This window comes from Nonomuraea sp. NPDC050478 (assembly GCF_044458265.1).
GTDB lineage: Bacteria > Actinomycetota > Actinomycetes > Streptosporangiales > Streptosporangiaceae > Nonomuraea > Nonomuraea ferruginea.
Genome location: NZ_JBITHT010000002.1, coordinates 212,712 through 270,382 on the forward strand (window position 1 = coordinate 212,712; position 57,671 = coordinate 270,382).

At 70.0% G+C, this 57,671-nt stretch carries 40 protein-coding genes and 1 riboswitch (1 of these 41 only partly in view); of the genes, 11 read left to right on the forward strand and 29 right to left on the reverse strand.

What is annotated here, in order from left to right:
• Positions 1-627: 627 nt before the first annotated feature.
• The 13 genes from ACIBF7_RS09070 to ACIBF7_RS09130 all read right to left on the reverse strand — a co-directional run bounded on the left by ACIBF7_RS09070 (position 628) and on the right by ACIBF7_RS09130 (position 14,908).
• Complete coding sequence (locus ACIBF7_RS09070; RefSeq protein ID WP_397196823.1) at positions 628-1,497, reverse strand: tetratricopeptide repeat protein; 870 nt, start codon at positions 1,495-1,497, stop codon at positions 628-630.
• 160 nt (positions 1,498-1,657) lie between these two features.
• On the reverse strand, positions 1,658-4,489 hold the full coding sequence (gene gcvP, locus ACIBF7_RS09075) for an aminomethyl-transferring glycine dehydrogenase (RefSeq protein ID WP_364236304.1): 2,832 nt from the start codon (positions 4,487-4,489) through the stop codon (positions 1,658-1,660).
• A gap of 154 nt (positions 4,490-4,643) precedes the next feature.
• A riboswitch (glycine riboswitch) is annotated at positions 4,644-4,735 on the reverse strand.
• A 51-nt stretch (positions 4,736-4,786) separates the two neighbouring features.
• Positions 4,787-5,407, reverse strand: a complete 621-nt coding sequence (locus tag ACIBF7_RS09080; RefSeq protein WP_148031962.1) for a MerR family transcriptional regulator — start codon at positions 5,405-5,407, stop codon at positions 4,787-4,789.
• A gap of 148 nt (positions 5,408-5,555) precedes the next feature.
• Positions 5,556-6,026 carry a bifunctional nuclease family protein gene (locus tag ACIBF7_RS09085; RefSeq protein WP_148031963.1) on the reverse strand — a complete coding sequence of 157 codons (471 nt, stop codon included), beginning with the start codon at positions 6,024-6,026 and terminating at the stop codon, positions 5,556-5,558.
• A 106-nt stretch (positions 6,027-6,132) separates the two neighbouring features.
• Complete coding sequence (locus ACIBF7_RS09090) at positions 6,133-6,759, reverse strand: MerR family transcriptional regulator (protein ID WP_148031964.1); 627 nt, start codon at positions 6,757-6,759, stop codon at positions 6,133-6,135.
• Positions 6,760-6,782: 23 nt separating this feature from the next.
• Entirely contained in the window at positions 6,783-7,295 is a 513-nt protein-coding gene (locus ACIBF7_RS09095; protein ID WP_364236307.1) for an FHA domain-containing protein, read from the reverse strand.
• Between the two features lie 257 nt (positions 7,296-7,552).
• Positions 7,553-10,054, reverse strand: a complete 2,502-nt coding sequence (locus tag ACIBF7_RS09100) for a mannose-1-phosphate guanyltransferase (protein WP_219544407.1) — start codon at positions 10,052-10,054, stop codon at positions 7,553-7,555.
• A gap of 3 nt (positions 10,055-10,057) precedes the next feature.
• Positions 10,058-10,639, reverse strand: a complete 582-nt coding sequence (locus ACIBF7_RS09105) for a CDP-alcohol phosphatidyltransferase family protein (RefSeq protein WP_261808589.1) — start codon at positions 10,637-10,639, stop codon at positions 10,058-10,060.
• Between the two features lie 63 nt (positions 10,640-10,702).
• A complete protein-coding gene (locus ACIBF7_RS09110; protein ID WP_271276567.1) occupies positions 10,703-11,464 on the reverse strand; it encodes a GNAT family N-acetyltransferase in 762 nt (253 codons plus the stop codon).
• Positions 11,465-11,525: 61 nt separating this feature from the next.
• Positions 11,526-12,119, reverse strand: coding sequence for a phosphoribosylanthranilate isomerase (locus ACIBF7_RS09115; RefSeq protein WP_271276566.1), 594 nt, complete (start codon positions 12,117-12,119; stop codon positions 11,526-11,528).
• Between the two features lie 10 nt (positions 12,120-12,129).
• A complete protein-coding gene (locus tag ACIBF7_RS09120) occupies positions 12,130-12,555 on the reverse strand; it encodes a hypothetical protein (RefSeq protein WP_148031970.1) in 426 nt (141 codons plus the stop codon).
• A 56-nt stretch (positions 12,556-12,611) separates the two neighbouring features.
• On the reverse strand, positions 12,612-13,310 hold the full coding sequence (locus ACIBF7_RS09125) for a response regulator (RefSeq protein ID WP_397196824.1): 699 nt from the start codon (positions 13,308-13,310) through the stop codon (positions 12,612-12,614).
• Positions 13,307-14,908 (reverse strand): histidine kinase, encoded by a 1,602-nt coding sequence (locus tag ACIBF7_RS09130; protein ID WP_246639644.1) that lies wholly within the window; start codon positions 14,906-14,908, stop codon positions 13,307-13,309. Before ACIBF7_RS09130 ends, ACIBF7_RS09125 begins: the two co-directional genes overlap by 4 nt.
• A gap of 129 nt (positions 14,909-15,037) precedes the next feature.
• Between ACIBF7_RS09130 and ACIBF7_RS09135 the strand changes: the two genes are divergently transcribed.
• A complete protein-coding gene (locus ACIBF7_RS09135; protein ID WP_148031972.1) occupies positions 15,038-15,655 on the forward strand; it encodes a class I SAM-dependent methyltransferase in 618 nt (205 codons plus the stop codon).
• Complete coding sequence (locus ACIBF7_RS09140) at positions 15,655-16,836, forward strand: acyl-CoA dehydrogenase family protein (protein ID WP_397196825.1); 1,182 nt, start codon at positions 15,655-15,657, stop codon at positions 16,834-16,836. The genes ACIBF7_RS09135 and ACIBF7_RS09140 overlap by 1 nt, the downstream gene beginning before the upstream one ends.
• A 142-nt stretch (positions 16,837-16,978) precedes the next feature.
• On the opposite strand, the gene ACIBF7_RS09145 is transcribed toward ACIBF7_RS09140, so the two are convergent.
• The 3 genes from ACIBF7_RS09145 to ACIBF7_RS09155 are packed head-to-tail and all read right to left on the reverse strand — an operon-like array spanning position 16,979 to position 19,380.
• Entirely contained in the window at positions 16,979-17,758 is a 780-nt protein-coding gene (locus tag ACIBF7_RS09145; protein ID WP_219544402.1) for an enoyl-CoA hydratase/isomerase family protein, read from the reverse strand.
• On the reverse strand, positions 17,755-18,669 hold the full coding sequence (locus ACIBF7_RS09150; RefSeq protein WP_271276562.1) for an alpha/beta hydrolase: 915 nt from the start codon (positions 18,667-18,669) through the stop codon (positions 17,755-17,757). The genes ACIBF7_RS09145 and ACIBF7_RS09150 overlap by 4 nt, the downstream gene beginning before the upstream one ends.
• 9 nt (positions 18,670-18,678) lie before the next feature.
• Positions 18,679-19,380: a gamma-glutamyl-gamma-aminobutyrate hydrolase family protein gene (locus tag ACIBF7_RS09155; RefSeq protein WP_271276561.1), complete on the reverse strand. Its 702-nt coding sequence runs from the start codon at positions 19,378-19,380 to the stop codon at positions 18,679-18,681.
• Between the two features lie 488 nt (positions 19,381-19,868).
• Here ACIBF7_RS09155 and ACIBF7_RS09160 point away from each other — a divergent pair, with 488 nt between their 5' ends.
• Positions 19,869-20,987 (forward strand): FAD-binding oxidoreductase, encoded by a 1,119-nt coding sequence (locus tag ACIBF7_RS09160; protein ID WP_219544399.1) that lies wholly within the window; start codon positions 19,869-19,871, stop codon positions 20,985-20,987.
• Here ACIBF7_RS09160 and ACIBF7_RS09165 read toward each other — a convergent pair whose 3' ends face one another.
• Positions 20,988-21,779 (reverse strand): helix-turn-helix domain-containing protein, encoded by a 792-nt coding sequence (locus ACIBF7_RS09165; RefSeq protein ID WP_187281192.1) that lies wholly within the window; start codon positions 21,777-21,779, stop codon positions 20,988-20,990. It lies immediately after the preceding gene.
• A 135-nt stretch (positions 21,780-21,914) separates the two neighbouring features.
• Between ACIBF7_RS09165 and ACIBF7_RS09170 the strand changes: the two genes are divergently transcribed.
• Together ACIBF7_RS09170 and ACIBF7_RS09175 are read left to right on the forward strand one after the other, a co-directional pair.
• Complete coding sequence (locus ACIBF7_RS09170; RefSeq protein WP_397196826.1) at positions 21,915-22,997, forward strand: WD40/YVTN/BNR-like repeat-containing protein; 1,083 nt, start codon at positions 21,915-21,917, stop codon at positions 22,995-22,997.
• A gap of 3 nt (positions 22,998-23,000) precedes the next feature.
• Entirely contained in the window at positions 23,001-23,309 is a 309-nt protein-coding gene (locus ACIBF7_RS09175; RefSeq protein WP_148031980.1) for a MoaD/ThiS family protein, read from the forward strand.
• A 9-nt stretch (positions 23,310-23,318) separates the two neighbouring features.
• Here ACIBF7_RS09175 and thyX read toward each other — a convergent pair whose 3' ends face one another.
• The 3 genes from thyX to ACIBF7_RS09190 form a co-directional block, all read right to left on the reverse strand.
• Positions 23,319-24,047 carry an FAD-dependent thymidylate synthase gene (gene thyX, locus ACIBF7_RS09180; RefSeq protein ID WP_148031981.1) on the reverse strand — a complete coding sequence of 243 codons (729 nt, stop codon included), beginning with the start codon at positions 24,045-24,047 and terminating at the stop codon, positions 23,319-23,321.
• 65 nt (positions 24,048-24,112) lie between these two features.
• Positions 24,113-25,258 (reverse strand): amidohydrolase family protein, encoded by a 1,146-nt coding sequence (locus tag ACIBF7_RS09185; protein ID WP_397196827.1) that lies wholly within the window; start codon positions 25,256-25,258, stop codon positions 24,113-24,115.
• A 50-nt stretch (positions 25,259-25,308) separates the two neighbouring features.
• Positions 25,309-27,435 (reverse strand): anthranilate synthase component I, encoded by a 2,127-nt coding sequence (locus ACIBF7_RS09190; protein ID WP_148031983.1) that lies wholly within the window; start codon positions 27,433-27,435, stop codon positions 25,309-25,311.
• Between the two features lie 232 nt (positions 27,436-27,667).
• Here ACIBF7_RS09190 and ACIBF7_RS09195 point away from each other — a divergent pair, with 232 nt between their 5' ends.
• The 4 genes from ACIBF7_RS09195 (at position 27,668) to ACIBF7_RS09210 (ending at position 35,447) form a co-directional block, all read left to right on the forward strand.
• A complete protein-coding gene (locus ACIBF7_RS09195) occupies positions 27,668-29,107 on the forward strand; it encodes a glycosyltransferase family 39 protein (RefSeq protein ID WP_148031984.1) in 1,440 nt (479 codons plus the stop codon).
• Positions 29,108-29,234: 127 nt separating this feature from the next.
• The gene (locus ACIBF7_RS09200) at positions 29,235-32,735 is read left to right on the forward strand and encodes a S8 family serine peptidase (protein ID WP_397196828.1); all 3,501 of its coding nucleotides are present in this window, start codon (positions 29,235-29,237) and stop codon (positions 32,733-32,735) included.
• A 112-nt stretch (positions 32,736-32,847) separates the two neighbouring features.
• The gene (locus tag ACIBF7_RS09205) at positions 32,848-34,437 is read left to right on the forward strand and encodes a CocE/NonD family hydrolase (protein WP_397196829.1); all 1,590 of its coding nucleotides are present in this window, start codon (positions 32,848-32,850) and stop codon (positions 34,435-34,437) included.
• On the forward strand, positions 34,419-35,447 hold the full coding sequence (locus ACIBF7_RS09210; RefSeq protein ID WP_271276556.1) for a YafY family protein: 1,029 nt from the start codon (positions 34,419-34,421) through the stop codon (positions 35,445-35,447). The genes ACIBF7_RS09205 and ACIBF7_RS09210 overlap by 19 nt, the downstream gene beginning before the upstream one ends.
• On the opposite strand, the gene ACIBF7_RS09215 is transcribed toward ACIBF7_RS09210, so the two are convergent.
• Positions 35,438-36,328, reverse strand: coding sequence for an SDR family oxidoreductase (locus ACIBF7_RS09215; protein WP_219544392.1), 891 nt, complete (start codon positions 36,326-36,328; stop codon positions 35,438-35,440). The two genes, ACIBF7_RS09210 and ACIBF7_RS09215, sit on opposite strands and share 10 nt — an antisense overlap.
• Positions 36,329-36,389: 61 nt before the next feature.
• On the opposite strand from ACIBF7_RS09215, the gene ACIBF7_RS09220 reads away from it, so the two are divergent.
• The gene (locus ACIBF7_RS09220; RefSeq protein WP_397196830.1) at positions 36,390-38,465 is read left to right on the forward strand and encodes an alpha-glucuronidase; all 2,076 of its coding nucleotides are present in this window, start codon (positions 36,390-36,392) and stop codon (positions 38,463-38,465) included.
• Here ACIBF7_RS09220 and ACIBF7_RS09225 read toward each other — a convergent pair.
• The 6 genes from ACIBF7_RS09225 to ACIBF7_RS09250 form a co-directional block, all read right to left on the reverse strand.
• Positions 38,459-39,151, reverse strand: a complete 693-nt coding sequence (locus ACIBF7_RS09225; protein WP_271276553.1) for a hypothetical protein — start codon at positions 39,149-39,151, stop codon at positions 38,459-38,461. The two genes, ACIBF7_RS09220 and ACIBF7_RS09225, sit on opposite strands and share 7 nt — an antisense overlap.
• Before the next feature lie 4 nt (positions 39,152-39,155).
• A complete protein-coding gene (locus tag ACIBF7_RS09230; RefSeq protein ID WP_271276552.1) occupies positions 39,156-40,793 on the reverse strand; it encodes an extracellular solute-binding protein in 1,638 nt (545 codons plus the stop codon).
• 36 nt (positions 40,794-40,829) lie between these two features.
• Positions 40,830-41,708 carry a carbohydrate ABC transporter permease gene (locus ACIBF7_RS09235; RefSeq protein ID WP_148031990.1) on the reverse strand — a complete coding sequence of 293 codons (879 nt, stop codon included), beginning with the start codon at positions 41,706-41,708 and terminating at the stop codon, positions 40,830-40,832.
• A complete protein-coding gene (locus tag ACIBF7_RS09240; protein ID WP_397196831.1) occupies positions 41,702-42,688 on the reverse strand; it encodes an ABC transporter permease in 987 nt (328 codons plus the stop codon). Before ACIBF7_RS09240 ends, ACIBF7_RS09235 begins: the two co-directional genes overlap by 7 nt.
• Positions 42,688-45,303 (reverse strand): glycoside hydrolase family 3 N-terminal domain-containing protein, encoded by a 2,616-nt coding sequence (locus ACIBF7_RS09245; protein ID WP_397196833.1) that lies wholly within the window; start codon positions 45,301-45,303, stop codon positions 42,688-42,690. Before ACIBF7_RS09245 ends, ACIBF7_RS09240 begins: the two co-directional genes overlap by 1 nt.
• A 247-nt stretch (positions 45,304-45,550) precedes the next feature.
• Positions 45,551-46,558: a LacI family DNA-binding transcriptional regulator gene (locus tag ACIBF7_RS09250; protein WP_397196834.1), complete on the reverse strand. Its 1,008-nt coding sequence runs from the start codon at positions 46,556-46,558 to the stop codon at positions 45,551-45,553.
• A gap of 159 nt (positions 46,559-46,717) precedes the next feature.
• Between ACIBF7_RS09250 and ACIBF7_RS09255 the strand changes: the two genes are divergently transcribed.
• Positions 46,718-48,712, forward strand: coding sequence for a beta-galactosidase (locus tag ACIBF7_RS09255; RefSeq protein WP_397196835.1), 1,995 nt, complete (start codon positions 46,718-46,720; stop codon positions 48,710-48,712).
• Between the two features lie 30 nt (positions 48,713-48,742).
• Here ACIBF7_RS09255 and ACIBF7_RS09260 read toward each other — a convergent pair whose 3' ends face one another.
• Positions 48,743-50,587: a hypothetical protein gene (locus tag ACIBF7_RS09260; protein ID WP_397196836.1), complete on the reverse strand. Its 1,845-nt coding sequence runs from the start codon at positions 50,585-50,587 to the stop codon at positions 48,743-48,745.
• Positions 50,588-51,819: 1,232 nt separating this feature from the next.
• On the reverse strand, positions 51,820-57,671 hold the 3' portion of the coding sequence (locus ACIBF7_RS09265) for a LamG-like jellyroll fold domain-containing protein (RefSeq protein WP_397196837.1). The gene runs 1,654 nt beyond the window's last position; only the last 5,852 of its 7,506 coding nucleotides appear in the window; its start codon lies beyond the right edge, outside the window; the stop codon is at positions 51,820-51,822.

The following is a 57,671-nucleotide window of genomic DNA, read 5'->3' on the forward strand; positions in this document are numbered from 1 at the left end:
CCCAAAAAGGGTCTTGACCTGCCGCCAGCGCGCTGATGCGCCGCCCCTGACGGTCAAGGCAAGCCCGGCCACCACGCCCCTGGAACTACGGCGAGCCGAGCGGGCCGAAGGCACGCCTTACGGCGCCCGACCCGTGGGGGTTCCCAAAAAGGGTCTTGACCTGCCGCCAGCGCGCTGATGCGCCGCCCCTGACGGTCAAGGCAAGCCCGGCCACCACGCCCCTGGAACTACGGCGAGCTGAGCGGGCCGAAGGCACGCCTTGCGGCGCCCGACCCGTGGGGGTTCCCGAAAAGGTCTTGACCTGCCGCCGAGAATCGGCCGCCCGCCCCGTCAACCCACAGCGGCGAGCCGCCAACACCCGAAATGGATCACACGGCTGCCCCCACTCCACAACCCAAGCGGACGAGACCGACCACTGACGCGGCCGAAGGGTTCTCACGCGGTCAGCTGCGCACCCTCCACCTCGTCCACCCGTGACCCATCAGGTTCTCATGCGGTCAGCTGCGATCCGCAACCCATGAGAGGGCAGAGCCGGCGCGGCCTGGAGATATTCTCAACCGCAGTTCGCCCGCACTACCCGATGACAGCCGGCACGCACGGTGCATGGGTTGAAAGGGGCGGGTCGGCTCAGGTGTCGCGGTCGTAGCGGAGGCGTACTTCGGCCGCCAGGCCTTCGTCCTGGTGCTCCAGCCCGTACGCCCACACCTGCCCGGCGGCGTCGTCGCGGCCGCGCAGGGGAAGCGTGCGGGCCAGCAGCTCGATCGCCAGCGCGCTCACCTGCGCCTCGCCACCCTGCTCGACGGCCTCGGCGAACTCGGCGCAGGCCATCTCCAGGTGCGCGATGCCGAGCTGCACGCGCAACCGCGCCGCGTCCTCACCGGAGGCGGCGTCCTCCAGCGCGTCGAGCAGCACGTCGGCGGCCTCTCCCGGCTCCTCGCGCCCGATCAGCAGGTCGGCGAGCTGCTGCGCGGCGTGCACCCGCACCTCGACGGCGGGTCCGTCCGGCTCGGCTCCCTCACGCGAGGCTTCCCCGCCGGCCGGGGCGTCGTCCCCGGTCCGATGGCCCGTCTCGATGGCGGCGCGCAGCTCGGCCTCCGCCTCGTCGTAGTCGCCCACCTCGCCGGCCAGCCGGGCCAGCGCCAGGTGCGCGAGCGGCACGTACGAGGGGGTGCCGACGCCGAGCACGGCCTGCCAGGCCCCGCGCGCCTGGTCCAGCCGCCCTTCACGCTCGAACCCCTGGGCGAGGTGGCAGGCGGCTTGGGCGGCGAACTCGGGATGCCCGGTGGCCAGCGCCGTCCTGGCGGCGGCCCGCGCCCCCTCCACGTCGCCCGCCTGGTCGAGCACCACGGCGAGCCCCACGGCGGCCTGCGCCCGATCGGGGCTGCCGGGCTGCGCGGCGAGCTCGGCGAGTATGGCGGCCGCGCCGTCGAGGTCACCGCCTTCGGCCAGGCGGCGGGCGGTGTCGAGCGGCGGGGTCTCCAGCTCTGAGAACGTCAAGAGAGCTCCTTCGGCGACGAACGCCCCGAGCCTAACGAGTTCTCGCGATCATGTCTGCTCGGTTGACCCCATCGGTCTGGCTGACGCCCGATTGGTCCGAAATGCCCCCCTGGAACGCGAACAGGCCCGGCCGCGCAGGGCCGGGCCTGGACCGCCGTTGTCAGTCCTCGTACGCCTCCAGAGGCGGGCAGGAGCACACCAGGTTGCGGTCGCCGTACGCCTGGTCGATCCGCCGCACCGGCACCCAGTACTTGTCCTCGCGCAGCGACGGCACCGGATAGGCCGCCTCGCTCCGCGAGTACGGGTGACTCCACTCGTCGGCGGTCAGCGCCTCCGCGGTGTGCGGGGCGTTCCGCAGGGGGTTGTCGGCCGGGTCGTACTCGCCGGAGGCCACCTTGGCGATCTCCGCGCGGATGGCGACCATCGCGTCCACGAACCGGTCCAGCTCGGCCAGGTCCTCGCTCTCGGTCGGCTCGATCATGAGCGTCCCGGCGACGGGGAAGGACATGGTGGGCGCGTGGAAGCCGTAGTCGATGAGCCGCTTGGCCACGTCGTCGACGGTGACGCCGGTCTCCTTGGTGATCTGCCGCAGGTCGACGATGCACTCGTGGGCGACCAGCCCGCCCCTGCCGGTGTAGAGGACGGGGTAGTGCGGGGCGAGGCCGCGGGCGAGGTAGTTGGCCGACAGGATGGCCTGCTCGGTGGCTGCGGTGAGGCCGTCGCTGCCCATCATCCTGATGTACGCCCACGAGATCGGCAGGATCCCGGCGGAGCCGTACGGAGCGGCAGAGACGGGCCCGACGGGCGAGCCGTCGCGCAGCGGGTGGCCGGGCAGGTAGGGGGCGAGGTGGGCGCGGACGGCGACCGGGCCGACGCCGGGCCCGCCGCCGCCGTGCGGGATGCAGAACGTCTTGTGCAGGTTGAGATGGGAGACGTCGGCGCCGAACTCGCCGGGCTTGGCCAGGCCGACGAGCGCGTTGAGGTTGGCCCCGTCGACGTACACCTGGCCGCCGGCGTCGTGCACCTTGGCGCAGATCTCCGTGACGGTCTCCTCGTAGACGCCGTGCGTCGACGGGTAGGTGACCATGATGGCGGCCAGCCGGTCGCGGTGCTTGCCGATCTTGGCGTCGAGGTCGGCCAGGTCGACGTTGCCGTCGTCGTCGCAGGCCACGACCACGACCCGCATGCCGGCCATGACGGCGCTGGCGGCGTTGGTGCCGTGGGCGGACGACGGGATGAGGCAGACGTCGCGCCCGGTGTCCCCGTTGGCGCGGTGGTAGGCGCGGATGGCCAGCAGCCCGGCGAACTCGCCCTGGGAGCCGGCGTTCGGCTGGATGGAGACCTTGTCGTAGCCGGTGACCTCGGCGAGCCAGTCCTCCAGCGTGCGGATCAGCTCGCCGTAGCCGAGCGCCTGCGCCTCGGGCGCGTACGGGTGGATGCCGGCGAACTCGGGCCAGGTGATGGGCTCCATCTCGGTGGTCGCGTTCAGCTTCATCGTGCAGGAGCCGAGCGGGATCATCGAACGGTCGAGCGCGATGTCCTTGTCCTGGAGCCTGCGCAGGTAGCGCAGCATCGAGGTCTCGCTGTGGTGGGTGTTGAACACCGGGTGGGTGAGGAAGTCCGACTCGCGCAGCAGGGAGGACGGCAGCGCGTCGTCCACGGCGTCCAGAGCGGCGTCCGTGCGCTCGACGCCGAAGGCCGCCCATACCTTGGCGAGCTCGGCGGCGCCGGTCTTCTCGTCGCAGGCGATGGAGACGTGGTCGGCGTCGGCCTGCCACAGGTTGACGCCGCGCTCGGCGGCCGCGGCGACGATGCCGGCGGCCCGGCCGGGGACGCGGGCCAGCACGGTGTCGAAGAACTCGGCGTGCACGACCTCGACGCCGCCCTCGCGCAGCCCCGCGGCGAGCGCGGCGGCGTGCCGGTGCACCCGCCGGGCGATCCGCCGCAGCCCGTCGGGCCCGTGGTAGACGGCGTACATGCCGGCGATCACGGCGAGCAGGACCTGCGCGGTGCAGATGTTGCTCGTGGCCTTCTCGCGGCGGATGTGCTGCTCGCGGGTCTGCAGGGCCAGCCGGTACGCGGCCGCGCCGTCGGCGTCGACCGACACCCCGACCAGGCGGCCGGGCATCTGGCGCTGCAGTCCCTCGCGTACGGACATGTAGGCGGCGTGCGGCCCGCCGTAGCCGAACGACACGCCGAACCGCTGGGAGGAGCCGACGGCGATGTCGGCGCCGAGCTCGCCCGGGGCGGCCAGGAGCGTGAGCGCCAGCAGGTCGGCGGCGGCCACGACCAGCGCGCCGGCCTCGTGCGCCCGCTCGGCCACGGCGCGGAAGTCGCGCAGCCGCCCGGACGCGCCGGGGTACTGGACCAGCACGCCGAAGCATTCGGGCAGGTCGCCGGTCAGGTCGCTCTCGACGAGCTCGATGCCGAGCGGTTCGGCGCGGGTGGCCAGCACGGCCTTGGTCTGCGGCAGCGTGTCGGCGTCCACCACGAACACCGGGCTCTTGGCCTTGCCGGCGCGGCGTGCCAGCGTCATGCCCTCGGCCGCGGCGGTGGCCTCGTCGAGCAGGGACGCCCCGGCGACGGGCAGGCCGGTGAGGTCGGAGACGACGGTCTGGAAGTTCAGCAGCGCCTCCAGCCGGCCCTGCGAGATCTCCGGCTGGTACGGGGTGTAGGCGGTGTACCAGCCCGGGTTCTCCAGGAGGTTGCGGCGGATGACGGCGGGCGTGACCGTGTCGTGGTAGCCGAGGCCGATCATGGAGGTGAGCACCTGGTTGCGGCCGGCGAGGGCGCGCAGTTCGGCGATGGCCTCGGCCTCGCTCGCGGCGGCCGGCAGTTTGAGCCGGTCCTTGGCCCTGATGGCCTCGGGCACGGCCACCGCGACCAGGTCCGCGACCGATTCGAAGCCGACGGCCTCGAGCATGCGCTGCTGCTCGGCCGCTGAGGGCCCGATGTGCCTGCTGGAGAACGGCGGTGCTGACAGGTCGGTCATGGAGATGCCTCCCGAGGCTGTGGAGACCGGCGCTGGGCGCGGGCGTATGCCGGATCTCCCCCTCTGTCATGGCGACCTGAGAGCTTCACCCCGCTACGGGGCTTGCACCGTCGGTGAAGTGCGCCTGGCGGACGCACCTGCTTTCCAGAGTTGCCTCACCCGAGCGGTACGGGCGCCTGAGAGATTCCGGGGAGGGTTGCTCCTTCGGCGCCCCGGCGGTGCCGGGGACTCTCCCGCACGGGGTCGTCAGCATGTCCTAGATTACAGCCTCGACCCGAATTGGGGTGGTACGGGGCGTCACCCGATGCGGCGCGCGCGCCGCCGCCGGGCCAGTTCGTCAGCGGGATGGTCGGCCGGGACGTCGTCCACGACCGCCGCCCGTTCCCCCGGCAGCTCCGCGAGGGATCCTTCGACCTCGCGCCAGACCCGGCCGAGCGCTATGCCGAACACGCCCTGACCGCCCTGGAGAAGGTCGATGACCTCGTCGGCCGAGGTGCACTCGTAGACGCTGACGCCGTCGCTCATCAGCGTGATCTGCGCGAGGTCGGCGACCCCGCGGTCGCGCAGATGCTGGACGGCGGTGCGGATCTGCTGGAGGGAGACTCCGGTGTCGAGGAGCCGCTTGACGACTTTCAGGACCAGGATGTCGCGGAAGCTGTAGAGGCGCTGGGAGCCGGAGCCGTGCGCGGCTCTTATCGTGGGCTCCACCAGGCCCGTGCGCGCCCAGTAGTCGAGCTGCCTGTAGGTGATGCCGGCCGCCGCGCAGGCTGTCGGCCCGCGGTATCCGATGTCGTCCGGCAGCGTGGCAGGCTGCTCGTCGAAGAGCAATCCTTGTTCTCCGGCACGCTGCCGCGCACTCTCGCGCCGCACCGGATCTTCCTGGCCGGCCGTCTTTCCCTCGCCGCTGCTGACCGCCACGCGGACCTCCGGCTTTCTCTCATCCCGTGGCCTCATCTGGGGGTTCGTAAAAGGTCGACCACGGGTTTCACTTGCACCGTAGGACCGTGACCATGCTCAGTCAACGATCCGGCTCGGCGCGTCGTGAAGCGTAAATGCACTGAAATACCTACCCCGCCCGGCCGAAGTCCTCGGGTGAGATCGTGTCAAGGAACTCCCTGAACTTCTCCACCTCGTCCTCCTGGTCGTCGGGGATGATCACACCGGCCTCCTGGACCACCTCCTCGCTGGCGAAGATGCGGGCTCCGGTGCGGAGCGCCAGCGCGATCGAGTCGGAGGGCCGGGCGCTGACCTCCACGCCGTTGGAGAACACGAGGTCGGCGAAGAAGATGCCGTCACGCAGAGCGACGATGTTGACGGCGCGCAGACCCACGCCGAGCGCGCTCAGCACGTCCCTGAAAAGATCGTGGGTGAGCGGCCGGGGCGGCGGCTCGTCGGCCTGTGCCAGCGCTATGGCCGTCGCTTCGGTCATGCCGATCCAGATCGGCAGGAACCGCTCCCCGTGTGCCTCCTTGAGCAGAACGATCGGCTGATTGGTGGGCATTTCTACCCGAACGCCCACTACCTCCATCTGCAACACGGGCTGCTCCATATTCGACTGGCCGGTGGCCCGGCTCAGGTCATCGCTGGTCCGCTTCTGCATTTCAACGTAACACCCGCCGAGCCCTGAATGTCCCGCAGGCCGCTCATCGGCCCAGAACGCCACGAACCCCCGTACGCAGCAGGGCGGCATGGAGGTCGAGCAGGAGTGCCGACAGCTCCCTGGCCGCTTCGTCGGCCTCACCGATCGCGCCGGGCTTGCGGCGTTTGAGTATGGGCGCGACCGTCTGCTCGACCAGACCGGCCTCCCGCTCCGCCGCGGCCTTGACGGCGCGCAGATGACGGGCGTGCAGGCCGAAGCGGGCCAGCCCGCCCACGGCCCGGGCGATCTTCAGCGCTTCCTCGTCGTAGCGCCGGGCGACCGGCGCCAGCAGCCCGTAGTCCTCCAGCTCGGTCAGCGTCTCCTCGTCGAGCCCCGCGGACTCCAGCAGCTCGGCCCGGGTGAGCTTGACCTCCTGCTTGTCGTGCAGCGCGCGGGGACGGCCGAAGCTCTCGGCCATCTTGTCCTTGATCACGCGCAACGGGAGGTAGTGGTCGCGCTGCTCGGTCAGGATGTAACGCAGCTGCTCGACGTGCAGGTGGGTGAACTTGCGGAAGCCGGACGGGGTGCGCTCCGGCTCGATCAGCCCTTCGCCCTCCAGGAAACGGATCTTGGAGATGGTGACGTCGGGGAACTCGCCCTGCAGCAGGGCGAGCACCTCCCCGATGCTCATGTGCGAGCGTGCCGCCTGTGAGCTCATGTGCCGGCGGGGGTCCGCATCAGGAACAGCAGCCGGAACTTGCCGATCTGCACCTCGTCCCCGGAGTGGAGCGGGACCTCCTCGATGCGCTCCCGGTTGACGTAGGTGCCGTTGAGGCTGCCCACGTCGCGCACCGAGAACTGGCCGCCGCGATGGCGGTAGAACTCGACATGACGGCGCGAGACCGTGATGTCGTCGAGGAAGATGTCGCTCTCCGGGTGGCGGCCGGTGGTGGTCAGCTCCTTGTCGAGCCGGAACCGGCTGCCCTGGTTGGGCCCCCTGGTGACGGTGAGCAGCGCCGCGCCCGGCGGGAGCTGCTCCACCAGCGCCCGCTCGGCCAGCAGCATGTCGCCGGTCTCAGCCTCGTACGCCTCTATTCCCGCGACAGAGATCGTCGATGTCGTGTCCCCGGAGACCTCGGGTCTGGTCAGCTGGGTCCCACAACGGGAACAGAAACGGGCATCCTCGGGGTTGGCATGCCCGCACTGCGTGCAGTAGACGCTCGGCATCGATCGGCTCGGCCTCCTACCGCGAAGTCGCGGCAACGGTGCTCGGGGCGCGCCTCGCTTCGCTCTTCACGTTTTGGCGAATGCCGCAACTTACGCTGATCAGCGGCAAAGGTCAAGGCGGGGCGCTGGACGACAGGTTCGGACGCTGACAAAGTTACAACCGCCCCTACCTGAAGGTCCATGCCGCCGCGCGTCTTAACATTACGATCTTGCGGTCCTTCCAGACAAATCGTGGACAGGATCCGGCCTGTTATGGATCATGTCGCCTGCTCGACCACCTGGGCCCAGCGTTCGAGCAGGATCTGCGCGGTGTCGACGTCCGACGCCTCCGCCCACAGGTCGGTCGCCGGTTCGGTGGCGGCGGGCAGGATGAGCACCCAGCTGCCGTCGTCGCCGACCACCCGCACCCCGTCGGTGGTGTCGATCCGGTGACCGTCGCCGCTCGACTCGGCCGCCTCGATGACCGAGCGCATCACCGCCCCCTTCGCCGCCCACTGCGTCGGGATCGTCCGCTTGAGCAGCTTGGCCTCGGGGATCCTGGCGTCGATCTGGCTGAGCGAGAGCCGGGTGCGGGCCACCAGCCCGAGCAGCCTCATGAACGCGGCCAGCCCGTCGATGGCCGGGCTGAACTCGGGCACCACGAAGCCGCCCCGCCCGTCGCCGGCGAAGATCATGCCGGGGTCGCCGGCGGCCGAGGTGAGCGCGTCGACGGCGGTCGAGGTCCACCGCACCTGCACGCCGTGGAAGCGGCACACCTGCTCGGCGACCCGGGTGGTGGTGACGGGCAGCGCCACCTGCCCGCCCCTGCGCTCGGCGGCCACCAGGTCGAGGACCACCAGCAGTGCCCGCTCCTCGCTGATGAGCTGGCCCTGCTCGTCCACCAGCGCGATGCGCTCCCCCACCGGGTCGAACCTGACGCCGAAGGCCGCGCGTGAGGAGCTCACGAGCTCCGACAGCCGCTGCAGGTCGCGCCGGCGCTCGGCGATCGTCTCGGTGGGCGACAGGTCGTCCAGCACCGCGTTGACGGTGAGCACCTCGATCCCGGCCCGGCCCAGCAACCGCGGCAGCACCAGCGAGGAGGTGCCGCCCGCGCAGTCTGCCACCACCTTCATCCCGCGCACGCCGGTCATGTCGACCCGGCCCAGCAGCTCGTGCGAGTAGTCCTCGACCGCCCTGGCCGGAAAGGTCAGCTCGGCGATCTCGCCGGGGAAGGCGCGGCGGAACTCCTGCCGGGAGAAGACCCGCTCAAGCTTGCGCTGGGCGCCGGGGGGCAGGTCGGCGCCGCGGTCGTCCATGATGACGATGTCGACGCTCTGCGGGTCGCCGGCGGTGGTGCGCAGCGTGATGCCGCCGGCGGCGGTGCCCCTGGCGGTGTGGAAGCGCGCCACCGGCAGCGGCGCCGCCTCGAGGTCGTGGACGTTGATCGCGCTGGCGTTGAGCGCGCCGATCACGGCCCGCTTGAGCGCCCTGGCGGCCAGCGAGGAGTCACGCGAGGTGACGACGTACTCGCCCTTCTTCAGCGTGGTGGCGTACGCGCTGGCCAGCCGGACGCAGAGCTCGGGCGTGATCTCGACGTTGACCAGCCCGCTGACCCCGCGCGGGCCGAACAGGCCGCGCTGGCCGCGCGACTCCCAGATGACGCTGGTGTTGACGACCGCGCCGGCCTCGATGGTCTTGAACGGGTAGATCTTGACCCCGCTGGAGACGTACGCCTCGGCCTCGATGACGCACTCGTCGCCGATGATCGCGTTCTCCTCGATGCGGGCGCCGCTCATCACGTCGGTGGCCTTGCCGATCACGCAGCCGCGCAGGTGGGTGCCGGGGCCGAGGTAGACGTTGTCGTGCACGATCGCGCGGTGCAGGAAGGCGCCCTCGCGCACCACCGCGTTGTTGCCGAGCACCGTGTACTCGCGCAGCTCGGCGCCGGCCTCGACCTTGGCGTACTCGCCGACGAACAGCGGCCCCTTGAGCACGGCGTCCGGCTCGACCGAGGCGGAGCCGGCCACCCAGACGCCGGGCGACACCTCGAAGCCGCCGATGTCGAGCCTGACCTTGCCGGACAGGGCGTCGGCCTGGGCCTTGCGGTAGCTGTCGTGGCTGCCGACGTCCTCCCAGTAGCCGTCGGCCACGTAGCCGTAGATGGGGGCGCCGCGCTCCAGCAGCCTGGGGAAGACGTCGGCCGACCAGTCGGCGGGCTCGCCGGTGGGGACGTCGCCCAGCACCTCGGGCTCCATGACGTAGATGCCGGTGTTGACGGTGTCGGAGAAGACCTGGCCCCAGGTGGGCTTCTCCAGGAAGCGCTGCACCCGCCCGGCCTCGTCGACGATGACGATGCCGAACTCGAGCGGGTTCGGCACCCGCTTGAGCCCGATGGTGACGAGCGCCCCCGTGTCGCGGTGGAAGCGGATCATGTCGGTCAGGTCGATGTCGGTGAGCGCGTCGCCGGAGATGACCAGGAAACGGTCGTCACGCAGCCGGGCGGCGGCGTTCTTCACGCTCCCCGCGGTGCCCAGGGGCACGTCCTCGGTCGCGTACTGCAGGCGCATGCCGAGCTCGTCGCCGTCGCCGAAGTAGTTGCGCACCAGCGCGGCCAGGAACTGCACCGTGACCACGGTCTCGGTGATGCCGTGCCGTTTGAGCAGGCGCAGCACATGTTCCATGATCGGACGGTTGACCACGGGGAGCAGGGGTTTGGGCTGGTTGGCCGTCATCGGCCGCAACCGGGTGCCTTCGCCGCCCGCCATGACAACCGCCTTCACCGCTCACTCCTTCGTGGTCGCGGTCACGAGCCGGCGCACCTGTAGCACGTACAACACGCCTGCCCACCAGTAGAGGCCCGTTCCCCACAGCGCGAACGCCCACCCGACGATGCGGGCCACTTCGGCATACCACCCCGTGTGGGAGGCAAGGAAGAGGAGAGGGAAGGCATACATGAGGTTAAACATGGCGGCCTTGCCCAGGAAATGCACCTGAAGTGCCCGATATCCATGCTTGCGGAGTACAGGGAAGGAACAGGCGACGAAGATTTCCCTGGCCAGGATCACGGCCACCAGCCACCACGGGATGATCTCCCGCACCAGCAGCGCCACAATGGTCGCGAACACGTACAACTTGTCCGCGGCCGGGTCGATCAGCCGCCCGAGCCTGCTGGTCTGGTTGAACGCGCGAGCGATCTTCCCGTCGAGCCAGTCGGTGAACCCGGCCACCGCGAGCACCCCGAGTGCCCACCCGTCGGCCCGCGGCCCCAGAGCCAGCCACAGGAACACGGGCACGCCAAGGAGACGCAGGAAGCTCAGCAGGTTGGGAACCGTCCAGATTCGGTCCTCGGCGGAAGTTTCACTCACGCCCCAGACCCTACTGCGCGAACTTCCGGCCCAGCGGGGCCGCATCCGGCCAAGCTCCCGCCGTCAGGCGCGGACGAAGTCGTGCGTGCGGCCGATCTCCGCGAATCCGAGGCGGGCGTAGAACTCCCTGGGCCAGTCGCCCGCGTCGGCCACCAGGAACACCAGCCCGGCCGCCGCGGTGGCCTCCGCCAGGAGTGAGAGCATCAGCGCGCGTGCGTGCCCCCTGCCCCGATGCGGGACGGCGGTCACCAGGTCCTCGATCTGCGCCACGCCGTCATGGACGTACAGGTCGGCGCGGGCGGCGATCTCGCCGCCGGAGCTGCGCACGCCGCGGAACCCGACCCGGCCGGCGCCGCGCAGTCTGGTCTCGGCCCGCCGGGCGAGCTGCTCGACCACCTCGTCGCCGGCGTCCGGCAGCGTCTCGCGCCAGGTCTCGCGCAGCACGGGCAGCAGCACCGCCAGGGAGAGCTCCTCGGCGTGCGGGACGCGGGGCGGGTCGCCGCGGTAGGCCATGAGCACGTTCTCCTCGTGCCGGTAGCCCGCCGCCGCGAACGCGGGCGCGAACTCCCGGCCGAGCCGGTCGTCGAGCACGCACACCATCCGGTGGCCACGCGCCCCCAGCACCTCCTCCGCCGCCGCTAGCACGGCCCGCGGGTCCTCACCGTGCCACACGACGAGCTTGTTGTCGTCGTACGAGGCCGCGTAGCGATCGTCGAGCACCCCGAAGCCACCGGGCACCGGCACCACCCGCGGCGCCCGCCGCCGCGCGAACCCGCGCAGGAACTCCTGCGCCCGCTCCCCGCTCTGTAAGCGTTCCCCGGACATCCCGTCGACTCCGTTCCCCATGGCGCTCCGAGAGCGCGTCACCTCGCCCTGAGGGGGCGCGTCAGGAGGCGGCGCGCGCGGCGTCGACGAAGGCGGCGATCAGCGCCGGGTCCTTGACGCCGGGAGCGGTCTCGACGCCGCTGGAGACGTCGACCCCCCAAGGGCGGGCGGCGGCGATCGCCTCGGCGACGTTGGACGGCGCCAGGCCGCCCGCGAGCAGCCACTGCCCCGAAGAGCGGCCGCGGACGGCCGACCAGTCCCACGGCTCGCCGGAGCCCGCCCGGGGCGCGTCGACGATGAGCATGCTCTCGTCGAAGGCGCCGCACCGCAGGTCGGCCCGCGCGTCGACGGCCCTGATCAGGGTGCGGCCGAGGTCCTTGAGCGCGGTGAAGTCGCCGTGCGGGTGGTGGCCGTGGAGCTGGACGGCCCGCACCCCGGCGGCGAGCGCCGCGGCCCGGACCGTGGCGGGGTCCTCGCCGCGGAAGACGCCCACGGTCAGCACCTCCGGCGGCACCAGGGCCCCCAGCTCGGCGGCCCGCTCGGGCGTGATCCGGCGCGAGCTGCTGGTCAGCACGAAGCCGATGGCGTCGGCGCCGGCCTCGACGGCGGCGGCCACGTGGCCGGGGTCGGTCAGGCCGCAGATCTTCACGTACACAGGAACGAGGTTAGCGGCGGCGGGACGCTCCCGGCGACCACGACCAGATGAGCAGCGCGGTGGCGAGCCCGGACATGACGATCCCGTTGGGCAGGTGGGCGCCGAGCATCTCCCAGGTGAAGTGCTGGCCCATCCCCGCGACGAACAGCGCGAGGCTGGCCAGGGCGGGCCAGCCGGCGCCGCGGCCGGGCCGCCACACGAGCACGGCGAAGACGATCTGCAGGAGCCCGACGAGGTGGACGAGCATCCCGGCCATCACGTGGGGCTCGGCCATCGCCCCGTCGGTGGCGACCGACTGTCCGGCGAGCGAGCCGGCCACGACGAGGCCCGCCGCCTGGGCGATGATCGTCAGCCGCAGCGCGTACAGCAGGCCGGCGTTGACCGGCTTGACGGGGGCCGAGGCGGGCGGGCGCTGGAAGAGATCCGTTTCTGACATGTCCGCAGTCCTTTCGATCGAGGACCAAGGATGCGCGCCGGGCCCGCCGGCGGTCGTCAGCCTGCCGGGCTATCCTGCCCTCCGCCGCGCGGCGGACGTACGGGGCGGAAGGACGCGTCGACGAGGCCGCTGCGGTGCGCGACCACGGCGGCCTGGATGCGGTTGCGCAGGCCGAGCTTCTCCATCGCGGAGGCGACGTGGGTCTTGACGGTGGTGACGCCGACGTGCAGCTCCTCGGCGATCTCGGCGTTGGACAGGCCGGTGCCGACCAGGGCGAGCACCTCGATCTCGCGCTCGGTGAGCCCGCGCGGGGCGGCCCCGGCGGACTGCTCCCCGGCGGCCAGGAAGCGCTCGACGACGCGGCGCAGCACCGAGGGGGCGAGGAGCTGCTCGCCGGCGTGGGCGCGGCGGACGGCGTCGACCATGCGCGCCGGCTCGTCGTCCTTGACCAGGAAGCCGACGGCGCCGGCGCGGAGCGCGGCGTGCACGTTGGCGTCCTCGGCGAAGGTGGTGAGCACCACGATGCGGCTGGCCGGGCGGGCGGCGAGCACCCGTTTGATCGCCTCCAGGCCGTCGACCCTGGGCATGCGCAGGTCCATGAGGATGACGTCGGGCAGGTGGCGCTCGGCCAGCCGGACGGCCTCGGCGCCGTCGTCGGCCTCGGCGACCACCTCCATGTCGCCGTCGGCCTCCAGCAGCATCCGCACGCCCGCCCGGACGAGCACCTGGTCGTCGGCGACCAGGACACGGATCACGAGACGCTCCTGGCCGCGGGCAGGCTGGCGGCGAGCAGCCAGCCGCCGTCCTCGTCGGGACCGGCGCTGAGGGTGCCGCCGAGGGCGCGGACCCGCTCCCGCATGCCCGCCAGCCCGCGCCCGGAGGAGGGCAGGCGCTCGATCGTGGTGGGCGGGCGGCCGTTGTGGATCTCGACGCCGACGCCGTGGCGGTCGGCGCTGACCCGGACGCGGACCTCGGTGCCGGGTCCGGCGTGTTTGAGCACGTTCGTGAGGCCTTCCTGGACGATGCGCGCGGCGGAGGCGCGGGCGACGAGCGGGGCGTGGTCGGTGCCCCGGTCGAGTTCGAGATCCACCGCGAGGCCGGCGGCCGTCATCCGCTCGGCGGACTCGCGGATCACGTCGTTGGGGTCGGCGAGCAGGCCGGGCTGCCGGTCGGGGTCGCGTAAGAGGTCGATCAGGCCGCGCAGGTCCTCCAGCACCTGGTGGCCGGTCTCGCGGATGTCGGTGAGCGCGTCGGCGACCGGGCCGTCGGGGGCGGTGTAGCGGGCGGCGCCGGCCCGCAGCACCATCGCGCCGACGTGGTGGGCGACGATGTCGTGCACGTCGCGGGCGATGCGCTCGCGCTCGGCGAGCTGGTCGGCGCGCATCTGGGCGACGGTGAGCCGGGTGGACTCGCGCACCCGCAGCCGCTCGGCCGCGGCGGCGGCCTGCTTGACCCCGAGGTAGCGGCCGATCGCGACCGGGGTGAGGACGAGCGCGCACACGACGGCGGCGCGGAAGAAGGTGGTCTCGGTGTCCGGGCCGACGACGGCGACCCCGGCCAGCAGGCAGGTGGCCAGGTAGGCGGCGGCCGTCCACCCCCAGGAGGCGACCCGCATGGCGAACACGCCGAGGGCGATGAGGAGCAGCACCAGGCTGGTGCTGACCACCTGGGGGAGGTAGGTGTCGGCGAGGACGACGAGGATGCAGTGGAACAGGAAGACGAGCCCCGGCATGCGCCTGGCCACGCCGAGCGCCAGCCCGGCGGCGACCGCGAGCACGCCCGTCATCCAGGCCGGCTGGGGCCCCGAGTGCCAGCTCGTCCAGGTGCTCAGCATGGTGTAGGCCAGGCCGCCGGCGGCGAGCAGCACGTCGGGGGTGACGTCGCGGTGCTCCAGCTCGCCCACCGGGCCGCGCAGGTAGCCGCCGACCACCGCGGGGAAGATCGCGACGCCCGCGCAGTAGAGCCCGGTCCTGAGCGAGAAGGCGGCGCCGGGGTCGACCAGGTTGACGGCGGTGGCGACGCCCGCCGCGGCCATGGCCACCGCGATGGAGCGCCAGCGCTCCCGGTAGGCGGTGAGCCCGACGGCGACCAGCAGCAGCATCTGGGCGGTGTTGGAGCTGTAGGCCCCCATCTGGTCGGTGAGGACGAGGGCGCCCGCGAGCCACAGCGCGGCCACGAGCGGCCGGCGCCGCACCAATCCGAGGGGGACGCCGACCAGCAGCGCCAGGGGGACGATCGTGTACTGCGGTGCGAGCTCCCCGAGCCGCGCCTGACCGGACATCAGCAGGTCCAGGCTGACGCCCGCGGCGGCGAGGAGCAGGTCGAACGGCACACCGCGCCAACGCCAGCTCATGGCACCCAAGGTATCGAGCGGGGCCTTCCGGACAGTCCTCCCGGCGGAGGATGCCTCCTCCTCCAAGTGGCCGATTCTTCGTCCCCCCGGCGGAGACGCGCATGGGATCCGGACCCTTACCTTTGAGTCATGTCCAACGACACCACGCTGCTTCTGCGCCAGTTCCTGCGTTCGCCCGCCACGATAGGGGCGCTGGTGCCCAGTTCGCAGCGGCTGGCCGCGGCGGTGTGCGCGCCGGTGCCCGAGCGCGGCGAGCCGACCGTGGTGGAGCTGGGGCCGGGCACGGGCCCGTTCACCGCCGAGATCCAGCGCAGGCTGGGCGGTCGCGGCCATCATCTGGCGGTGGAGCTCAACGAGACGATGGCCGCGCTGCTGGCCGAGCGCTTCCCCGCCGTGGACGTGGTGAACGGCGACGCCGCCAAGCTGTCCGCGCTGCTGGCCGAGCGCAATCTTGGACAGGCGGACGTGGTGGTCAGCGGGCTGCCGTGGGCGGCGTTCCCGAAAGGGCTGCAGCTGACGCTGATGGGCGCGGTGACGTCGGTGATGAGCCACGCGGGCGCGTTCACCACCTTCTCGTACGTGCACGCGATCCCGCTGAGCCGGGCGCGGCGCTTCCGGACGCTGCTGGCCGAGCGGTTCGAGGAAGTGGTGGCCGGGCGGACGGTGTGGCGCAACGCCCCTCCGGCGTTCGTCTTCCACGCGCGCAGGCCTCGCCCGCGAACAGAGCTTTCTTCTACCATGGACTGATGGATTTCACTCTCCCGGAGAGCGCGCTCGCGGTTCAGCGTGGCATCGCCGACATCTGCGCCCGCTACGACCTCGACTACTGGCAGCGGTGCGAGAGCGAGAAGCGCTGGCCGCAGGAGGTGTGGGAAGAGCTCGGCAAGGGCGGCTGGCTGGGCCTGGCGGTGCCCGAGCGCTTCGGCGGCGGCGGGCAGGGCCTGCTGGAGCTGGCCGTGGCGACCGAGACGATCTCGGCGTCCGGCGCGGCGGGCGGATCGGCCTTCACGTACGTGCTCACGCCCGGTTTCGGGGCACTGACCCTGACCCGCCACGGCACCGACCGGCAGCGGGAGGAGCTGCTGCCGCGGCTGGCCACCGGCGAGCTGGAGACGTGCTTCGCGCTGACCGAGCCCGACGCGGGCTCCAACTCGCTGGCGATCACCACGTCGGCCCGCCGCGAAGGCGACGAGTTCGTGATCAACGGCCAGAAGATCTGGATCACCGGCGTGCAGCGGGCCGCCTGGATGCTGCTGGTCACCCGGACGGTCCCGGTGGCCGAGGCCAGGCCGCGGTCCCACGGACTGACGGTGTTCCTGGTGAACGTGCCCGAGGCGGTCGCCGCCGGGCGGCTGTCGTTCCAGCCGATCCCCAAAATGGGCGCCAACACGACACCGTCCAACATGGTGTTCATCGACGACCTGCGGGTGCCGGCCGCGAACGTGGTCGGCGAGGTCGACCAGGGCGCGGCGGTGCTGTGGGACATACTCAACCCCGAGCGCGTCCTGCTGGCGGCCTCCGCGCTGGGCGGCGCCGAGGTGGCGCTGCGGGTGGCCGTGCAGTACGCCAAGGAGCGCGAGGTGTTCGGCCGGCCGATCGGCGCCAACCAGGCGGTGGCGTTCCCGCTCGCCCAGGTGAAGGCGAAGATCGAGCTGGCCCGGCTGATGATCTACAAGGCGGCGTGGTCGTTCGACCGGCGCCTGCCGTGCGGCACCGAGGCCAACATCGCCAAGCTGACCGCCTCCCAGGCCGCCTGGGAGGCCGCCGACGCCGCTTTCCAGACGCACGGCGGCATGGCGTACTCGCTGGAGTATCCGGTGGCCCGGCTGCTCGCCGACGCCCGGATCGGGAGGGTGGCACCCGTGACCGAGGAGCTTCTGCTCAACTACCTCGCGACGCAGGTGCTCGGCCTCCCGCGCGGTTTCTGACCGCCACCCGGCGCTGACCGCGGCGGGCCGCTGCTTCGTCCCCCGAGGCGGCGTTCTCGGCCCCGGCCGACAGGCTCGCCGTGCGGTCTGCCATGCGTTCCATGCCTTGGCGACTACCCCGGCCACGACGCCGAAACCCCCCTCAGGTGAAGCGGGGCGGACGCTTCTCGCGCAGCGCGCGGAGCCCCTCGGCGGCGTCGGGGCCGGTGAAACCGAGGAACTCCATGGCGAGCGAGGCGTCGAACGCGGGCCCGGCCATCCGCAGCCAGTTGTTGAGCGCGTACTTGGTGAGCCTGATGGCCTCCTGCGAGCCCGCGGCGAGCTTGACCGCGATCTCCATGGCGGTGTCGTGCACGGCGTCGTCGTCGACGCAGAGGCTGACCAGGCCCATCTTCTCGGCCTGCTCGCCGGTGACGGGCTCGCACAGCAGCAGGTGGTACTTGGCCTTGGCCATGCCGCACAGCAGCGGCCAGATGATGGCGGCGTGGTCGCCCGCGGCGACGCCGAGCCGGGTGTGGCCGTCGATGATGCGGGCGGTGCGGCCCGCGACCGAGATGTCGGCGAGCAGGGCGACGGCCAGCCCGGCGCCCACGGCCGGCCCCTGGATGGCCGAGACTACGGGCTTGGCGCAGTTGAGCACGTTGTAGACGATGTCGCGGGCCTCGGCGAAGACGCGCAGCCGGGTGTCGTGGTCGCGGGTCATCTCCTCGATCATGGACAGGTCGCCGCCGGCGGAGAACGCCTCGCCCTCGCCCCGGATGACCACGGCCCTGACGGAGTCGTCGCGGTCGGCGTCGCGCCAGATCTCGGCCAGCTCGCGGTGGCCGGTGCGGTCGACGGCGTTGAGCCTGCGCGGCTCGCTGATGGTGATCCGCAGCACGCCGTCGGCGGGGGTGTCGGTCTTGAGCCGCTCGTAGGTCACAGCGACTCCTTGAGCCGGGCGGCGATGTACTCGCGGGCCTCGGCCGCCTGGTCGAACAGCCGCGGCAGGGCGAAGAAGCTGTGGACCGCGCCGTCGAAGCGGCGCAGCTCGACCGGCACGCCCTCCTCGGCGAGCCGGGCGGCGTAGCGTTCGCCCTCGTCGCGCAGCACGTCGCACTCGGCGGTCACCACGGTGGCCGGGGGCAGCCCGGCGCATGAGGCCAGCCGCAGCGGCGACAGGCGCGGGTCGCCGGGGTCGGCCCCGGCGGCGTACTGGCGCAGGAACCAGGCCGACTCGGCGGCGTCCAGGCCGTAGCCCTCGGCGAACTCGCGGTAGCTGAGGGTGTCCATCAGCGCGTCGAGCATCGGGTAGACCAGCACCTGGTGGGCCAGGCGGAGCCCGGCGTCGCGGGCCTGCCAGGCCGCCACCGCGGCGAGGTTGCCGCCGGCGCTGTCGCCGATCACCGCCACCTTGCCGTCGCACTGGTAGAAGGCGGGCCGGGCGAAGACGTCGCGCACGACGGTCCAGGCGTCGTCGGCGGCGGCCGGGAACGGGTGCTCGGGCGCGAGCCGGTAGTCGACCGAGACGACCACGGCGCCGGTGCGAATGGCCAGGTCGCGGCCGAGTGCGTCGTTGCGCTTGACGCTGCCGAAGACGAACCCGCCGCCGTGGAAGTAGACGACGACGGGCAGCGGCTCGTCACCGCGGTCGGCGCGGTAGATGCGGATGGGCACGCCCTCGGCCGTCTCGTCGCGGACCGAGGGCAGCTGCGTGAGCGGCCCGCGCTGGGCCGCGAGGCCGTCGACGGCGCGCATCTCCCGGATCCGCTCCAGATCGAGCGTGGCCGGGTCGACGCCCAGGTCAGACGGGTAGGCGGCGATGTACGCGCGTGCCTGGGGATGCAGCGACATGATCGAAGCCTAGCGGGCCGCCTCCACGAGCGCATCGAACAGGCCGTTGCCCTTCCCGCCGTCGCCGGTCTCGCGCTCCGGGTGCCACTGCACGCCCACGCCGAACCGGTGGCCCTGCAGCTCGATGCCCTCCACGATCTGGTCGTCCGCCCAGGCCACGGCCAGCAGCCCGGTGCCGAGCCGGCGCACCGACTGGGTGTGCGGGGCGACGGCCTTCACGTGGTCGCCGACGGCCTTGCCGAGCTTGCTCGACACGCTCACCTGGATGCGGTGCGGGGCGCCCGGCTCGTTGTGCCGCTCGCTCTCCAGCATCTCGGGCAGCCACGGGATGAGGCTGCCGCCCTGGGCCACGTTGAGCACGTGCATGCCGCGGGCGATGCCCAGGACGGGGATGTCGGCCTGCACGGCGGCCCTGGCCAGGGCCAGCTCGAACCGGTCGCGGTGCGGCTGCGGCTCGGGGGCGCGCGGGTCCTGCTCGTCGCCGTAGGCGGCCGCGCCCACCTCGGTGCCGCCGGTCAGCACGACGCCGCGCAGCCCGCTGACGTAGGCGGCGATGGCGTGGGAGTTGATCGGCGGCAGCACGACCGGCGCGCCGCCGGCCCTTTCGATCGCTCTGGCGTACGAGGGCGGGGAGAGCACGGCCTCCCGTACGTAGTCATCCCAGCGGGCGGCTTCGAAGTAGGCGGTGACGCCTATCAGCGGTCGGGACATGCGATCTCCAGGGGAGCGTTGTGCAGGGGTGGCCTGGGGCGCAGGCACATGCCCCATCATGGCGCACACCATTTCGGTTATGTCGCTTGTCCCACAAGTCTCCTGGGGGCTGCCCCTCTGGAGCCCGCCGTCCGGTCCCGCGGCGGGGCGGGCGGGGTGAGCCGGAGCAGGGCGGCGGGACGGGCAGACCGCCCGGCAATCCGCCCAAATCCCGAAATTTCATTATGAAAGGCGAATACAACTCCTATTCGCGTTCAATACTCGAAATACAGCCCCGGCAAGATGGGGAAAATAATGTGACCGTTACTGAAAGTTCAGATGTGCACCTCATTGGGTGAATCGGTTGTGAGGTTACAGAGGCGGTGTAACACTGGATTTCGAGCGATCGGATGTGCCGGGGCATACCGGACGCTCGTCACCCGGAGCCGCCAGGGAGGTGGGACGACACGACCGGAATAACTTTCCGGCCAATAGGACGGGTTGGGTATATGTCATTGAATCCGCGCCTGGTCAAGGAGAGCTTCTCCATCATCGAGCCGGTGGCCGACAAGGCGGCCGCCTACTTCTACGGCAGGCTGTTCGCGGAGAGCCCGCACCTTCGCGGGATGTTCCCGCCGGCCATGGACGTGCAGCGCGACCGGCTCTTCAGCGCGCTGGCCCGCATCGTGTGGAGCGTCGACAGCCCGGAGAGCATGCGCTCGTTCCTGGGCCAGCTGGGGAGGGACCATCGCAAGTACGGAGTGGTCGCCGAGCACTACACCGCCATCGGCAGCGCCCTGGTCGCCACCGTCCGGCGCTTCGCCGCCGACATCTGGAACGCCGAGATCGAGGCCGCGTGGGTGTCGGCGTACACCGCCGCGGCCAATCTGATGATCGAGGCGGCCGAGGCCGACGCCGGGGTCTCCCCCGCCTGGTGGCTGGCGGAGGTGCTGGACCACGAACGCCCTCACGACGACATCGCGATCCTCACCCTGCGCCCCACCCAGCGGCTGCCGTTCACGCCGGGCCAGTACGTCAACGTGCAGACCTCACGCTGGCCGAGAGTGTGGCGGACGTACTCGATCGCGAACGCGCCGCGCCCGGACAACGCGCTCCGGCTGCACGTGCGCGCGGTGCCCGGCGGCTGGGTGTCCACCACGCTCGTCCGCGACACGCGCATCGGCGACACGGTCATGCTCGGGCCGCCGATGGGCACCATGACGCCGCCCGAGCGCGGCGTGCGGGACCTGCTGTTCGTGGCCGGCGGTACCGGGCTGGCACCGCTGAAGGCGATCATCGAGCAGGTGATCGCCTCCGGCTGCCGCCCTTCCATGCACCTGCTGTTCGGCGCGCGCACCTCGGCCGAGCTGTACGACCTTCAGGACCTGATCCGGCTGGAGTCCTCGTTCCCGTGGCTGCGGGTGCTGCCCGTGGTGTCGGACGAGCCTGGCTACGAGGGGATGCGCGGCCGCCTGCCGGACGTGACCCGCCGCTTCCACTCCTGGGCCGAGCACGAGGTGTACGTGTGCGGGCCGCCCTCCATGGTCACCGAGACCGTACGCAACCTGCAGGCCGACGGGGTGCCGCCGGCGCGCATCCACCGGGACGTGGTGCACGGCGAGCGGTGATCAGCGGAACGCCGCCGCGGTCTCGTCGTCGGCCGGCCAGAACGTCTCGATGGCCAGCTCGGAGACCGTCACCTCCACGGGCGTGCCGAAGGTCGCGATCGTGGTGAACATGGACAGCACGCGGTCGCCGTGCCTGATCCGCAGCGGCAGGAGGATGTCGCCGGGGCCGGGCACGTGCGCCACGTTCAGGTCCACCCCCGGATACCGGTAGGCGGCCAGCTCGTCGTGCAGCTCGGCCAGCCGCCCGTCGCCGGACATCTCGGCCTGCCTGCGCAGCCGGTGCAGCAGGTGGGCGCGGACCTCGGCCAGGTTCAGCAGCCGCCCGCCCATCGCCTCCGGGTGCAGCGACAGCCGCATCACGTTGACCGGCTCCTCCAGCAGCTCGGCCGGGACCCCCGCCATGAACATCCCGGCCGCCGGGTTGGCCGCCACCAGGTTCCAGGCGGCGTCCACGACCAGCGCCGGGTACGGCTCGTGCCCGGCCAGGATCGTGTCGAGCGCCTGCCGTACGACGTGCATCTCGGGCGCGCGCACCGCGCGCTCGGCGAACACCGGCGCGAACCCGGCCGCGATCAGCAGCCTGTTGCGGTGCCGCAGCGGCACCTCCAGCTCCTCCGCCAGCTTCATCACCATCTCCCTGCTGGGCCGGGCGCGCCCGGTCTCCAGGAAGCTGATGTGCCGGGCGGAGACGTCCGCCTCGATCGCCAGGTCGAGCTGGCTGACCCGGCGCCGCTGCCGCCACGATCGCAACAGATCACCAAAAGCCTCTTCTTGTACAGCCACAGCTCCCATGTCCCGATACGTTAGCGACAAAGGGGGAAGTGCCACGATTACCTGGCAGGTAATCGTGCGGCAAATCTCCCAGTACTCGGCGAGCCGGTCACCCGCGTGGCACGATGGCGGCATAGCGACCATGGGAGCGATGCCATGACAGACGCAGTGCTCGCGATCGGCACCCGCAAGGGCCTGTTCCTCGCCCGCTCCACCGCCGCAGGCGCGTTCCGCGTCGAGCCGATCGCGTTCTCCACCGTCGGGATCCACTCCGTGGCGATCGACACCGGGGGCGCGGCTCCCCGCCTGCTGGCCGGCATCGAGTACGGGCACTTCGGCCCCTCGGTCATGTACTCCGACGACCTCGGCGGGACCTGGCGGGAGGCCGAGAGCCCGCCGATCGCCTTCCCCGAGAAGACCGGGGCCACGCTCACCCGCGTCTGGCAGCTCACGCCCTCCCCGTCGGAGCCCGGCGTGGTGTGGGCCGGCGTGGAGCCGGGCGCGCTGTTCACGTCGGAAGACGGCGGCGTCACCTTCAGCCTGGTGGAAGGCCTGTGGGAGCACCCGCACCGGCCGCGCTGGCAGCCGGGCGGCGGCGGCGGGCTGTGCCTGCACACGATCATCCCGCACCCGTCCGACCCGCGCGTGCTCGGCGTGGCGATCTCCACCGGCGGCTTCTACCGCACCACCGACGGCGGCCTGTCGTGGGAGGCGGCCAACCAGGGCATCCGCGCCCCGTTCCTGCCCGAAGGTCAGCAGTATCCGGAGTTCGGCCAGTGCGTGCACAAGGTGGCGATGGAAGCGGGCCGGCCGGAGCGGCTGTTCCTGCAGCACCACTTCGGCGTCTACCGCAGCGACGACTTCGGCGGCTCCTGGCACGACATCGGTTCGGCGCTCCCCTCCGACTTCGGCTTCCCCGTCGTCACGCACCCGTCGCGCCCCGGCACGCTGTACGTGCTGCCGCTGCACGCCGACATGGACCGCACCCCGGTCGGCCACCGCTACCGCGTCTACCGCAGCACCGACGCCGGCGGGTCGTGGGAGCCGCTGGAGCGCGGCCTGCCCGAGGGGCCGGTGCACGCGAGCGTGCTGCGCGACGCGATGGCCGCCACGGAGGCGGGCCTGTTCTTCGGCACCCGCGGCGGCGAGGTCTACTGGTCGGCCGACGACGGCGCGAGCTGGTCGCTGGCGGCCTCCCACCTGCCTGACGTGCTGACCGTGCGGGCGGCGGTGCTCTGAGCCATGGCCCGTCCCGTGATGCTGGTCGTGTTCGTGCTCCCCGCCGCCCTGCGCAGGTGGGTGAGCGGCCGTACGGAAGTGAAGGTGTTCGCGGTCGGGCCCGACCGCGACTCGCCGCCCACCCTGGGCGCGGCGCTCGACGTGCTGCGTCGCACCCACCCGCTGCTGGAGGAGCGGATCAGGGACGAGTACGGGCGGATCCGCCGCCACATCAACATGGTCGTGTGCGGCGAGAACGCCCGCGGCCTCGGCAGCCTCGACTGCACGCTGCCGCCGGGCGCGGAGGTGTACGTCATGCCCGCCCTGGCCTGACCCGCTCGATCAGGGGCAGACGCGGCCGTTGGCCTCGAACGCCGCGTGCGTCAGCGGCATCAGCCCGGCCCACAGCGACTCCATCTTCTCGGCCACCATCTCGATCTCCCGCTGCGGGAACGACGGGAAGGCGGAGTCGTCGCGCCGCACCCGGAGCGAGAGGAAGTTCATCAGGGCGCGGGCGTTGCAGGTGGCGTACATCGAGGAGTAGAGGCCGACCGGCAGGACGGTCCGGGCTACCTCGCGGGCGACCCCGGCCTCCAGCATCTCCAGGTAGGCGCGGTAGGCCTGCCGGTAGCTCTCCGTCGTCGCCTCGGTCACCACCTTGTGCTGCTCGGGGGTGCCCTCGCGGAACACGTACTTGCCGGGCTTGCCTTCCTGCACCAGCTTGCGGTCGGGGCCGGGCACGTAGAAGACCGGCACGAGCTGACGGTATCGGCCCGACTCCTCGTTGTAGGAGAAGGTGCGGTGCCGCATGAACTCGCGGAAGACGAAGATCGGCGCGCTGACGTAGAAGGTCATGGACGAGTGCTCGAACGGCGTGCCGTGCCTGTCGCGCATGAGGAAGTTGATGAGGCCCTTGGACCGCTCGGGGTCGGCTTCGAGCTCGGCGAGCGAGCTCTCCCCCTTCGTGGAGACCCGCGCCGCCCAGAGCACGTCGGCGTCCGACGCGGCGGACTTGACGAGCTCCACGTCCATGTCGCCGCGGAACGTGATCTCAGGTTCGGCGCTGCCCATGGGAACCCCCCGGTCGGTTCAGTGGTGATGACGGCATCCAAGCAAACCACAGGCGAGGGCCGGGCTCACAGGCGGTAGACGCGGCGGGCGTTCCCCGCGCCGATCATGTGGGCGATCCTGGCGGCGTCGGCGGCGCTCCACTCCCCCGCGTCCAGCCGGGCCTTCAGCGCCGCGCCGAGCGCGCGCCGGAAGTAGACCGCCCCCAGGTGACACGTCTCGGCCAGCTCGCGGCAGCCGGACCCGTACAGCTGCTTGTGGAACGGGGCCAGCTCCAGCAGCTCGGCCAGCACCCGGGGCGACCCGGCGCCGGTGTGGGCCAGGGCGAGCCCGACGTCCACGTACACGTGCGGGAAGGCGTGCGCCAGATAGGCGGCCTGGCGCTGGTACGGATAGCAGGTGAGCAGGACGACCGGCACCCCGGCCGGCTGCAGCGCCCGGATGAAGCCGGTGAGCAGGGCCGGGTCGGCGAGGTGCGGCCCGGCGTCGCAGGCGCCGAGGCCGGCGTGGATCTGCAGCGGCAGCCCGCGCTCCCTGGCCACGTCGGCGGCCGACCAGAGCAGGTGGCGGGCCAGCGCGGGCTCGGCGAGCGGCTGCTTGGGGTCGGCGAGCCGCCGGTTGGCGGCGGCGAGCACCGCGCCCCGGCTGGGCCTCGCGGGGTCGAGGCCGAGGCCGCACAGACCGGCCACCACGGTCTTGAGCGCGACCGCGCGGGCGGCGCGGGCGGACAGCTCGTCGCCGAGGCTGTCGAGGTAGTCGACGGCGACGCCCGCCATCTCGGCGACGTCCTGCTCGATCTGCTCGATCCTGACGACCTCGCCGGCGGCGGCCTCGCCGCCGGACCCCATCTCGGCCGCCGTCAGCAGGTCTGCGCCCTCGGGGCCGGTGTCGACGAGGAAGGCGGACACGCCGGACGCCCGCAGCAGGAGCCGGTTGACCTCCGCCGCGCCCAGCTCGGCGCGGCGGGACAGGTAGACCGGCGGCGGCGCGTGCGGCTCCAGGCCGAGCACGGGCGCGCACCAGCGTCGCACGGCCGCGCCGAGCGGGGTGTCGAAATGGGTGGTGCCGGGCGGGGCCGGGCTGCCGCCCTCGTTGAGCAGCAGCTCGAACCGCCCGCGGGTCAGCTCGTCGCGGCGCACCCCGTGGCAGGCGTGGTCGACGAGCGGGGCGAGCAGGGCGTCACGCACCGTGTCGGGCAGGTCTACGGGGAGCATGCGGGAGACTCTAGGCGGTCCCCGCACGCGCCCGCGGACGTTTTACCCACTCACCGGCGGCACAGGCGCAGCACGTTCCTGATCACCTTGGCCCCGGCGCCGTCCTCGGCGGTGAGGATCGACTCCGGGTGGAACTGCACGCCGAAGCGGCGCCGGTCGGGGTCCTCGATCGCCATGACGTTGCCGTCGGGGGTGACCGCGGTCGGGGTGAAGCCGACGACGCCGGGCCGCTTGGCGTGCAGCGAGTGGTAGCGGGCGGCGGTGAACTCCTCGGGCAGCCCGTCGAGCAGCACGCCGGCGCCGAGCCGGGAGACCTGCCCGCGCTTGCCGTGCTCGGGGTAGTCGAGCAGTTCGAGCGTGCCGCCGGCGTGCTCGACCATCGCCTGCAGGCCCAGGCAGACGCCGAACACCGGCAGGTCGCGGGCGTAGATCTGGTCGATGAGCGCGGCCGTGCCGAAGTCGGCGGGCCAGCCGGGGCCGGGCGAGAGCACCACCAGGTCGGGGCCGATCTCGTCGAGCATCTCCGTCGGGAAGCCGTGGCGCAGCGTCACCACGTCGGCGCCCTCCTGGCGGAAGTAGTCGGCGAGCGTGTTGACGAAGGAGTCCTCGTAGTCGACGAGCAGCACCTTCATGCCCAGCCCCGGCTGCTCCCTGGCCGGGGTCTCGGCCACGGTGTCGGGCGCGCCGACCGCGGCGAGCGCGCCGAGCAGGGCGCTGGCCTTCAGCTCGGTCTCGCGCTCCTCGGCCTCGGGGTCGGAGTCGAACAGCAGGGTGGCGCCGGCCCGCACGGTGGCCAGGCCGTCCTTGATCTGGGCGGTGCGCAGGGTGAGGCCGGTGTTCATGGAGCCGTCGAAGCCGATGAACCCGATGGCGCCGCCGTACCAGCGGCGGGTGGTGGCCTCGTGGTCCTCGATGAACTGCATGGCCCAGGTCTTGGGCGCGCCGGTGACGGTGACGGCCCACATGTGGGTGAGGAAGGCGTCCAGCGCGTCGAACTCGGGGCGCAGCCGGCCCTCGATGTGGTCGACGGTGTGGATGAGCCGCGAGTAGAGCTCGATCTGGCGGCGGCCGATGACCTTGACGGTGCCGGGCACACAGATGCGCGACTTGTCGTTGCGGTCGACGTCGGTGCACATGGTCAGCTCCGACTCCTCCTTGACGCTGGTCAGGAGGGTGCGGATGGCCTCGGCGTCGCCGACCGGGTCGGCGCCGCGGGCGATGGTGCCGGAGATCGGGCAGGTCTCGACCCGGTCGCCGCTGACGCGCACGTACATCTCGGGCGAGGCGCCGACGAGGTGCTCGCCCTCGCCGAGGCTGATGATGAACTCGTACGGGGCGGGGTTGCTCTTGCGCAGCCCGCGGTAGAAGCCGGACGGGTCGGCGCAGGTGGCGTGGAAGACCTGGCCGGGCACCACCTCGAACAGGTCGCCGCGCTTGAACCGCTCCTTGGCCGCGGCCACGACCTCTGAGTACTGGCCCCTGGGCGGGTTGGGCGGCACCTCGGCGGGGGCGACCTGCGGGCGGGCCTCGCCGGTGCGCTCCAGGCCGCGGGTGCTCCGGCCGTCGACGGTGAACTCGTAGCGGCGCTCGAAGCAGGTCTCGCGCTGGCGGTCGATGACCACGAGCCGGTCGGGCAGGTGGAGGACGAGGTCGCGCTGGTCGGCGGGGCGGTCGAGCCGGTGCTTGATCGGCTCGAACTGGAAGGCGAGGTCGTAGCCGAACGCGCCGTAGAGCCCGAGGTGCGGGTCGGCGCCCTTGAAGGTCGCGATGACCTCGCGGATGGCGGTGAAGACGGTGGGCCGGCGGCTGCGCATCTCCTCCGGCAGCAGGTCCTCCGACTCCGGGACGTGCACCTGCACGAAGTCGGCGGTGGGCTCGCCGACCGGCTTGCCCGCGGCGAGCAGGCAGGAGGCGACGGCGGGCAGCACGACCCGGCCGCGCTCGTTGAGCGCCCTGGCCGAGATGGTGCGGCCCTTGGCGACCAGCTCCACGCAGGGGTCGACGTAGCCGAAGGCCCATCGGCTGTAACGGCCGGGGTAGTCCATGCCCGAGGAGAACGCGCCGCCGCGCCGCTCTCCCAGAGCCGTCACGATCTCTTCGAGCGCGTCCTCGGACACCTCGCGCACCTCGAGCTCGACGTCGATGCCCTTGGCGGTGGTATATCCGCTCGTCTCCACTGCTGCCCCTTCGCGCACTTCGATCAACGAGCCCCGGGGCGAACACGACAAAGGCCGCCGAACCGGGGCGGCCTGCCAGAGGGTATGCGAAATCTTCGCGCCGCCTAGGAGCGGCGCCACCACTGAAGCTCGGCGTGAGTTCGCATGAGGCAAGGCTACTCCGGGCTGTCAAGATCGCGCAACGCGACGCGCAGGTGGCACGAAGGATCTACGGCGCATAGGTTGGATCGTCATGGACAGCCCCCTCGCGTGGCGGCCGGTCACCGCCGTCTCCGCGGTCCTCGTGACGCTGCTGCTGGCACTGAGCCCCCGCTACGGCTACCACCGCGACGAACTGTACTTCCGGGCACTCGCGGACTATCCGGACTGGGGGTACGTGGACCAGCCGCCGTTCACGCCGATGGCCGCCAGGCTGTCCATGGCGCTGTTCGGCGACTCCCCGACCGCGCTGCGGGTGCTGCCCGCGCTGGCGGCGGCGCTGCTGGTGGTGCTGACGGCGCTGATCGCCCGCGAGCTGGGCGGGGGCGGCGCGGCGCAGACCCTGACCGCGGCCGGCACCGCGACGGGCGCCTACACGCTGATCGCCGGGCACACGCTGCTCACCGCGAGCTTCGACCTGCCGATCTGGGCGGCGGCCATCCTGTTCATGCTGAAGGCGCTGCTGCGCGACGAACGCTGGTGGCTCGCGGCCGGCGCGGTGATCGGCGCGGCCACGTACAACAAGCTTCTGATCGTGATGCTGGTGCTGGGGCTCGCGGCCGGGCTGCTGGCCGCGGGGCCGCGGCGGCTGCTGGCGAGCAAGTGGCTGTGGGCGGGGGCGCTGGTCGCGGCCGTGCTGGCGCTGCCGAACTTCGTCTACCAGCTCACCCACGACTGGCCGCAGCTGAAGATGGCGGCGGGGCTGAGCGAGGGCGACGGCGACACGATGCGGCTGCTGTTCACGCCGATGCAGCTGCTGCTGTTCGGGCCGGTGGTGGCGGTGATCGCCGGCTTCGGGTTCGTGCGGCTGTGGCGTGACCGGCGGGTGCGGGCGCTGGCCGTCGCCTATCCGGCGGCCGCGGTGGTGACGGTGATCAGCGGCGGCCGGTTCGACTACACGGCGGGGCTGGTCCTGCTGCTGTTCGCCGCGGGCTGCGTGACGGCGGAGTCGGCGGGGCGGGAGAAGATCAAGTCGGCGGGCCTGTCACTGGCGGTCAACGGGCTCGGCAACGCGGTGATCACACTGCCGCTGGTGCCGCTGACCATGCTGGCGAGCACGCCGGTGCCCCTGATCAACGAGGTGGCGCGCGAGTCGATCGGCTGGCCGGCGTTCAACGCGGCCGTCACCGGGGTCCTTGACTCGCTGCCGCCGGAGGAGCGCCGGCGCGCCGTCGTGGTCACGGGCAACTACGGGGAGCACGGCTCGCTCGTGCAGGGCGGCCTGACGCGGGTCTACTCCGGCCACAACCAGCTCTGGGAGTACGGGCCGCCGCCGGACGACGGGGACCCGGCGATCATCGTGAACGTCGGCAGGATGCGGCGCGACCTGCAGTACTCCTCCTGTGAGGTGCGTGCCAGGGTCGACAACGGCCTGGGGCTGGACAACGAGGAGCAGGACATGCCGGTGTTCCTGTGTCAGGGGCTGCGGCAGCCTTGGACGGCGACCTGGCATCGGTGGCAGCAGTTCGACTGACCACATTACATTTTGTGACATACGGCGCATTGTCAGGATTTTCTCTTGCAATCCCGACAAGGTCTCTTCACTCTTCTCCACAGAGCCGTAAAGATCAGCTCTTTCCCGCTGGTGTGAAGGAGAGCCGGTGCCCAACACCCCCCGCTGGCGCGCGCTCCTGACAGGAGCCGTCGCCGCATTAGCCATGATCGTCCCGAACGGAGTGGCCCAAGCGGCGCCCCCTCCGGACAAAATCAACAAGTCGGTCCAGGCTCAGCTGGACAGCGAGGACAAGGCCACCTTCTGGGTGCGGATGAAGGACGACGCCGACCTGAGCGGCGCCCGCCGGGCCACCGGCAAGCAGGACAAGGCCGAGCGGGTCTACGAGGCCAAGACCGAGAAGGCCGACGCCTCGCAGGCCGGTCTGCGCAAGCTGCTGGACCAGCACCGCGCCGAGTACACCCCGTTCTGGATCGTCAACGCCGTCAAGGTGACGGCCGGCTCGAAGCTGGCGGCGGAGATCGCCGGGCTGCCCGAGGTGGAGCGGATCGAGCCGGTCCGCACGCTGACGCTGCCCAAGCCGGAGCCGGCCAAGGCCGAGGCGCGGGTGAACGCGGTCGAGTGGAACATCGACCGGGTCAACGCCCCGCGCGTGTGGGAGGAGCTGGGCAACCGCGGCGAGGGCATCGTGGTGGCCAACATCGACACCGGCGTCCAGTTCGACCACCCCGACCTGCGGGACGCGTACCGGGGCAGGAACCCGGACGGCACGGTCACCCACGACTACAACTGGTTCGACCCCGCGGGGGTCTGCCCGACGGCGGTGCCGTGCGACAACAACGGCCACGGCACCCACACGATGGGCACCATGGTCGGCGCGAACGGCATCGGCATGGCCCCGGGCGCGCGCTGGATCGCGGCCAAGGGCTGTGAGGTCAACACCTGCACCGACGCCTCGCTGCTGGCCTCCGGCCAGTGGGTGCTGGCGCCGACCGACGCGAACGGCGAGAACCCGCGCCCCGACCTGGCCCCCGACATCGTCAACAACTCCTGGGGCGGCGACGGCTTCGACCCCTGGTATAAGGAGACGGTCGAGGCGTGGATCGCGGCGGGCATCTTCCCGGCGTTCTCCAACGGCAACGAGGGCCCGTCCTGCCAGAGCAGCGGCTCGCCCGGCCAGTACGAGATCAGCTACAGCGCCGGCGGGTTCGACGTGAACAACGCGCTGTACGTGAACTCCAGCAAGGGCGCGGGCGAGAACGGCGAGATCAAGCCGAACATCGCCGCCCCGGCCGTGAGCGTGCGCTCCTCGGTGCCCGGCGGCTACGCGGCCGGCACCGGCACCTCGATGGCCTCGCCGCACGTGGCGGCCACGGTCGCGCTCATGTGGTCGGCCTCGCCGGGGCTGCACGGCGACATCGCCGCCACCCGGCCGCTGCTCGACAGCACGGCCGTGGACGTCGCCGACACCAGCTGCGGCGGCACGGCCGCCGACAACAACGTGTGGGGCGAGGGCCGGCTCGACGCCTACGCCGCGGTGCGGGCCACGCCTCAGGACAGCCTCGGCGGGCTGACCGGCGCGGTCACCGCGGGCGGGCAGCCGGTGGCCGGCGTGACGGTCACGATCGACGGCCCGACCGACCGCACGCTGGTGACGGGCGACGACGGCGCGTTCTCGTTCGTCCGCCTGCTGCCCGGCGAGTACCAGGTGACGGCCGCGAAGTTCGGCTACGAGAGCGGCACCGCGACCGCGACCGTCACCGGCGACCAGACCACCACCGTGGACCTGACCATGACCGCGGTCGCGGCGGGCACGGTGTCCGGCACGGTCACGACCGCGGGCGCGCCGGAGCCGGACGCCCGGGTGACGGCCTCGGGCACGCCGCTCAGCGCGGTGACCGACGCCTCCGGCCGGTACGAGCTGACGCTGCCGCGCGGCGAGTACGAACTGGTCGTCACCCCGGTGTCGCGCTGCTCCGCGGGCGCCACCGTGTCCGTGACGGTCGACGGCGACGTGACCAGGGACGTCGAGCTGCCGCTGCGCGGTGACAACTTCGGCTACACCTGCCGCGCGGGCGCCGAGCCGTACGTCGCGGGCACCGAGAAGCTGGCGCTGACCGGCGACGACGAGGCGGTCCAGGTGACGCTGCCGTTCCCCGTCCCGTTCTACGGCACCGGCCAGAGCCGGGCCTGGGTCGTCACCAACGGGTTCCTCACCTTCGCCGAGGCCCGGCTGACCACGCCGAGCAACAGCCGCCTGCCGAGCACGGGCACCCCGAACAACGCCGTCTACCCGCTCTGGGACGACTTCATCGTGGACGCGGAGAGCGGCGTGTACACGGGCGTGGTCGGGACGGCTCCGCACAGGCGGTTCGTGGTGGAGTGGCGCGACGTGAAGTTCTACGCCGACCAGAACCTGCGCGTGTCGTTCGCGGCCCTGCTGGGCGAGGACGGCTCGATCGGCTTCCGCTACAAGGACATGGAGACCGATCGGGAGCGGGGCGCGTTCGGCACCGTCGGCGTGGAGAACGCCGCCGGCGACGACGCGCTGCTCTACCTGTACGAGGAGCCCGCCCTGGCCGCCGGCCAGAGCGTGACCATCACGGCGAGCAGGCACGGCCTGGTGACCGGCGTGGTGTCCGACGCCAACGACGGCGACCCGCTGCCCGGCGCGACGGTGCGGATCGGGGACGTGGCGACGTTCACCACCGGCGCCGACGGCTCCTTCTACGGCCAGGTGCTGGCCGGCGACTACGACGTGGAGGTGTCCAAGGAGCACTACGGCACGTTCACCCGGGCCGTGACGGTGGCCCCGGCCACGGTGCAGCGGATCGACACGGCGCTGGTGACCGGGCGGGTGGCCGCCTCGGCCGCCGAGCTGACCGTGGTGATGCCGCAGGGCCAGAGCAGGACGCGGACGATGGAGCTGACGAACCTCGGCTCGCCGACCCCGTACACGATCACCACGGATCCGGCGGGCGGCTGGCTCGGCGTCACCCCGGCCTCGGGCACCCTGGCCACGGGCCAGAAGGCGACGCTCAGGGTGACGGTGTCGAGCGACGGCGTGCAGCCGGGCTCGACCCGGGCCGGGAAGCTCCTGGTCAGGTCGGCCAGCGGGCGGCAGCCGGTGATCGAGATCACGGTGACCGTCGTGGTGCCGAGGCACCAGGTGGCGGTGGACGTGGGCGCCACCCGGGGGTCCACGGACGCCGCCGGTGACGCCTGGACGCCGGACCGGCGCTACAGCGCGGGCTCGCACGGCTACGTCGCCACCTCCTCCGCCACCCGCAGCACGAACAAGACGATCAAGGGCACCGAGGACCAGGCGCTGTTCAGGACCGCCCGCGAGCGGATGCTGGAGTACCGCTTCGACGCCGTGCCCAACGGCGTCTACACGGTCGAGCTGGACTTCGCCGAGATCCGGAACATGGCCATGGGGCGGCGGGTGTTCGACGTGCTGGTCGAGGGCCAGCTCGCCATCCCGGCCCTGGACCTGGCCCTGGAGGCGGGCACGTACACGGCGGTGAGCAGGCAGTACACGGTGCGGGTCACCGACGGCCAGCTCAACGTCAGGTTCGCGGCCCGTGACGGGGCGACGATCGTCAACGCGATCCGCGTCTCGGAGCGGCCGGACAAGACCGCGCCGTAGCGGCCGCGGGGGGGCGGCGCCCGCCGCCGCCCCCGCGCACCCCGGTCCGTCCGGCCGGATCGGCCGGGCTCCGGGCTACCGCCTGCGCGGCCACGTATGTTACTGGTAGGTAATGCGACGCGTACGTGTCCACCGTGACATCCCCGTGCGGATGCCCGACGGCGTCACCCTGCTGGCCGACCGCTACGTCCCCGCCGGGGCGGAGCGGGCTCCGGTCGTCCTCATCCGCTCCCCGTACGGCCGCCGCGGCCTGTTCGGGCTGCTGTACGGGCGCGGGTTCGCCTGGCACGGCTTCCAGGTGGTGATGCAGAGCTGCCGGGGCGGCTTCGGCTCCGGCGGCGATCTCGACCCGCTCGGCCACGAGCACGACGACGGCCTGGCGACGATCGCGTGGATGCGCGAGCAGCCCTGGTACGGGGGCTCGTTCGCCATGTTCGGCCCCTCCTACCTGGGGTTCACCCAGTGGGCCGTGGCCCCGTACGCCGGCCCTGACCTGAAGGCGATGGCCACCCAGATCACCGCCTCCCAGTTCAGGGACGCCGCGTACGTGGGCGGCGCGTTCGCTCTGGAGTCGGCGCTGAGCTGGACCACGCTCACCGAGCACATGGGCCGCCGCTTCGGCGGCGCGGCCGGGCTGACCGCGCCGCGGGTGACGCGGCGGGCCGTGCTGTCGGGGCGGCCGGTGGGCGAGCTGGACCTGGCGTCGGCGGGCCGGCCGCTCCCCTTCTACCGCGACCTGCTGGCGCACCACGCCGACCCGGCGCCGTACTGGACCCGGCGCGACCACTCCCCCACGGTCGGCGAGGTGGACGCGGCGGTCACCATGCTCGGCGGCTGGTACGACGTGTTCCTGCCGTGGCAGCTCAAGGACTACGCGGCGATGCGGGCGGCGGGCCGGCGGCCGTACCTGACGATCGGCCCCTGGTACCACATCGACGCCCGCAACCTGGGCCCGTCGATGGCCGAGTCGCTCGCCTGGTTCCGCGCCCACCTGCTGGGCGACGTCTCCGGGCTGCGCGACCAGCCGGTGCGGCTGTACGTGACGGGGGCCGAGGAGTGGCGCGAGTACCCGGACTGGCCGGTGCCCGGCCTGCGGCGGCGGCGCTGGCACCTGCAGCACGGCTTCGGGCTGGGCACGGACGGGCCGCTGGAGTCGGAGCCGGACCGGTTCCGCTACCACCCGGACCATCCGACGCCGGTGATCGGCGGCCCGGTGCTGCTGGCCGACTCCCGGCCGCGCGACCAGCGCCGCCTGGAGGCCCGGCGCGACGTGCTCGTCTACAGCTCACCCCCGCTGGAGTCCGACCTGGAGATGATCGGCCCGGTCAGCGCGGAACTGTACGTCCGCTCCAGCACCCCGTACGCGGACGTGGTCGTCCGCGTGTGCGACGTGCACCCGGACGGGCGGTCGATGAACGTGTGCGAGGGCGTGCGCCGCCTGGGCCCGCTGGACGCCGATACGCTGGGGGACGTGCGCAGGGTACGGGTGGAGCTGTGGCCGATCGGCCACCGGTTCAGGCGGGGCCACCGCGTCCGCGTGCACGTCGCCGCGGGCGCCTACCCGACGATCGCCCGCAACCCCGGCACCGGCGATCCGCTCACCCATTCCGGCGGGCCGATGGTGCCGAGCGACGTCGAGGTCTTCCACTCCCCCGATCACCCGTCCGCCGTGATCATGCCGCTGTGCGCGCCGCCCGGCTGATGTCGCTCGTGCTGCTGCTGCAGGGCCGCGGCGGCATGACGGCGGCGGAGCTGGCCCGCGAGCTGGAGGTGTCGGAGCGCACCGTCCACCGCGACGTGCTGGCGCTGTCCTCGGCCGGCATCCCTGTCTACGCCGACCGGGGGCGCGGCGGCGGCTACCGGCTGCTGGAGGGATACCGGACCCGGCTGACCGGGCTGGACCGGGCGGAGGCCGAGGCGCTGTTCCTGTCCGGCGTCCCGGGCGCGCTGCGCGAGATGGGGCTGCAGGAGGTGGCGGCGACGGCCCGGCTGAAGGCCGCCGCCGCGCTCTCCCCCGGGCTGCGCGACGCCCCCGCGACGGCCGCGCAGCGCTTCCACCTGGACGCGCCCGGCTGGTTCGCGCACGACTCCCCACCGCCGCCCCAGCTCGCCCCGCTGGCCAGGGCGGTGTGGGGCGACCGGCGGGTCACCGCCGGGTACAAGGGACGCACGCGCACCCTGGAGCCATACGGGCTGGTGCTCAAGGCGGGCGCTTGGTACCTCGCGGCCCGATCCCCGTCCCCACCATCACCGAAACCAGGACCGGGACCGTCACCTGGGCCGGGGCCGTCATCGGCACAGCCGCAGGGGCAGTCGGCGGGGCAGGCGCGCTTCCTGTTGTTCCGGGTGGACCGGTTCGGTGAGATCACCGTGCGCGACGACGTGTTCGTCCGGGATCCGGGCTTCGACCTGGCCGCGTTCTGGACCGAGCAGTCGGCCGCGTTCGGCCACTCGCTGCTGCGGACCTCGATCACGCTGCGGCTCACCGAAGCCGGGCTGCGGATGCTGCGGCACGTCGCCGACCCGGCGGCGCTGCCGGACGCGGTGGCCTCACTTCAGCCCGACGGTACGGTGCGGCTCCGGGTGGAGTCGATCGAGATCGCGTACTCGCAGGTGCTGCGTTTCGGGCCGGAGGCGGAGGTGCTGGAGCCGGCGGAACTACGGTCGATGGTCGCGGAGGCCGCCGCCCGCATGACGGCGCTCTACCGGTAGTCGTCCGGGTTCGGCTGCTTGCCGCCGTCGGTGTCGGCGATGAACCGCCACACGTCGGGGCGGCTGCCGTCCACGTCGGTGAAGCCGTACTCCTTGGCCAGCGTGCCGCTGTCGACGGACTTGCCGGACCAGCGCGCCCGGTCGGGGTCGGTGGCCAGGGCGGCGACGGCGCGGCCCGCGTACGCCGGGGTCTCCGAGACCGCGAACGACGGCTCCCGCTCGGCCCCGTCGCGCCAGTTCTCCTCGGTGACGCCGAAGTTCTCCAGCATCGCCTCCGAACGCAGGAACCCCGGCGTGAGCGCCACCGCCGTGCCGCCGTGCGGGCGCAGCTCGTGCGCCTGGCTGAAGGCGAGCCGGTTCACCGACATCTTGACCAGGTCGTAGTAGAGGTTCTCCCGGTAGCGGGGGGCGTTGAAGTCCCACGTGCCGTCGGTGACCTCGACGACCAGGCCGCCCCTGTTCCTGATCAGCAGCGGCAGCGCGTGGTGGCTGGTGATGAGGTGGGTGTGCACGCCCAGGCTGAGCATCCTCAGCCCCTTCTCCAGGTCCTGCTCCCAGACCGGGGTGTTCCAGCTCCAGAGCTTGTCGCCGCCCCAGACGTCGTTCACCAGCACGTCGAGCCGGCCCTGCTCGCGGTCGATCCGCTCGACCAGGGCCTTGACCTGGGCCGGATCAAGATGGTCCACCCGCACGGGGATGCCGGTGCCGCCGGCCTTCGTCACCAGTTCCGCCGTCTCCTCGATCGTCTCGGGCCGGTCCATCTCCGAGCGCCGCTCCCGGGTCGTCCTGCCGGTGCAGTAAACCGTCGCGCCGGCGGCGCCGAGTTCGACGGCGATGCCACGTCCTGTTCCGCGGGTCGCGCCCGCCACCAAAGCAATCATGCGACCAGGTTTCCCGGAAAAGAGGACATCCACTGTCATGTTTTCTCGATAGATTCTTCTCATGACGGACGTCCATCCGGCCTGGTTGCCTCCCGAGGCGTTCCGGGCGATCGGATCCCGGCGGGTCCTCGTACGCGGGGACGGGCTGCTCGCCGGCACGGTCCGCGACGAGGTCGCGCGGGCCTGCGCCCGGTTCGGCGGGAGCCTGTGCGAGGACGGGGATGCCGACCTGGTGCTGGCCACGGCTGACCGCCTCCCGCACCGCGCGCTGGCGGTGCTGGCAGACGCGGAGGCCGCCCCCGGCCGGGCACCGCTCCCGGCGGGCGGCGCGCCCGGAGAGGACGGGGCGTTCCTGACCGGGCGCATGGTGATCGCTGGGCCGGGCGGGGACGAGGCGTTCCTGGTCGGGCGGCACGGCGGGGTGACGGTGGTGGCGGGCGGGGGGCCGGCCGGGCTGCTGTACGGGCTGTTCCATGTCGTCCGGCTGGGTGAGCGGGCGTTCGGCGCGGACTTCCCGGCCGAGCGTCATCGGCCCGCGATGCGGCGGCGGATGCTCGACCACTGGGACAACGTGGACGTGCATCCCGTGATGGGGCAGGTCGAGCGCGGGTACGCGGGCGGTTCGATCTTCTGGGCGGACGGCGGCCCGCGCGGCGACCTGGACCGGGTGCGCGCCTACGGGCGGCTGCTGGCCGCCGCCGGCGTCAACGCGATCGCGGTGAACAACGTCAACGTGCACGCCACCGAGGCGCGGCTGCTCACCGACCGGCTCGGCGACGTGGCCGCCCTCGCCGGCGCGCTGCGCCCGTACGGGATCAGGGTCCATCTGTCGGTCACCTTCGCCGCGCCCGTCGTCCTCGGCGGGCTGTCCACCGCCGACCCGCTGGACGAGGACGTGCGGGCCTGGTGGGCGCGGGCGACCGCGCGGGTGTACGAGGCGATCCCGGATTTCGGCGGTTACCTGGTCAAGGCAGACTCTGAGGGGCAGCCGGGGCCGTTCGCCTACGGACGCAGCCACGCCGACGGGGCCAACCTGCTGGCCGGCGCGCTCGCCCCGTACGGCGGGGTGGTGCACTGGCGGGCCTTCGTCTACGACCACCGGCAGGACTGGCGCGACCGTTCCACCGACCGGGCGCGGGCCGCCTACGACCACTTCGCGCCGCTCGACGGGGAGTTCGCCGGGAACGCGATCCTCCAGGTCAAGCACGGGCCGATCGACTTCCAGGTGCGCGAGCCGGTCTCGCCGGTGATCGCCGCGATGCCGCGCACCCGGCTGGCGGTGGAGCTGCAGGTGACGCAGGAGTACACCGGGCAGCAGCGGCACGTCTGCTACCTGGCGCCGATGTGGCGCGAGGTGCTCGGCTTCGAGCCGTGGGGTCCCGGCGGCCGGACGGTGGCCGGCGTCGCCGGCGAGCTGGTGGCGGTCTCGAACGCCGGCGACGACCCGTACTGGACCGGGCATCCGCTCGCGCAGGCCAACCTGTACGCGTTCGGGCGGCTGGCCTGGGACCCGGGGCTCGGACCTGCGGAGATCCTCGACGAGTGGATCGGCCTGACCTTCCCGGACACGGCCGACCGCCTGCGGGAGCCGCTGCACGCGATCATGGACGGTTCGTGGGAGACGTACGAGCGCTACACGGCGCCGCTCGGCGTCGGCTTCATGGTCCGGCCCGGTCACCACTACGGCCCCGACGTGGACGGCTACGAGTACACGCCGTGGGGCACGTACCACTTCGCCGACCGCGACGGGGTCGGCGTGGACCGGACGCGCGCCACCGGCACGGGCTGCACCGGCCAGTACCCGGAGCCGTGGTCGGAGGTGTACGAGTCGGCGGAGCGGTGCCCGGACGAGCTGCTGCTCTTCTTCCACCACGTCCCGTACGGTCACGTACTGCACAGCGGGAAGACGGTCATCCAGCACATCTACGACACCCACTTCGCCGGCGCGGAGGAGGTCGCGGAGCTGCGGCCCGTCTGGGACGGGCTGGTCGGGCTGGTGGACCCGGCGCTGCACGCCCGGGTGCGTGAGCTGCTGGACGAGCAGCTCCGTTCCGCCCGGGAGTGGCGCGACCAGATCAACACGTACTTCTTCCGCAAGTCGGGCGTGCCCGACGCGCACGGCCGCCGCATTCACTGACCGGACACGAAGCGCTCGCGGATCTCGGCGATCATCGGCCGGCTGTTGCGCAGCAGCCCCGCCGCGAACGCGGACGCCAGCGCCAGCGGCGCCAGCTCGGTGGCCAGCAGGGTGAGCCCGCCCGCCACGACCAGCAGGCACGCGTTGCCCAGCGTGGCACCCGGGCACCGGGCCAGGAAGTACGAGGCCAGCCGGGCGACGTCCACAGCCCTGAACCGGAACAGCGACGCGATCACCAGCGCGTTGGCGGCCCACAGCGCGGCCGCCACCGCGACGGCGACCAGCAGGGCCGCCCACCAACCCGGCACCCCGGCGGCGGCGAAGTGCGCCAGGTTGACCCCGACCACGGTCATGCCGGCCAGCCACGGCGCCCAGACCTTCAGCACGTCGGCGGCGTTGGCCCGGTAACCGCGCAGGAACGCGGCCGCCGGTGACAGGTCCGCCAGGCCGGCGCCGCGGTGGCGCAGCGCGTACAGCGCGGCCGACAGCGCCGGGCCGGCCGGCAGCGCGCAGAGCGCGTACAGCGGCAGGTTGCTCGCGTCGCGGTCGAGCAGCACCAGCCCGGCCAGGCCCGGCGCGGTGGCGGCCAGCAGCAGCAGCTCGACGACCAGCATCGTGTAGATCAGGGCGGCGGCGCGCGAGAGCGGCCCTTCTCCGAACCGCCGCCCGGCGGTCACCTCGCCCATCGGCTCAGCCGTGCTCCTTCTTGAACCGGTCCGCGGCGGCGTTGACCAGGTCGATGTAGGTGGTCATGTTCTTGGCTTCGAGCTCCTTGACGTAGGCGTCCCACTCGGCCAGGTCGCGCTCGCCGAGGATGAACTTGAGCGTGTTCTGGGTGACGTGGTCCTTCAGCGGCGTCTCCCAGAGGGTCGACCGCTCGCGCTCCTCGTCGGTGAACGGGTGCGGCGGGTCCACCGGCCACTGCTTCCTGGCGTTCATCACGTTCTGGAACTCCAGCTCCTCCTCGGAGAAGGTGGACTGCAGCAGCTTGGTGGTGCCGCCGTAGGCGAACACGCCGTTGCCGAAGCCGAAGTCCTTCTGCAGGTGCTTGGAGGCGCCCGGGTTGAGGCCGACCATGTCGATGTCGTCGGCGAGCTTGTAGGCGCCGGCGGAGTCCTTGGTGTACGTGGTGCCCTCGACGCCCCACTTGGCGAACTCCTGGCCCTCGTCGGAGTACCACAGCCAGTCGATGAACTGCATCATGGCCACGAAGTTCGGATTGTCCTTGGCCTTGCTGGAGATCATGATGCCGTTCTCCAGCCGGGTGCCGATCTTGTAGTCGCCGACCGGGCCCATGGGCACCGGGATCTTGGCGACCTTGGCCCCCTCGACCGTCTTCTCCAGCGGCCCGCGGTAGTCGTTGATCAGGCTCTGCGCGTTGGTGCTGATGACGAAGGACTTGCCGGAGGTGAACTTCTGCTTGGCCTGCTCGTCCTGCTGGGTGAAGCTCTCCGGGTCGATCAGCTTCTCCTGCACCAGCTTGTGCAGGTACTCGATCATCTGCTTGTACTGCGGCATGGCGCCGGTGAAGGCGAACTTGCCGGCGGCGGGGTCCCAGGTCGCGTGCAGGTACTCCCAGCCGCCCCTGGTGCCGTACGCCTGGGCGACGAGCTTGAACAGGTTGCCGCCCGGGGTGGGGTCGCCCCACCGGTCGGTCATCGGGTACTGGTCGGGGTACTCCTCCTTCATCGCCTTCAGCACCGTGTAGAGGTCGTCCCAGGTGGCCGGGACCTCCAAGCCGAGCTTCTCCAGGATGTCGGTCCTGACGGCCAGCGTGTAGTCCACCCAGACGCTCTCGTGCATGCCGGGCAGCAGGTAGAAGCGGCCGTCGGCCTGCCTGCGCGTGTTCAGCTCCGGTTCCATCCGCCACCTGGCGACCTTGTCCTTGAAGTGCGGCATCAGGTCGAGGTAGTCGCTGACCGGCAGGATGGCGCCGGAGGAGACGAAGGTGTCCTCCTGCCCGGGGTAGGTCTTCGGGATGATGAGCGGGGCCTGGCCGGATCCCACGAGCAGGCCGCGCTTCTGCTCGTAGTCGCTGAGCGGCACCTCGACGGGCTTGAGCGTCACGTTCGTCCGCTTGGTGAGCTCTTCCCAGAACAGCCAGTCGTTCTTGTTGGGGTAGAACGAGTGGTTGTTGTAGAGCACGTCGAAGGAGATCGGCTCGGTGGCCTTGAACTGCTGGCCGACGCCGTAGTTCGCCATCGCGCCCGCCCTGTTCGCGGACGTGTCGGCGGCCTTCGGAGCCGTGCCGTCCTCGCCGCAGCCGGCGAGCACGAGCGTGAACGCGCCCAGTCCGATGATCGCCTGACGCCGTGAGATGTCGCGCATGGGGGGACTCCTTTGCCGTGGGGGTGGGGTTGCGGTCTATCCCTTGACCGCGCCGAGCATGACGCCGGAGACGAAGTACCTCTGGACGAAGGGGTAGACCGCCAGGATGGGCAGGACGGTGAGCATGATCGCCACCGACTGGATGTTCGACGCCGCCTGCGTCACGTCGCCGGCCGCGAGGCCGTAGGAATCCGAGGTGGTGGCCCCAGCGATGAGGTTGCGCAGGTAGATGGTGACCGGGAACAGCCGCTGCTCGTGCAGGTAGAGGAACGCGGTGAACCAGGAGTTCCAGAACGAGACCGCGTAGAAGAGCACCATCGTGGCGATGACCGCCTTCGACAGCGGCAGCACGATGCGCCACAGGATGCCGTAGGTGCCGAGGCCGTCGATCGCGGCGGCCTCCTCCAGTTCGGTCGGCAGGTTCTCGAAGAACGCCTTCATGACCAGGAGGTTGAAGACGCTGATGGCGTTGGGCAGGACGATGGCCCAGATGGAGTTCGTCAGCCCGAGGCTGTTGATCAGCACGTAGTTGGGGATCAGGCCGCCGGAGAAGATCATGGTGAAGACGGCGATCCAGATGAGGACCGTGCGGCCCTTGAGGTGCCTCTTCGACAGCACGTACGCGTAACACGTCGTCATCACCATGGCGATGGCCGTGGCGACGACGGTGTAGACCACCGTGTTGCGGTAGTTCGTCCAGAACATCGGGTCCGACATCAGGACTTCGTAGGTCGACAGGTTGAACCCGCGCGGGATCAGGTTGACCTGCCCGGTGACGATGTACCGTTCCTCGCTGAACGAGCGGGCGATGATGTTGACGAACGGATACAGGGTCACGACCACGACGCCGGTGAGGATCACCGCGTTGATCCACCGGAACACGCGGTAGCCGGGGCTGTCGTCCAGCTTCACCACAGGCTCGTCCCTACTGTGCGGCGGGAGATCACGTTGGCCGAGGTGATGAGCACGATCCCGATCAGCGCCTCGAACAGGCCGATCGCGGCGGCGTAGCTGAGGCTGCTGGACTCGACGCCCATGCGGTACAGGTACGTGGTGATCACGTCGGCGGTCGGATAGGTCAGCGGGTTGTACAGCAGCAGGACCTTCTCGAAGCCCACGGCCATGAACGTGCCGATGTTGAGGATCATCAGCGTCACGATCGTGGGGCGGATGCCGGGCAGGGTGACGTGCCAGATCTGCCGCCACCGGCCGGCGCCGTCGATCCGCGCCGCCTCGTACAGCTGGTCGTCGATGGTGGTCAGCGCGGCGAGGTAGAGGATCGTCCCCCAGCCGACCGTCTGCCACATCTCGGACGTGACGTAGATCGTCCGGAACCACTCCGGCTTCTGCAGGAACGGTACGGGCTCCTCGCCGGCCACCTTGAGCAGCTGGTTGATCGGGCCGTCGACGGCCGTCATCTGCATGACGATGCCGGCCACGATCACGATGGACAGGAAGTGCGGCAGGTAGGACACCGACTGCAGGAACCGCTTGAGCTTGCGGGTGCGGATCTCGTTCAGCAGCAGCGCCAGCACGATCGGCAGCGGGAAGCAGAACAGCAGCGTCAGGCCGCCGAGGACGAGCGTGTTGGTGAACACCGTCCAGAACGTCGGGTCGTCCAGGAACATGCGCACGTAGCGCAGGCCCACCCACTCCTCGCCGAAGAGGCTGCCGCCCGGCTCGAACTTGCGGAAGGCGATGACGTTGCCGATCATCGGCAGGTACCTGAAGACCAGGAAGAACGCCAGCGGCAGCAGCGCCAGCGTGTACAGCTGCCAGTCGCGGCGCAGCGCCCGCCGCCACGTGGTGCGCGGCGCCGCCGACGGCTTCCCCCTGTCCGGCCGGGCCCGGCGCGGCTCGCGCGTGTCCGGCGGGACCGTGTCGGTTGCGCTCATCAGACCTCCGGTGCTCCGTCCCGGCGGCCCACGCCGGTCATGCCGCGCTCGACGCGGACCGTGGGTTGCAGGCGCCGTTCGCGGGCGACCTCGCGTTCCTCGCCTGTCAGGCGTAACGGGAGCGCCGCCGCCACGTCCGCGCTGGAGCGGGACAGGCGCAGCTCGACGTCGCCGGGCTCGACGATCCGCCTGCCGCGCACGCCGGTGAACGAGGCGAGGTCGGCGTGGACGGTGAAGGTGACGCGGGCGGCCTCGCCGGGCTCCAGCGGCACGCGGGCGTACCCGATGAGGCGGACGACCGGGCGGGTGGTCTGGGCGACCGGGTCGTGCAGGTAGAGCTGGACGACCTCGGCGCCGGGCCGCTCCCCGGTGTTGCGGACGGTGACGGCCGCGACCGTCTCGCCGTCGACGGGCCACTCGCCACCGCTCTCGGCCCCGGTCCACTCGAAGGTCGTGTAGGTCAGGCCGTGCCCGAACGGGAACGCGGGTGTCGGGTCGACCGACGACACGTCCGTGCGCCGTCCCAGCGGCGGGGTCAGGTAGGTGGCCGGCAGCCCGCCCGCGTCGCGGGGGACGCTGACCGGCAGCCGCCCTGACGGATTCACCGCGCCGGTGAGCACCTCGCTGACGGCTCGACCGCCGAGCTGGCCCGGGAAGAAGCCGAACAGCACCGCCGCGGCCGCGTCCGTCTCCGGCCCGAGCGCGTACGGGCGACCGGCGAGCAGCACCAGCACCACCGGGGTGCCCGTGGCGAGCACGGCCCGCACCAGCTCCGCCTGCACGCCCGGCAGGCTCAGGTCGGTCGCGTCGCACCCCTCGCCGGAGGTGCCGCGCCCGAACAGCCCGGCCCGGTCGCCGACGGCGAGCACGCACACGTCGCTCTCCTCGGCGACGGCGACGGCCGCCGCGATGCCTGCGGTGTCCTCTCCCCTGACGTCACAGCCCGGCGCGTACGTGAGCCCGGGAATCCGTTTCGCCAGCTCCTCGCGCAGCGACGGGATCTCCAGCCCGAGCCCCTGCCCGGGATGGTGCGGACCCACGTGGTTGGGAAAGGCGTAGCAGCCGAGCATCGCCATCGGATCGTCGGCCACCGGCCCCACCAGAGCGACACGCCGGCCGGGAGCCAGCGGCAACACCCCGCCGTTCCTCACGAGCACGACGGACTCCCGAGCCAGCCGCAGAGCAAGCCCCCGAGACCCCTCGTCATCAAGCCTCAAACCACCACGACCCCCAACACCCTGCCCCTCCCCGCCATCACCCCCATGATCGGAAACCCTCTCGGCCACGCCGTCGTCCGCACGACCCGAAGCTTGCGCGGCCGTCCCGTAACCCCGGCGGCCAGAAACCCGCCCATCCCCGCCGCCACCCACGTGCCCGGAGACTGACGCGTCCGCCGAGCGGTCAGAGACCCGCCCGTCCGTGCCGTCGCCCACGCGGCCCGGAGCTTGCGCGTCCGTCCCGTAGCCCAGGGCTTGGGGGGCCGGGATCGGTTGCCAGTCCTCGTCGAGCAGGCCGAGTTCGGCCTTCTGGGTCAGGACGCGGCGGAGTGCGCGGTCGATCAGCGCCTCGCTGACCGTGCCGGACTTGACGGCCTCGACGAGCGGCCCGCCGTACGTGTCGACGGTGGGGAGTTCGACGTCGATCCCGGCGCGCAGCGCGAGCCCGGCCGCCTCCGCCCCGTCCCCGGCCACCCCGTGCAGGCTCTGCAGGAACCGGACGGCGAAGTAGTCGGCGACCACCGTGCCGGTGAAGCCCCACTCATCGCGCAGCAGCCCGGTGAGCAGGCTCTCGTCGGCAGCCACGGGCACGCCGTCGATCTCCGCGTACGAGTTCATGACCGACCGGGCGCCACCCAGGCGCAACGCCATCTCGAACGGCGGCAGCACGACGTCGGACAGTTCGCGCGGCCCCATGTGCGCGGGAGCGAGGTTGCGTCCCCCGCGGGAGGCCGCGTAGCCGGCGAAGTGCTTGAGGGTGGCGACGATCCCGGCGCCCTCCAGCCCGCGCACGTAGGCGGCGCCGATGCTGCCGACCAGGTAAGGGTCCTCGCCGATGGTCTCCTCGGTGCGCCCCCACCGGTAGTCGCGGGTCACGTCGAGGACCGGCGCGAGGCCCTGGTGCACGCCGGCCGCGCGCATGGAGCGGCCGATCCGCCCGGCCATCTCCTCGATGAGCCCCGGGTCGAAGGACGCGCCCCAGCTCAGCGGCGCCGGGTACACGGTCGCCCGCCAGGCGGAGAAGCCGGTCAGGCATTCCTCGTGCACCTGGGCCGGGATGCCGAACCGGTTGGCCGCCATGATCTCCCGCTGGGAGGCGTCCAGGGACCGGGCGCCCGCCGCCGGGTCGACCGGGGCGGTGCCGTACGGGCGAGTGAGCTGGCCCAGGCCGTGGCGGATGACCGTGGCCCAGTCGACGACGTTCATGTCGGCCTGGCGCGGGGCGACGCCGTCCCCCGATGGGTCGGCGCCGGCCCAGACGCCGACGAGCTGGGCGATCTTCTCTTCCAGCGTCATGAGCGGGACGAGGGCGTCGGCCCGCTCGGCGGGCGTCAGCCTCCGGTCCCGCCAGGGGGAGTTCGCGCCGGGCGTGGTGTCGGGGGGTGACTGGCCCGTCATGCCATCCTCTCGGCCGGGCGGCATACGGAAACCGTGATGCCGGACTTTGCCGAAAATTTTCGGAGACCCGTTAATATTTCGGCAACTTAGGGCGCGCGTCGAGAGGTGTCAAGAGGGGTGTCGGAGCCCGGCCGCACCAGGAGATGCGCACCTGCGGCAACGTCCAGAGCGGGGCGCGTTTGCCAGAAACTTTCAGAGGCCCGTGCGAGGGGTGACGCCCGCCCGCATGATGCCGCCGTACGACGAGTCAGCCGGCGGGAGAAGCGGTGCTGCTCCGGACGACGAGACTCGTGGCGAGCTCGATGCGGGTGCCGGTGGAGCGCGGGTGCGTGAGCTCCTCGTGGACCAGCCGGATCGCCTCGTTGGCCATCTCGTCGAGCGGCTGGCGCACGGTGGTGAGCGGGGGCGTCATCATCTCGCACGGCGGCGAGTCGTCGAAGCCGACGACGGACAGCTCGTGGGGCACGCGGATGCCGCGTTCGGCGGCGGCCTGGTAGACGCCGGCGGCCTGCGGGTCGGAGCCGGCGAAGACCGCTGTCGGCCGGTCGGGGCGGTCGAGCAGCTCGCCGCCGTGCAGCCGGCCGCCCGAGATCAGGAAGTCGCCGTAGCGGGTCAGGGCCGGGTCGGGGTCGATGCCGAACGTGCGGTGCGCGGCGAGGTAGCCCTCGTAGCGGTCGAGCGTGCACTGCTTGTCGAGCGGGCCGCCGATGAAGCCGATGCGCCGGTGGCCGAGCTCCAGCAGGTGGGTGGTCGCCTGGACGCCGCCGGCCCAGTTGGTCGCGCCGACGGCCGACAGCCCCAGCTCGCGCTGGCCGACGGGGTCGAGCAGGACCAGCGGGACGTGCAGCAGGTCCTTGATCGCCTCGATCTCCTCCTGGCCGGCCCGCGACAGCACCAGCACGATGCCGTCGGTGCCGCGCTTGCGCAGCATGCCGACCCAGCGCCGCCGGTCGAAGTCGGGGCGGTAGGAGGAGGTCACCACGAGCGAGAAGCCCCAGCGCGCGGCCGCCGCCTCGGCGCCCTCGATGAGGACGTGCGCCCAGGGCGAGCCGAGGCCGTTGATGAGCAGGTCGACGATGCCGGCCCGGGGTCCGCCCGGCGGGCGCGGCGGCTCGTAGCCGTGGGCCCTGGCCGCCTCCAGCACCCGGTCGCGGGTGGTCGGCGAGACGTGCTTGCGGCCGCTCAGGACCTTGGAGACCGTGGGCACGGAGACACCGGCGGTCGCGGCGATGTCGGCGAGCGTGGCGCGTTGCACGGAACCCCCTGGGAGCGCTCGCGGCGCTGTTGACAGCGCCGCGAAGCGGAGCCTACCGTAACGCAACAAGTGACGGCCAAGTTTCCGGCAACTCCTACCGAAACTTTCTGATGCCGTGCGGCATCGGCTGACTGCTGCTTGGGGAGCGCAATGTCTCGTATGGCCGCGTTCAGGAGCCGCGTCTGCGGTCTGGCGTACGGCGGTGACTACAACCCCGAGCAGTGGGACCCGGCCGTGTGGCGCGAGGACGTGCGGCTGATGCGCGAGGCCGGGGTCAACGTCGTCTCGCTCGGCGTCTTCGCCTGGGCCTCACTGGAACCCGAGCCGGGGACGTACGAGTTCGGCTGGCTCGACGAGGTCATGGACCTGCTGCACGGCAACGGCATCGCGGTCAACCTGGCCACTCCGACGGCCGCGCCACCGGTCTGGCTGACCCACCTGTACCCCGAGGTCTTCCCGATCATGGCGGACGGGGAGCCGTTCGGGTTCGGCAGCCGGCTGCACTACGACCCGTCCTCGCCGATCTACCGGCAGTACGCTGCGGCGATCACCACCAAGCTGGCCGAGCGGTATTCGTACCATCCGGCGCTGGCGATGTGGCATATCAGCAACGAGTACGGGCCGACCGCGTACAACTCGGCCAGTTCCGTGGCTTTCCGGGAGTGGCTGCGGCGGAGGTACCGCGATCTCGACGCGCTCAACGAGGCGTGGACCACCCGGTTCTGGGGGCAGGTCTACACGTCCTGGGAGCAGATCGAGGTGCCGAACATCCCGCGCTCGTGGTCGAACCCGGCGCGGCGGCTCGACTTCAAGCGCTTCACCTCGGACGCGCTGCTGGAGTGTTTCGTCGCCGAGCGGGACATCGTCCGGTCGTTCCGGGATGACATTCCGATCATGACAAACTTTATGCGCTTTTATCGCCATGCCGACTACTGGCGCTGGGCGCCGGAGGAGGACGCGGTCGCCCTCGACATCTACCCCGACCCGGCGGACCCGACGTCGCACATCTCGGCCGCCTTCCAGTACGACCTGTTCCGGTCCTTGAAGGGCGGTCAGCCGTGGATGCTGATGGAGCAGGCGGCCTCGGCGGTGAGTCAGTGGAAGCTGAATGTCGTCAAGGAGCCGGGGCGGATGCGGCTCGGGTCGCTGCAGGCGCTGTCGCGGGGGGCGGACTCGGTGATGTTCTTCCAGTGGCGGGCCAGCCGGGGCGGCCAGGAGCGTTTCCACTCGGCGATGCTCCCTCACTCCGGGCCGTCGTCCCGCACCTTCCGCGAGGTGACGGACCTGGGCCGGGAACTCCGACTGCTGTCCGGGGTCGCCGGCACCTCGATGCGGGCCGACGTGGCGATGCTGTTCGACTGGAACGGGTGGTGGGGGTTGGAGGAGACGTACGGGCTGCCTCGGAACGACTTCAGCTATGCGGACACGGTGATGCGGCACTACACGCCGCTGTGGCGGGAGCATGTGCCCGTGGACGTGGTGTCTACCGGCGGCGATCTGTCCCCGTACAAGGTGTTGATCGTCCCGAACGCCTACCTGATTGATGATGTCGGGGTGGCGACCATCCACGCGTTCGCCCTCGCCGGGGGGACGGTCATCATGTCGTTCTTCTCCGGCGTCGTGGATTCTTGCAACCGCGTCCGGCCGGACGGGTATCCGGGCGCGTTCCGGGAGTTGGTCGGCGCCAGAATCGACGAATACTGGCCGGCTCGCCCATCCGAGACCTTCATCGTCGAGTTCACCGACGGTCGAACCACCACGGCGAGCTGGTGGCGTGAAGACCTCCACCTGGAAACCGGCAAGCCCCTGGCGGTCTACCACGACGGGCTCCTCGCCGGCCGCGCCGCCGTCGTCGAGAACGGATTCGGCTCGGGACGGCTGATCTACTTCGCCACGCTATTGGAGGAGTCAGCTTTCGGCGGAGTGCTGGTGGATACCGTACGAATGGCGGGTGTGAGGTCGCCATTCACCGAAGTTCCTTCGCACGTGGAATGCACGATCAGAGGGGACAAATACCTATTCCTGCTCAACCACAGCGCCAACTCAACCACCGTTCCGCTTCCTTTCTCCGGTACAGATCTCCAGACCGGAACCCAGGTGACAAAGGAGATCACCCTCGTTCCTCTGGGTTCAGCGGTCATCGAGCGTGCTTGAGCAAGGATTCCCCCTTCGGGATACCTGGCCTCACCTATAAGGTGTCTTGGGAGTCTTGTCACCTTGAACTGCTGAGAGAGCTGCCCGAGCAGCCTCTTGGTAGCACTCGTCTAACCACACGTCGCCAGCGGTTACCCGCGTCGGGCCGTGGGCGATCGAGTGCAGGGCGGGGATAGCCTCGGCGGCAGCTGCGCCGATCCATCCCAAGGTCTCGATCGCCTGCAATCCATCAGGTGGCATTCCAAACCACTCATCATCCAGCGGTCTTTTCTCGACGGCGGCAACTAGCGGTGGGATCAAACCTGCTGCGTTACCGGTGACAGCCCACAACGTCCGGGCGATGCCCACAGATCGATGATCGTCCGGTTCGATATCGTCGAGCAACGAACGTAGGTAGGGGGCGGCACTTGCGGCAGCGGGACCTAGCTGTGTGAGTAGAGGGGCTATGCGGCGGGTAGCATGGTGATCGCCCACAATGGCGTTGGTCCAGATTTCAACCGCCCTCCCAGGTTCACCAGTTATGCGCCACAACGCCCAAGCAGCCAATTCCTGTTCCTCGTCGTAATCGTGCCCATCTTCATCGAGCAAGGCCCGCACGAGTGGCTCGGCTTCCATGGCAGCTGGGCCAATCGCGCCTAGCACAGATAACGCCAGCCAAGCATGCTTGTGCATCCGAGCCGCGACGGCAGAGGCCAACGGAGCAGCCGCCTCCTTCCATGCGCACAAGCCCTGCATAAACCTGACCGTGTCCCATCTGGGGTTCCAGCCTGGGTCGTCGAGCTTACGCAGGACCGTCTCGACTACGGGGATCAAAGCGTCGCTATGAGCCGTCATACCGGGTAGTGCGTGTCCGAAATCGATGTGACCAACCAGCCCGCGGTGCTCGAGCATGGCGGAAGCTAGCCATGGAAGACAGCGGGCATCACCGATGCGTGCCAAAGCATTAACTGCCGGCGATGTCCCCGCTGGCCAGTAATAGTTGGGATCACCTGTCAAAAAGGTAGCGAGTAAGTCGGCGTGAGCAGCGACGGCATGTCCAGAAAGCCCAAGCACCTCGACAAACTGTTCCGTAGCATCGAGGTCCTCCTGGTTTGGCGCCACAATCACCATCGTTCGGACCTTGTTCGCGACGAGTGGAACGAGTTCAGCCGGAGCACTTCTCCATCGCTCCATCGCCTCCTGCGCCAGGAGCGCGCCCCACTGGTCCTCCCGCTGCCCCGAACGGGACAAAACTTCCCGTGCTAAGGCGCGACTCCAGCGCTCGGCTTGCTGGAAGCTCGTGCTGATAACGTTCAGCCCGTATCGGTACCAATGAATACGGTTGAAGGCTGAAGCTCGATCCAATAGAGCATCAGTGGCTGCTCGCACTGCAGGGAGGTCGGCCTCCGCTCGCCAGTCCGTTAGCGCTATCCCTACTGCAGCGGCAGCGCTCACATCAGGGTGGATCGCTTGATGGAACATGTTTGTGAACCAGCCGCGGTGCCCATCCGGTGAGAGCCGTGCGAGGGCGATAATACAGGCCGCTTCCGCATCTCTCGCACTGGTGTCACGGGCGTTACTATCGGCTGCGCCGCTTTCAACTCGGGCGCGTAATACCGGCACACTCGCCTCAGCGGCCTCTGGCAGCCATGCAAGCAACTGAGCCGTCGCAGCAGCGACCGAGTCGTCCTTATCGTAAAGAAGCCTGATCAGTCGATCGCTTTCGGCAACTATTTTAGCTCGTGCTACCGCAACATAATCTGGTTTCGACCTGCCTGCCTGCTCGCTGGAATAAGGGTAGGCCGACTCTCCTAACACGATCTCTATAAGAGTATTGACAATTAGCGTCCGATATACTAGTTCGGATATCGAAGTGAGCTCCAGCAGGTATGGCACGACACAAGGAGCGACCTCAGCGACCTTGCCTTCACCAGCGAGGAGTCGTCTGCGCAAAGCCCGGACATGCTTGTCACCCGACTGCCCCCTTGCAAGTTTACGCAGCAAATGTGGAATGGATTGAGATTTACCACTGGCACTTCTCAGCCGCCCCCAGGGTACTTCGTCAATTCCCGCAAACACATCATACTCCAAACTGCCGACATGGGGCCTTTGGCGTCTAGTGGGGCCAAACAATTGAGACAAGATTTCGGATAGCACTTATTGTACAGCACAGGCTATGCAGAGATGGCTTTTTTGAGAAGACGATGTAATGATAGGGACCATCACCATCAACACTATTGGCAGACATCCGGCTTCTTTGAGTCATTCATGTCGGGCTTCACTCGGTCGATCCATGTGTATATCTTTCGCTCGTATCGTCATCATGGATTCACGGCTTCGAAGCTCCTGAATGGCCCCGTCGGACCGCGTCGAGCGCCATACTCCGTTCGTGGTTAAGGTCGAATTCCCTCCGGGGAGTCAAGCGTCCGGGAACAGATGTCCAGGTTCCCGACCTGGCGGTGACGTGGCCCCGAGGTATCCCTGATCAGGCGGGTCAAGGTCGATGCGCCCACGCTGCTACTCATAGCAACGGCATAGAACTAGGTTTAGGAGCACTTGGACATAGATTGCACGAATGATACAACCGGTACGTCGAGAGATCAAGGAGATGGATCGTCCAGCAACATGACCTGACCACAAGCTGATTGCCTGCCAGCATTAGTCCGGGTAATCAGCACAAGATCAGTAGCAGGTTAGCGGTTCGGCAAGGTGAGGACTAAGGTCAACGACGGCTTGCACACATTCGCCGATGCCCAGACCTTCCTGGCCGGCCGTCCACGGCCGCATCTCCACCATCAGCAAGCAGGGACTGCGGCCCGCCCGTGCCATTTAGGACGCTCAACCCCTCACTTCCCGTCCCCGCGCTCCCACGATAACTTGAACAATCACCGGGGCCCTGGTGAAGAGACCGATCTGGAGGTTTCGATGGGGCGGCAGCCACACGGCAGCGCTCTACTTCGGAACGCTAGGTGGGCGCGGTGCGTATAGTGAAGAAGAACGGCAAGCACGGCGCGCCAAGGCGCTTATGGAGGATCAGTCCCACCGGAATATTTTCGAGCGCCGCTATAAGCACAACTAAGCGCTGTGGTGCCTCAAGCCTCCAACCTCTGTACAGTACCCTCCGCTCATCACCGACCAGGAGTCCTCCAGCTAGCCCCGCTTCCGGAATAGCCCCAAAGACCGCTCCCGGATCCCCCGCGACGAGCAGAGATGGCGTTTGGGCGCCCGCTTCCTTGGCGAAGACCGATTCCTATTTTTCCAAGCCACTCAAATGCTTTTTTTCTACTTTTTAAGAAATCAGCAGAGCCTTCCTTCATTCTGCCACCTTTCGGGTGCCATACCTCATCTACGCCATAATTCCAGTACCCGATCGCATCTCCACCCCATTGAAAGATATTCTCTATCCCTTTCCTGATGTTAATGTTCTGAACTCGAAAGAGGATTAGCATCCTACATCCCACCTTCTTGCATCGTTCAGACTCCGCGTGCTGCGCTCTACGATCTTCGAAGTCGCCGGTCTCTCCCACATATATTGGCTTCCCCTTCTTATCAACCAGCACATAAACTCCTCCCTTCGATGGCGGCTTACTGCTCTTCTTGTTAGCCTTCTCTATGCCGTGATCTCCACTCCACGACAAGGCGACAATCGGGGGAACGCCCATGAAAGTCAGGAGTAGCTTTACTTGTATTTCAGCCTTTCCTCGTTTTTCATCCTTGACACAGTCATCACGCTTGCCACAGTAGGTGTTTGCTAAATATCGTTCCGTCCGCAGAAGCCATGCACCTGGATCTTCCATGCATGTGTGGCTGAGGCAGAGCCTCTTCGGATTTCTTCCTGCCTCTTCCACCATAAATTTAATGGCTGCAGAACGAGAAGGGAATTTAATACGCATCCCAGCCCACCACAACACGTATCCAGGATCATCCGGATCCATATTTTTACCGGCCGCCGCTGGCGGCCGATCTTTTGTTTTATAATCCTTCCACAATTGGGCAATTTCCTCCGAAGAGGCGCCAGCGTAAATCGCATTATAGATTCCATGGCGAAAATTCTTGGACTCGCTCCAGAATCCCCTAGGCGCTGCATCTCCATTCGGGAGGATGTTCCGCTTTTTTAGTTCAGCTTCCGATAGAGCTAGCGCAAAACCGAAGTTGAGAGGGCTGCACTGCTCTAGGCCGTATATACCGATGCATCCAATAGGCCCACCCCCGCTATACGAATAGCCGACAGCCAGGCCGCCGCTCCCGCCGCTGCCACCGCATACGTCAATGCCCTGGGATATGCCGCAGAGATTGCCCGAGTAGCCCGGCGAAGTGTCGCCCCAGCCGCCCGGACCTCCGAAGGAGTTCTGGACAGTGGAGTGGCCGGTCGGGTCCGTGCCTGTCAGCGGCGAGGCATTGGCGTAGGTGTAGCGGTTGGCCTGTACTGACGGGTTCGGGTTGAGGGTTGCCGTGTCGCGGCTGGCGAAGGTGCCGGTGCCAGGCTGGTACCAGCGGGCGTGCATGTTTACCTTGCCGGTGTCCGGGTCGGTGTACTCGCCCTGATAGCCAAGGCCTGCTTTGAGACCCGTCTCAGCGGTGATCTCTCCAAAGGGATCGTACGCAGTGGAGCCCGCGATACCGGTCCCAGTGAACGTGCCGACCAGGTCACCGTGGAGGTCGTTGAAGGCAGCGGTTGCCGGGTCGGTCCCTTCCTGGAGTCCGAGCAGTGCGCCGAAGGCGTCACGGGCGTATTTGGCGTCAACTGTCCCGCTCGTGCTGATGGCGGCCAGGTCGTTGCCGGGGCCGGAATAGACGAAGGTCTGGTTGCTGGTGCCGCGGATGCGTCTGGTCACGCGATCGAAGTCGTCGTAGCTGTAGAGGCTGTCGCCGTCAGCGATCAGGCGGTCGAAGGCGTCGAAGGTGAGCTGGGTGGTGACGCCGGCCTTGGTCTGGCTCGCGAGGGTGCCGCGTGGGGTGTAGGTGTAGTCGGTGCCGTCGCCGGAGGTCAGGCGGTTGCGTTCGTCATAGGTGTAGGTCTTGGCGCCGGCCTTGGTGCGGTTGCCAGCTGCGTCCCACTCGTAGGCGGTGGTGGTGCCGTTGGGCGCTGTCCAGGAAGTGAGCCGGTTGGCGTGGTCATAGCCGTAGGTGTTCGTGCCTGACCCGGCCAAGCCTGATGTGGTCTTGGTGGTGAGGTTGTCGTCGAGGTCCCACCCATAGGTGATCTTCGCTAGCTCGCTGCCGGAGCCACTCTTCAAGGTTTGGGACGTGGCACGGCCCATGTCGTCATAGCCGATGGAGTGGGTGTTGGCCGGGTTCGTGGAGGTCAGGCTGGTGACGCGGTTGGCCTTGTCGTAGCCGTAGGTCCAGGTGCGGCCGGTGACCGGGTCGGTCGCGGTGGCGGCGCGGTTGGCGTGGTCCCAGGTGAAGTTCGCGGTGCCGGCGGCGTCCACTCGCTGGGTGAGGTTGCCGTTGGCGTCGTAGGCCATGGTGATGGGCTGGCCTGTCGGCGGCGTCATCTTGGTGAGCAGGCCGCGGTCGTTGTACTCGAGCGTGTAGTCGCCCGCGGTCGTCAGGCGGTCGGCAGAGTCGTAGCCGAGGGTGCGCTCAGCGGTGGCGGAGCCGCCGCCTGAGCCGTTCTCCTGCGTGAGGCGGCCGAGGTGGTCGTACGTGCGGTCGATGCGGACGCCGCCCGGCTGCAGGATCGTCGTGTTGTTGCCTGCCTGGTCGTAGCTGTAGGTCCAGGTACGGTCGGCCTCGTTCGGGTGCTGGGCGGTGGCCGGTTCGATGACGCGCTCGACAAGGCCGAGGCTGTTGTAGGTGGTCCAGGTGGCGTTGCCGCGGCCGTCGGTCAGGCGGGTCCGCGCGCCGGTGGCGTCGTAGCCGAATCGCGTGACGATCTCTTCGTTCGCCTTGACCGGTTCGGTGAGGCTGGTGAGCCGGTTGAGTGCGTCATAGGCGTGCCGGATGGTGTGCTGCTCGGCGGAGGTCTCGCTGATCACGTTGCCGGCCGGGTCGTAGCCGAGGCCAATCGTGCGCAAGGTGTCGCCGTCGCCGTTGAGAGATTTGACCTCGATGGGGCGGCCGGCCAGGTCGTAGCTGGTTGCGGTGGCGTTCAGAGTGGCGTCACGTACGCGGAGCAGCCGACCCGCCAGGTCATAGGTGTTGGTGGTGGTGTTGTTGGCGGGGTCGGTCGCTGAGGTGACCTCGCCGGCGGCGTTGACCACGTACGAGGTGGTCTTGTTGCCGGGAGCGACTGCCTTGGTCAGGAAGCTCGCGTCGTTGTAGGTGAACTGGGTGATGTAGGCCGCGTTGCTCGGTCTGCGCTCGATCTCGGTCTGGGTGATCTTGCGGCCGAGGTCGTCGTAGGTCGCCTGGACGCGGGCACCCGTGGGGTCGACGGCTGCCAGTTGCTGACCGATGAGGTCGTACTCCGCGACGGACACGCCGCCCGGTCCTGACGGGCCGGGGTCGGTCGTGCGTACGAGGTTGCCGAGGGCGTCGTACTCGAGGGTGGTGTCGTAGCCGCGCGGGTCGGTGGTCTTAACGAGGCGTCCCGCAGGGTCATATTGATGAGTGATGCTCGGTGTGACCGCTGTGCCACCTGGCGGGGTGTAAGCGGGGGATGTCACCGCCACAACCCGGCTCGCCTTGTCGTAGGCCGTGGTGAGGGTGCGGCCCTCGGCGTCCACCTGGTGGGTCTGGTTGCCGGACGTGTCGTACCCGGAGCGGACCGTCGGCCGCGTACTGGTCGCTTCCGCGCCGGCCTTGTCCACCTGGACGGCGGGCGCCTTGGCCTCGATGAGGCGGCCGAGTGCGTCGTAGCGGTTGTCCGTCGTGAAGTGCGCTGCCGTCGCGCCGTCCGCATTGCCGCGGGGATCGGTGACGGCCGTGATCAGACCGCGGTCGTCCACGGTCCAGGTGGTGATGAGGTCCTGGTCGCCGTTCTCGACCGTCTGGCGCGTCTTGATGCCCGCAGCGTTGTACGCGTAACTGACGATCTCTTCGCGGGTGCTGCCGGCACCCGTGCGCGTTTCCTTCGTCGTCAAGTTGTTGGCGTCGTACTCGAAGACGGTCCGTCTGTTGAGGGAGGTAGGGAGCGAGCCGGGGTCGAGGATGGTGGAGGTGAGCCTGCCAGCCGCGTCGTACGCGTAGTCGGTGTGTGTGAGGCCGCCGCCCGTGACCATGCTGGTGCGGTTGCCCGCCGCGTCGTACGTGTTCTTCTCCAAGACGACGTTCTTGGGGGTGGTCGAACCGTTGAGCTTGACACCGTCCGCGATGACTTCTGAGAGCAGGTTGTCGCCGAAGTATTTGTACGAGGTTTTACGGCCCGTCGCATTGGCGGCGGTCGCGAGGACGGTGGCGGCGAGGCGGCCGCCGGCGTCGTAGGAGCGTGATTCCAGCAGGATCTCGGTGGCCGGTTGCGGGTTGACGGGGCTGCCGGTCCAGTTCTTGAGGGTGCGGGTGGCCAGCTCTCCGCGCTTGGTGTAGGTGTGGCCGAACACCGAGCCGACCTCGTCGGTGATGGTGTCCACCAATCCGAGGTTGTTCCAGGTGCTACGGACGACACCGCCTTCGGGACCCGTGCTGGTCTCCCCGTTACTGTGATCGTCGTAGGTGTAAGTAGTCGTGCGCTCGGGGTCGCCGCCCGTCAGGTCGGCGATGGTCTCGGTGAGCTTGTTGCCGTCCGGGTCGTAGGTGTAGCGGATCTGCGCGGTATGGGTCGCATTGCTGATCTCGTTCTTGATCCCCGGTCCCGTTTGGGTGAGTGGCCGGCCGAGGTGGTCGTAGGTGAAGGTGGTCTTCACACCACCGGGATGGGCCTGGGAGATCTGGTTGCTCGTCTTGACGCGGCCGAGCGCGTCGTACTCGAACCGGCTTACCAGGCCGGTCGGCTCGGTCTGTTCCCCCAGATCGCCCGATGCCGTGTAGCGCAGCGTCCAGGTGTTGTTCTTCGGGTCCGTCCAGGTCTTCAACAGGCCTGCTGGAGCGGTTCCGCCGTTGACGGCTGGTTCGGTCCCGTCGGTGTACGTGACCGAGATCGATCGGCCGTTGGGGAAGTCGGGAGTGGGCGGGGTCGTTTCCTTGATCTGCTCGCCGTACTCGTTGTACTCGATTTTCGTGAGGTATCTGTTGTCCGTCTCGCCCGACGAACGCGCGTCTCGATAAGTGAGTTGGCGGTCGTTCAGCGGATCGAACTCGTCATCCTCGTCCACGTGATAGGTGGCGTATTCGCGGTGACACGTATTCGAGGTCCTGCAGGTCCTGACGCTGAGCACGTTGCCGCGTTTGTCGTTGTACTGTCGGGTGACGTTGCCGTTCCGGTCCGTCACCCTGCTCAAGAAGCCGCCGGTGTCGTACTTGTACTCGACCTTGAAGTTTTCCTGGTCGATCTCATGAACGATACGGTTTCCACGCCATTCGTCATATCCGTGGGTCACCGTGCCGTTGCGCGGATCGGTGACTTTGACAGTGGCGACCTTGGTGGTCCAGTCCGAGCTCGGCTTGCCGAGCTGCCACGTCCCTCCGTGGTGGTCGGTGTGTATCTTGAGGCGGTCAGTGGCTGTGTCGTAGGTGTTCTCCGCCCAGACCCGTCCCGACGGCCGGGTGATCTTCTTCAGCTTGTTCGGCGCAACGGCACCAGCCGCGTAGTGCCCCTGAATTTCGGCTTCAGTGAGGGGCTTGCCGTAGATGGCGAACTCATCGATCGAGCCCTTGAAGGCGAAGGCACCGGAGGTATTGGGGCCTCCGGGCGTATCGATCGACCAGCGGCTGGCGCGATCGCCACTACCGATGAAGGCCTCGGCTCGGAAGTTAGGCTCAAGAGTTCCGTTGAGCACGCCTACGGACTGGCCGTCCAGGAAGAGCTGCTGTCGTGCCCCGTCGACGTTCAGCACGACGTGGTGCCACTGATCGTCATTGACCGGGCCCGGGCTCGTGACGGGCGTGTACAGCCACGATCCGCTACTGTTCCTGACGAAACCCATCTGACCGCGGAGTC

Coding starts and splice junctions, on each gene's coding strand:
- ACIBF7_RS09090 (WP_148031964.1), bottom strand. CDS start 6,759: ATGAGCATCGGGGAGGTGCTCGCCCTGCTGCAGGGCGAGTTCCCCGAC.
- ACIBF7_RS09230 (WP_271276552.1), bottom strand. CDS start 40,793: ATGCGCGACATCTCACGGCGTCAGGCGATCATCGGACTGGGCGCGTTC.
- ACIBF7_RS09175 (WP_148031980.1), top strand. CDS start 23,001: ATGGCCCGTCCCGTGATGCTGGTCGTGTTCGTGCTCCCCGCCGCCCTG.
- ACIBF7_RS09165 (WP_187281192.1), bottom strand. CDS start 21,779: ATGGGAGCTGTGGCTGTACAAGAAGAGGCTTTTGGTGATCTGTTGCGA.
- ACIBF7_RS09160 (WP_219544399.1), top strand. CDS start 19,869: ATGTCATTGAATCCGCGCCTGGTCAAGGAGAGCTTCTCCATCATCGAG.
- gcvP (WP_364236304.1), bottom strand. CDS start 4,489: ATGACCGACCTGTCAGCACCGCCGTTCTCCAGCAGGCACATCGGGCCC.
- ACIBF7_RS09215 (WP_219544392.1), bottom strand. CDS start 36,328: ATGATTGCTTTGGTGGCGGGCGCGACCCGCGGAACAGGACGTGGCATC.
- ACIBF7_RS09245 (WP_397196833.1), bottom strand. CDS start 45,303: ATGACGGGCCAGTCACCCCCCGACACCACGCCCGGCGCGAACTCCCCC.
- ACIBF7_RS09205 (WP_397196829.1), top strand. CDS start 32,848: ATGCGACGCGTACGTGTCCACCGTGACATCCCCGTGCGGATGCCCGAC.
- thyX (WP_148031981.1), bottom strand. CDS start 24,047: ATGGGCAGCGCCGAACCTGAGATCACGTTCCGCGGCGACATGGACGTG.
- ACIBF7_RS09240 (WP_397196831.1), bottom strand. CDS start 42,688: ATGAGCGCAACCGACACGGTCCCGCCGGACACGCGCGAGCCGCGCCGG.
- ACIBF7_RS09135 (WP_148031972.1), top strand. CDS start 15,038: ATGTCCAACGACACCACGCTGCTTCTGCGCCAGTTCCTGCGTTCGCCC.
- ACIBF7_RS09185 (WP_397196827.1), bottom strand. CDS start 25,258: ATGCTCCCCGTAGACCTGCCCGACACGGTGCGTGACGCCCTGCTCGCC.
- ACIBF7_RS09120 (WP_148031970.1), bottom strand. CDS start 12,555: ATGTCAGAAACGGATCTCTTCCAGCGCCCGCCCGCCTCGGCCCCCGTC.
- ACIBF7_RS09255 (WP_397196835.1), top strand. CDS start 46,718: ATGGCCGCGTTCAGGAGCCGCGTCTGCGGTCTGGCGTACGGCGGTGAC.
- ACIBF7_RS09095 (WP_364236307.1), bottom strand. CDS start 7,295: ATGCCGAGCGTCTACTGCACGCAGTGCGGGCATGCCAACCCCGAGGAT.
- ACIBF7_RS09140 (WP_397196825.1), top strand. CDS start 15,655: ATGGATTTCACTCTCCCGGAGAGCGCGCTCGCGGTTCAGCGTGGCATC.
- ACIBF7_RS09225 (WP_271276553.1), bottom strand. CDS start 39,151: ATGGGCGAGGTGACCGCCGGGCGGCGGTTCGGAGAAGGGCCGCTCTCG.
- ACIBF7_RS09155 (WP_271276561.1), bottom strand. CDS start 19,380: ATGTCCCGACCGCTGATAGGCGTCACCGCCTACTTCGAAGCCGCCCGC.
- ACIBF7_RS09150 (WP_271276562.1), bottom strand. CDS start 18,669: ATGTCGCTGCATCCCCAGGCACGCGCGTACATCGCCGCCTACCCGTCT.
- ACIBF7_RS09195 (WP_148031984.1), top strand. CDS start 27,668: ATGGACAGCCCCCTCGCGTGGCGGCCGGTCACCGCCGTCTCCGCGGTC.
- ACIBF7_RS09130 (WP_246639644.1), bottom strand. CDS start 14,908: ATGAGCTGGCGTTGGCGCGGTGTGCCGTTCGACCTGCTCCTCGCCGCC.
- ACIBF7_RS09220 (WP_397196830.1), top strand. CDS start 36,390: ATGACGGACGTCCATCCGGCCTGGTTGCCTCCCGAGGCGTTCCGGGCG.
- ACIBF7_RS09110 (WP_271276567.1), bottom strand. CDS start 11,464: ATGTCCGGGGAACGCTTACAGAGCGGGGAGCGGGCGCAGGAGTTCCTG.
- ACIBF7_RS09170 (WP_397196826.1), top strand. CDS start 21,915: ATGACAGACGCAGTGCTCGCGATCGGCACCCGCAAGGGCCTGTTCCTC.